48 protein-coding genes, 5 tRNA genes, 1 rRNA gene and 1 pseudogene (1 of these 55 cut by a window edge) are annotated in these 54,918 nt (G+C 37.5%); 28 read left to right on the top strand and 27 right to left on the bottom strand.

Going from position 1 to position 54,918, the window contains the following annotated elements:
- Window positions 1–90: 90 nt before the first annotated feature.
- From ACIY19_RS02515 to ACIY19_RS02425, 19 genes and pseudogenes are all read right to left on the bottom strand, one after another.
- Window positions 91–163 (bottom strand) — tRNA-Ala (locus ACIY19_RS02515).
- 51 nt (window positions 164–214) lie between these two features.
- Window positions 215–1,761 (bottom strand): 16S ribosomal RNA (locus ACIY19_RS02510).
- A gap of 228 nt (window positions 1,762–1,989) precedes the next feature.
- Window positions 1,990–2,061, bottom strand: a tRNA-Glu gene (locus ACIY19_RS02505).
- A 66-nt stretch (window positions 2,062–2,127) separates the two neighbouring features.
- Window positions 2,128–2,379: pseudogene (locus ACIY19_RS02500) on the bottom strand (23S rRNA (uracil-5-)-methyltransferase RumA); the annotation flags it as partial.
- Between the two features lie 39 nt (window positions 2,380–2,418).
- Window positions 2,419–4,377: an ATP-dependent zinc metalloprotease FtsH gene (gene ftsH / locus ACIY19_RS02495; RefSeq protein ID WP_409002600.1), complete on the bottom strand. Its 1,959-nt coding sequence runs from the start codon at window positions 4,375–4,377 to the stop codon at window positions 2,419–2,421.
- Between the two features lie 15 nt (window positions 4,378–4,392).
- Window positions 4,393–4,935, bottom strand: a complete 543-nt coding sequence (gene hpt / locus ACIY19_RS02490) for a hypoxanthine phosphoribosyltransferase (protein WP_409002599.1) — start codon at window positions 4,933–4,935, stop codon at window positions 4,393–4,395.
- Window positions 4,936–4,939: 4 nt separating this feature from the next.
- On the bottom strand, window positions 4,940–6,217 hold the full coding sequence (tilS, locus tag ACIY19_RS02485; protein WP_409002598.1) for a tRNA lysidine(34) synthetase TilS: 1,278 nt from the start codon (window positions 6,215–6,217) through the stop codon (window positions 4,940–4,942).
- Entirely contained in the window at window positions 6,214–7,482 is a 1,269-nt protein-coding gene (locus ACIY19_RS02480) for a serine hydrolase (protein WP_409002597.1), read from the bottom strand. Before ACIY19_RS02480 ends, tilS begins: the two co-directional genes overlap by 4 nt.
- Complete coding sequence (locus ACIY19_RS02475) at window positions 7,475–7,597, bottom strand: SP_0009 family protein (RefSeq protein ID WP_000429343.1); 123 nt, start codon at window positions 7,595–7,597, stop codon at window positions 7,475–7,477. The genes ACIY19_RS02480 and ACIY19_RS02475 overlap by 8 nt, the downstream gene beginning before the upstream one ends.
- 4 nt (window positions 7,598–7,601) lie before the next feature.
- Window positions 7,602–7,970: a septum formation initiator family protein gene (locus ACIY19_RS02470; protein ID WP_000041922.1), complete on the bottom strand. Its 369-nt coding sequence runs from the start codon at window positions 7,968–7,970 to the stop codon at window positions 7,602–7,604.
- Complete coding sequence (locus ACIY19_RS02465; protein WP_001234975.1) at window positions 7,963–8,229, bottom strand: RNA-binding S4 domain-containing protein; 267 nt, start codon at window positions 8,227–8,229, stop codon at window positions 7,963–7,965. Before ACIY19_RS02465 ends, ACIY19_RS02470 begins: the two co-directional genes overlap by 8 nt.
- 57 nt (window positions 8,230–8,286) lie before the next feature.
- Entirely contained in the window at window positions 8,287–11,790 is a 3,504-nt protein-coding gene (mfd, locus tag ACIY19_RS02460; protein ID WP_409002596.1) for a transcription-repair coupling factor, read from the bottom strand.
- Window positions 11,791–12,360 carry an aminoacyl-tRNA hydrolase gene (gene pth / locus ACIY19_RS02455; RefSeq protein ID WP_409002595.1) on the bottom strand — a complete coding sequence of 190 codons (570 nt, stop codon included), beginning with the start codon at window positions 12,358–12,360 and terminating at the stop codon, window positions 11,791–11,793.
- Between the two features lie 72 nt (window positions 12,361–12,432).
- A complete protein-coding gene (gene ychF / locus ACIY19_RS02450) occupies window positions 12,433–13,548 on the bottom strand; it encodes a redox-regulated ATPase YchF (protein ID WP_409002594.1) in 1,116 nt (371 codons plus the stop codon).
- Between the two features lie 84 nt (window positions 13,549–13,632).
- Window positions 13,633–13,827 carry a DUF951 domain-containing protein gene (locus tag ACIY19_RS02445; RefSeq protein ID WP_000285184.1) on the bottom strand — a complete coding sequence of 65 codons (195 nt, stop codon included), beginning with the start codon at window positions 13,825–13,827 and terminating at the stop codon, window positions 13,633–13,635.
- Window positions 13,828–13,891: 64 nt separating this feature from the next.
- Window positions 13,892–15,028 carry a DNA polymerase III subunit beta gene (dnaN, locus tag ACIY19_RS02440; protein ID WP_409002593.1) on the bottom strand — a complete coding sequence of 379 codons (1,137 nt, stop codon included), beginning with the start codon at window positions 15,026–15,028 and terminating at the stop codon, window positions 13,892–13,894.
- Window positions 15,029–15,186: 158 nt separating this feature from the next.
- On the bottom strand, window positions 15,187–16,548 hold the full coding sequence (gene dnaA / locus ACIY19_RS02435; RefSeq protein WP_000660623.1) for a chromosomal replication initiator protein DnaA: 1,362 nt from the start codon (window positions 16,546–16,548) through the stop codon (window positions 15,187–15,189).
- A 216-nt stretch (window positions 16,549–16,764) separates the two neighbouring features.
- The gene (locus ACIY19_RS02430; protein ID WP_002892799.1) at window positions 16,765–17,523 is read right to left on the bottom strand and encodes a ParB/RepB/Spo0J family partition protein; all 759 of its coding nucleotides are present in this window, start codon (window positions 17,521–17,523) and stop codon (window positions 16,765–16,767) included.
- A gap of 57 nt (window positions 17,524–17,580) precedes the next feature.
- Window positions 17,581–18,777 (bottom strand): S1C family serine protease, encoded by a 1,197-nt coding sequence (locus ACIY19_RS02425; RefSeq protein ID WP_000681804.1) that lies wholly within the window; start codon window positions 18,775–18,777, stop codon window positions 17,581–17,583.
- 185 nt (window positions 18,778–18,962) lie between these two features.
- Here ACIY19_RS02425 and rlmH point away from each other — a divergent pair, with 185 nt between their 5' ends.
- From rlmH to ACIY19_RS02390, 7 genes are all read left to right on the top strand, one after another.
- Window positions 18,963–19,442 (top strand): 23S rRNA (pseudouridine(1915)-N(3))-methyltransferase RlmH, encoded by a 480-nt coding sequence (rlmH, locus tag ACIY19_RS02420; protein ID WP_000694226.1) that lies wholly within the window; start codon window positions 18,963–18,965, stop codon window positions 19,440–19,442.
- Window positions 19,443–19,485: 43 nt separating this feature from the next.
- Window positions 19,486–19,559 (top strand) — tRNA-Arg (locus ACIY19_RS02415).
- Between the two features lie 164 nt (window positions 19,560–19,723).
- Entirely contained in the window at window positions 19,724–19,849 is a 126-nt protein-coding gene (comC, locus tag ACIY19_RS02410; RefSeq protein ID WP_000798828.1) for a competence-stimulating peptide ComC, read from the top strand.
- Window positions 19,850–19,869: 20 nt separating this feature from the next.
- Window positions 19,870–21,189 (top strand): competence system sensor histidine kinase ComD, encoded by a 1,320-nt coding sequence (comD, locus tag ACIY19_RS02405; RefSeq protein WP_000362885.1) that lies wholly within the window; start codon window positions 19,870–19,872, stop codon window positions 21,187–21,189.
- Window positions 21,186–21,938, top strand: a complete 753-nt coding sequence (gene comE, locus ACIY19_RS02400; RefSeq protein WP_000866079.1) for a competence system response regulator transcription factor ComE — start codon at window positions 21,186–21,188, stop codon at window positions 21,936–21,938. Before comD ends, comE begins: the two co-directional genes overlap by 4 nt.
- Before the next feature lie 51 nt (window positions 21,939–21,989).
- Window positions 21,990–22,061 (top strand) — tRNA-Glu (locus ACIY19_RS02395).
- Window positions 22,062–22,066: 5 nt separating this feature from the next.
- Window positions 22,067–22,140: transfer RNA gene (locus ACIY19_RS02390), tRNA-Asn, on the top strand.
- Window positions 22,141–22,175: 35 nt separating this feature from the next.
- Here the strand turns inward: ACIY19_RS02390 and ACIY19_RS02385 are convergent.
- The gene (locus ACIY19_RS02385; RefSeq protein ID WP_000665080.1) at window positions 22,176–22,718 is read right to left on the bottom strand and encodes a TetR/AcrR family transcriptional regulator; all 543 of its coding nucleotides are present in this window, start codon (window positions 22,716–22,718) and stop codon (window positions 22,176–22,178) included.
- 128 nt (window positions 22,719–22,846) lie between these two features.
- Here ACIY19_RS02385 and ACIY19_RS02380 point away from each other — a divergent pair, with 128 nt between their 5' ends.
- Complete coding sequence (locus ACIY19_RS02380) at window positions 22,847–25,501, top strand: YhgE/Pip family protein (protein WP_409002592.1); 2,655 nt, start codon at window positions 22,847–22,849, stop codon at window positions 25,499–25,501.
- A gap of 21 nt (window positions 25,502–25,522) precedes the next feature.
- Here the strand turns inward: ACIY19_RS02380 and ACIY19_RS02375 are convergent, their stop codons facing one another.
- Together ACIY19_RS02375 and ACIY19_RS02370 are read right to left on the bottom strand one after the other, a co-directional pair.
- Window positions 25,523–28,075: a YfhO family protein gene (locus ACIY19_RS02375; protein WP_000834502.1), complete on the bottom strand. Its 2,553-nt coding sequence runs from the start codon at window positions 28,073–28,075 to the stop codon at window positions 25,523–25,525.
- Between the two features lie 61 nt (window positions 28,076–28,136).
- On the bottom strand, window positions 28,137–29,759 hold the full coding sequence (locus ACIY19_RS02370; protein ID WP_000958787.1) for an ATP-binding cassette domain-containing protein: 1,623 nt from the start codon (window positions 29,757–29,759) through the stop codon (window positions 28,137–28,139).
- A 195-nt stretch (window positions 29,760–29,954) separates the two neighbouring features.
- On the opposite strand from ACIY19_RS02370, the gene trpS reads away from it, so the two are divergent.
- On the top strand, window positions 29,955–30,980 hold the full coding sequence (gene trpS / locus ACIY19_RS02365; RefSeq protein WP_000165463.1) for a tryptophan--tRNA ligase: 1,026 nt from the start codon (window positions 29,955–29,957) through the stop codon (window positions 30,978–30,980).
- A gap of 163 nt (window positions 30,981–31,143) precedes the next feature.
- Complete coding sequence (gene guaB / locus ACIY19_RS02360; protein ID WP_409002591.1) at window positions 31,144–32,622, top strand: IMP dehydrogenase; 1,479 nt, start codon at window positions 31,144–31,146, stop codon at window positions 32,620–32,622.
- A 59-nt stretch (window positions 32,623–32,681) separates the two neighbouring features.
- Here the strand turns inward: guaB and recF are convergent, their stop codons facing one another.
- Complete coding sequence (gene recF, locus ACIY19_RS02355; protein WP_049505026.1) at window positions 32,682–33,773, bottom strand: DNA replication/repair protein RecF; 1,092 nt, start codon at window positions 33,771–33,773, stop codon at window positions 32,682–32,684.
- Between the two features lie 2 nt (window positions 33,774–33,775).
- The gene (yaaA, locus tag ACIY19_RS02350; protein ID WP_049505027.1) at window positions 33,776–34,144 is read right to left on the bottom strand and encodes a S4 domain-containing protein YaaA; all 369 of its coding nucleotides are present in this window, start codon (window positions 34,142–34,144) and stop codon (window positions 33,776–33,778) included.
- 160 nt (window positions 34,145–34,304) lie between these two features.
- Between yaaA and yfmF the strand changes: the two genes are divergently transcribed.
- From yfmF to tsf, 13 genes are all read left to right on the top strand, one after another.
- Window positions 34,305–35,555, top strand: a complete 1,251-nt coding sequence (gene yfmF, locus ACIY19_RS02345) for an EF-P 5-aminopentanol modification-associated protein YfmF (protein WP_061428624.1) — start codon at window positions 34,305–34,307, stop codon at window positions 35,553–35,555.
- Entirely contained in the window at window positions 35,552–36,835 is a 1,284-nt protein-coding gene (yfmH, locus tag ACIY19_RS02340; RefSeq protein ID WP_061428622.1) for an EF-P 5-aminopentanol modification-associated protein YfmH, read from the top strand. The genes yfmF and yfmH overlap by 4 nt, the downstream gene beginning before the upstream one ends.
- Window positions 36,836–36,870: 35 nt before the next feature.
- Window positions 36,871–37,692: a cytoskeleton protein RodZ gene (gene rodZ, locus ACIY19_RS02335; RefSeq protein WP_409002590.1), complete on the top strand. Its 822-nt coding sequence runs from the start codon at window positions 36,871–36,873 to the stop codon at window positions 37,690–37,692.
- 10 nt (window positions 37,693–37,702) lie between these two features.
- Window positions 37,703–38,248, top strand: a complete 546-nt coding sequence (gene pgsA / locus ACIY19_RS02330; RefSeq protein ID WP_000712149.1) for a CDP-diacylglycerol--glycerol-3-phosphate 3-phosphatidyltransferase — start codon at window positions 37,703–37,705, stop codon at window positions 38,246–38,248.
- Entirely contained in the window at window positions 38,245–39,072 is an 828-nt protein-coding gene (locus ACIY19_RS02325) for an energy-coupling factor ABC transporter ATP-binding protein (protein WP_061428616.1), read from the top strand. Before pgsA ends, ACIY19_RS02325 begins: the two co-directional genes overlap by 4 nt.
- Entirely contained in the window at window positions 39,057–39,896 is an 840-nt protein-coding gene (locus tag ACIY19_RS02320; RefSeq protein WP_061428614.1) for an energy-coupling factor transporter ATPase, read from the top strand. The genes ACIY19_RS02325 and ACIY19_RS02320 overlap by 16 nt, the downstream gene beginning before the upstream one ends.
- Window positions 39,889–40,683 (top strand): energy-coupling factor transporter transmembrane protein EcfT, encoded by a 795-nt coding sequence (locus ACIY19_RS02315; RefSeq protein ID WP_049505039.1) that lies wholly within the window; start codon window positions 39,889–39,891, stop codon window positions 40,681–40,683. The genes ACIY19_RS02320 and ACIY19_RS02315 overlap by 8 nt, the downstream gene beginning before the upstream one ends.
- Before the next feature lie 60 nt (window positions 40,684–40,743).
- The gene (gene mreC / locus ACIY19_RS02310; RefSeq protein WP_001078971.1) at window positions 40,744–41,559 is read left to right on the top strand and encodes a rod shape-determining protein MreC; all 816 of its coding nucleotides are present in this window, start codon (window positions 40,744–40,746) and stop codon (window positions 41,557–41,559) included.
- 2 nt (window positions 41,560–41,561) lie between these two features.
- A complete protein-coding gene (gene mreD / locus ACIY19_RS02305) occupies window positions 41,562–42,056 on the top strand; it encodes a rod shape-determining protein MreD (RefSeq protein ID WP_049505040.1) in 495 nt (164 codons plus the stop codon).
- Between the two features lie 93 nt (window positions 42,057–42,149).
- A complete protein-coding gene (gene pcsB, locus ACIY19_RS02300) occupies window positions 42,150–43,361 on the top strand; it encodes a peptidoglycan hydrolase PcsB (protein WP_061428606.1) in 1,212 nt (403 codons plus the stop codon).
- Window positions 43,362–43,562: 201 nt separating this feature from the next.
- Window positions 43,563–44,774 carry an aminoacyltransferase gene (locus ACIY19_RS02295; RefSeq protein ID WP_049505044.1) on the top strand — a complete coding sequence of 404 codons (1,212 nt, stop codon included), beginning with the start codon at window positions 43,563–43,565 and terminating at the stop codon, window positions 44,772–44,774.
- A 270-nt stretch (window positions 44,775–45,044) separates the two neighbouring features.
- Window positions 45,045–45,824: a 30S ribosomal protein S2 gene (gene rpsB, locus ACIY19_RS02290; RefSeq protein ID WP_000268475.1), complete on the top strand. Its 780-nt coding sequence runs from the start codon at window positions 45,045–45,047 to the stop codon at window positions 45,822–45,824.
- Window positions 45,825–45,902: 78 nt separating this feature from the next.
- Window positions 45,903–46,943 (top strand): translation elongation factor Ts, encoded by a 1,041-nt coding sequence (gene tsf / locus ACIY19_RS02285; RefSeq protein WP_000808059.1) that lies wholly within the window; start codon window positions 45,903–45,905, stop codon window positions 46,941–46,943.
- A gap of 103 nt (window positions 46,944–47,046) precedes the next feature.
- Here tsf and cysK read toward each other — a convergent pair whose 3' ends face one another.
- The 3 genes from cysK to ACIY19_RS02270 form a co-directional block, all read right to left on the bottom strand.
- Window positions 47,047–47,973: a cysteine synthase A gene (gene cysK, locus ACIY19_RS02280; RefSeq protein WP_061421561.1), complete on the bottom strand. Its 927-nt coding sequence runs from the start codon at window positions 47,971–47,973 to the stop codon at window positions 47,047–47,049.
- A 96-nt stretch (window positions 47,974–48,069) separates the two neighbouring features.
- Entirely contained in the window at window positions 48,070–48,513 is a 444-nt protein-coding gene (locus ACIY19_RS02275; protein WP_061421560.1) for a PH domain-containing protein, read from the bottom strand.
- Between the two features lie 15 nt (window positions 48,514–48,528).
- Window positions 48,529–49,164 (bottom strand): YigZ family protein, encoded by a 636-nt coding sequence (locus tag ACIY19_RS02270; protein WP_409002589.1) that lies wholly within the window; start codon window positions 49,162–49,164, stop codon window positions 48,529–48,531.
- 56 nt (window positions 49,165–49,220) lie between these two features.
- Here ACIY19_RS02270 and ACIY19_RS02265 point away from each other — a divergent pair, with 56 nt between their 5' ends.
- The 5 genes from ACIY19_RS02265 to ACIY19_RS02245 form a co-directional block, all read left to right on the top strand.
- Window positions 49,221–50,519 carry a DEAD/DEAH box helicase gene (locus ACIY19_RS02265; protein WP_409002588.1) on the top strand — a complete coding sequence of 433 codons (1,299 nt, stop codon included), beginning with the start codon at window positions 49,221–49,223 and terminating at the stop codon, window positions 50,517–50,519.
- On the top strand, window positions 50,516–51,178 hold the full coding sequence (locus tag ACIY19_RS02260) for a ComF family protein (RefSeq protein WP_409002587.1): 663 nt from the start codon (window positions 50,516–50,518) through the stop codon (window positions 51,176–51,178). Before ACIY19_RS02265 ends, ACIY19_RS02260 begins: the two co-directional genes overlap by 4 nt.
- Window positions 51,179–51,257: 79 nt before the next feature.
- Window positions 51,258–51,806 (top strand): ribosome hibernation-promoting factor, HPF/YfiA family, encoded by a 549-nt coding sequence (hpf, locus tag ACIY19_RS02255; RefSeq protein WP_000599111.1) that lies wholly within the window; start codon window positions 51,258–51,260, stop codon window positions 51,804–51,806.
- 81 nt (window positions 51,807–51,887) lie between these two features.
- Window positions 51,888–53,066 (top strand): acetyl-CoA C-acetyltransferase, encoded by a 1,179-nt coding sequence (locus ACIY19_RS02250; protein WP_409002603.1) that lies wholly within the window; start codon window positions 51,888–51,890, stop codon window positions 53,064–53,066.
- Between the two features lie 145 nt (window positions 53,067–53,211).
- On the top strand, window positions 53,212–54,918 hold the 5' portion of the coding sequence (locus ACIY19_RS02245) for a DHH family phosphoesterase (protein WP_409002586.1). It continues 267 nt past the right edge of the window; only the first 1,707 of its 1,974 coding nucleotides appear in the window; it begins with the start codon at window positions 53,212–53,214; its stop codon lies beyond the right edge, outside the window.

The raw sequence follows: 54,918 nt of genomic DNA, 5'->3' as shown, positions 1-54,918 counted from the left end.
TAATACTACAGCGTTTCGGTTTATTTTCTTGTTACTATTTGATATAGATATTCAATTTTCAATGTGCATTACTTGGTGATCTCTCACCAATGGAGCCTAGCGGGATCGAACCGCTGACCTCCTGCGTGCAAAGCAGGCGCTCTCCCAGCTGAGCTAAGGCCCCACAAGACCTCTCAAGACTAAACAAGACCAATGTGCAGTTCCTTATCCTTAGAAAGGAGGTGATCCAGCCGCACCTTCCGATACGGCTACCTTGTTACGACTTCACCCCAATCATCTATCCCACCTTAGGCGGCTGGCTCCTAAAAGGTTACCTCACCGACTTCGGGTGTTACAAACTCTCGTGGTGTGACGGGCGGTGTGTACAAGGCCCGGGAACGTATTCACCGCGGCGTGCTGATCCGCGATTACTAGCGATTCCGACTTCATGTAGGCGAGTTGCAGCCTACAATCCGAACTGAGACTGGCTTTAAGAGATTAGCTTGCCGTCACCGGCTTGCGACTCGTTGTACCAGCCATTGTAGCACGTGTGTAGCCCAGGTCATAAGGGGCATGATGATTTGACGTCATCCCCACCTTCCTCCGGTTTATTACCGGCAGTCTCGCTAGAGTGCCCAACTGAATGATGGCAACTAACAATAGGGGTTGCGCTCGTTGCGGGACTTAACCCAACATCTCACGACACGAGCTGACGACAACCATGCACCACCTGTCACCTCTGTCCCGAAGGAAAACTCTATCTCTAGAGCGGTCAGAGGGATGTCAAGACCTGGTAAGGTTCTTCGCGTTGCTTCGAATTAAACCACATGCTCCACCGCTTGTGCGGGCCCCCGTCAATTCCTTTGAGTTTCAACCTTGCGGTCGTACTCCCCAGGCGGAGTGCTTAATGCGTTAGCTGCGGCACTAAACCCCGGAAAGGGTCTAACACCTAGCACTCATCGTTTACGGCGTGGACTACCAGGGTATCTAATCCTGTTTGCTCCCCACGCTTTCGAGCCTCAGCGTCAGTTACAAGCCAGAGAGCCGCTTTCGCCACCGGTGTTCCTCCATATATCTACGCATTTCACCGCTACACATGGAATTCCACTCTCCCCTCTTGCACTCAAGTTAAACAGTTTCCAAAGCGTACTATGGTTAAGCCACAGCCTTTAACTTCAGACTTATCTAACCGCCTGCGCTCGCTTTACGCCCAATAAATCCGGACAACGCTCGGGACCTACGTATTACCGCGGCTGCTGGCACGTAGTTAGCCGTCCCTTTCTGGTAAGATACCGTCACAGTGTGAACTTTCCACTCTCACACTCGTTCTTCTCTTACAACAGAGCTTTACGATCCGAAAACCTTCTTCACTCACGCGGCGTTGCTCGGTCAGACTTCCGTCCATTGCCGAAGATTCCCTACTGCTGCCTCCCGTAGGAGTCTGGGCCGTGTCTCAGTCCCAGTGTGGCCGATCACCCTCTCAGGTCGGCTATGTATCGTCGCCTTGGTGAGCCGTTACCTCACCAACTAGCTAATACAACGCAGGTCCATCTGGTAGTGATGCAATTGCACCTTTTAAGCAAATGTCATGCAACATCTACTCTTATGCGGTATTAGCTATCGTTTCCAATAGTTATCCCCCGCTACCAGGCAGGTTACCTACGCGTTACTCACCCGTTCGCAACTCATCCAGAGAAGCAAGCTCCTCCTTCAGCGTTCTACTTGCATGTATTAGGCACGCCGCCAGCGTTCGTCCTGAGCCAGGATCAAACTCTCATTAAAAGTTTGAGTTCTCACTCATTTCTGTCACTGACAGATTTATTGTTTTTTCATTGTTCAGTACTATAACCTTAGTTATAGTGCCCTGCACATTGGTTCGTCTTGTTCAGTTTTCAAAGGTCTTTGTCACTCATTCTCTCAAGCGACAACTATATTAGTATATCACAGCTACCTGCCTCTGTCAACAGATTTTTTAAACTTTTTTCAAGTTTTTTTAACCGCAATACACCATAGTCCGTACGGGATTCGAACCCGTGTTACCGCCGTGAAAAGGCGGTGTCTTAACCCCTTGACCAACGGACCTGAGCTTTTCAACTCTTTCTATTATACCTACTTTTTTACCTTTGTCAAGGACTTTTTTCAGTGAATTTAATTTTTTCTTTTCTTCACTAATTTAACCACTGCTTCTGTCCGTGCAGTGTGGGGAAACATATCGACCGACTGGATATACTGGAGGTCATAGACTTTTACTAGTTTAACCAAATCTCGTGCCAAGGTCGAAACATTGCAGGATACATAGACCATTTTGTCTGGAACATAGGTTAGGATGGTATCTAATAACTTGTCATCTAAACCCGTTCGAGGAGGGTCGACTATCAGGGCATCCGCTCGGTAGCCATCACATTAGAACATAAAAAGAGAGGTTGAACCTCTCTAAATTTATTTTTCTTCACTCATTTTTGATTTCACTTCATCATAAGATAGTGCATGGGATTCCTCTTCTACTGTCTCAGGCATCTTTCCTGTTTCGTAAAGAGATTTAATCTGTGTACTATCTAATGTTTCGAACTTCAATAACGCTTCTGCAATCAGTTTGTGAGTTTCACGATTTGACTGAATGATTTCAGCAGCTTTGTTTCGTGCCTCATTTAATAATGAACGAACTTCCTCATCAATCTCATAGGCTGTTTGCTCTGAAATTGATTTTTGAGGACTTTGTGCACCAAACATAGCATGATTACCTTCATATTGAACTGGGCCAAGTTTTTCACTCATACCGTATTCAGTGACCATTGCACGAGCCATCTGTGTAGCTTGTTCAAAGTCATTTGAAGCTCCTGTCGTTTGGACATTAAAGATAATCTCTTCAGCTACACGACCACCCATCAAACCTGCCAATTGCTCTTTCATGTCTTCTTTAGATAGAAGCATTTGATCCTCTTTCGGAAGTGCAATCATGTAGCCACCTGCACGTCCACGTGGTACAATGGTAACTTTATGAACAACACGGGCATTTGACAAGACTAAACCAACAATGGTATGTCCAGCCTCATGATAAGCAACCAATTCACGTTCTCTTTGTGATACTGTTTTATCTTTCTTAGATGGTCCAGCAATCACTCTGTCCTCTGCCTCATCAATATCTGAAGCATCAATGATTGATTTGTTGCGACGAGCAGCAACTAATGCCGCTTCATTTAGAACATTTTCTAAGTCAGCTCCCACAAATCCTGGGGTTTGTTGGGCAACTAGTTTCAAATCAACATCGTCTGCCAGAGGTTTATTTTTAGCATGAACTTTCAAGATTGCTTCACGACCTTTAACATCAGGGCGACCAACTAAGACTTTTCTATCAAAACGTCCTGGACGGAGAAGAGCTGGATCTAGAACATCTGAACGGTTCGTCGCAGCGATAACGATGATTCCTTCATTTCCCTCAAAACCATCCATCTCAATCAAGAGTTGGTTCAAGGTTTGTTCACGTTCATCATTTCCTCCACCAAGACCGACACCACGTTGGCGACCAACGGCATCAATTTCATCGATAAAGATGATGGCTGGCGCTGCTTTTTTTGCATCCTCAAAAAGAGAACGAACACGGCTTGCACCAACTCCGACAAACATTTCTACAAAGTCAGAACCTGAGATACTAAAGAATGGAACTCCTGCTTCTCCAGCAACTGCCTTAGCAAGTAAGGTCTTACCTGTTCCCGGAGGTCCCTCTAAAAGAACACCTGCAGGAATACGCGCACCAAGTTTTGTAAATCGTTTTGGATCTTTTAGAAATTCAACAACTTCTACTAATTCTTGTTTTTCTTCCTCGGCACCAGCAACATCCGAGAAACGTACCTTGATATCTTCTTTGTTTGCAGCTTTAGCCTTGCTACGTCCAAAACTCATTGGATTTCGGCCACTATTTCCTCCCATATTTCCCATCATAGAGAATAGGAAGAAGAAAAGAATAGCAAATGGCACAACAGAGACAAGGATATTGATCCACATACCGCTTGAACTCTCATGTTTGACTGTTACTTCTGCCTGATGTTCCGAAGCAATTTTTTGCAATTCTGAAACTGTTGAATCAGACGGAAGAATAGTACTTGAGAATCTTTCTACTGTTGTAGCTGTAGGAGTGAAAAATTGAATTCCTGTTTCTTCTTTACTAGTCTTAGGATTTTTATAAACACCAGACACTTCAATGATGCTACCATTTGGCTGATAGGTTAATTCTTTTACATTGTCTGCTGTAATTTCTTTTACCAGTTCTGTATAGTTAATTTTTTCGCTTCGTCCAGCAGTATTTCCAGAGTAAAAATACTGGAATCCTGTCACTAGGAAGAAGATAATTAACAAGTAGAGAAATGGGTTTCTAACTAAACCATTATTTTGTTTTTTCATTAAAGATAAATCTTTCTAATTTGAATAAACTTCTTCTTTCAATACTCCAACATAAGGAAGGTTACGATAATTTTCTTTATAGTCCAAACCATAACCTACTACAAACTCATTTGGAATAGTAAAACAAGTATAATCCGCTTCAATTTCAACAACACGTCCCTCTGGTTTGTCTAACAAAGTCGCGATTTTAACAGAAGCTGCTTCTCTTGCAATAAACATATCTCTCAAATTCTTCAAAGTTTGACCTGTATCGATGATATCCTCTACAAATAAGACATGTCTTCCTTTGATATCTTGAGTCACGTCTTGCTTGATATTGATGACACCACTACTTGCTGTTCCACCATGGTAACTAGATACCATCATGAAGTCCATCTCAATATGCGTATCAATATGTTTGACCAATTCAGCCATAAAAGGAATCGATCCTTTTAGAATTCCAATAAGAATTGGATTTTCCCCCTCATATTCTTTTGTTAATTGTGCACCTAGCTTTTTAGCTGCTTCTGTAATTTCATCATGTGAAACGAGGATTTTTTTAATATCGTGTTCTAACATCTTTTTACCTATCTATTTTTTCTATATAAATTACAGTGTTCATTATATCATTTTTCGTGTTTTTACTCAAATCACTGGTCGCAATTCCTAAAATTGAGACAATTTCTCCAAATTGCTCAATAATAGGGATTGTTTTTCGTTTTTCAATAGGGATTTTCAAATCTATAAATAAACGTCTCAGTTTCTTTCGATGACCATTTAGGATAATAATATCGCCAGGTTTTCGACATCTAATATGTACAGATGTTTCCCGTGAAACTGTTACTTTTTGAACAAAATCCCCTTCAATAGGGATACCAAAGGAAAATAAATAGCCCATATATCGAACTTGATTTTGATAGTGTAACACAAGTTCATCTTCCTTTTCATCAGCCTGTGGACTGATTTTGCAAACTCGAAAATTCTGATACTCCTTTATCAATTCATAACCATTTTTAAGAGAATGGCGATACTGGCTTTTCCTTGCTAAAATCTGTTGAAGTTCAGCAAACTGAGCCTTTGTCAGATTTAAGTCTGGAAATTGATTAAGATAGTTCTGGAGCAAGATTCCTTGAGTTTGTTGAGAGTATGAAAATAGCTCATTCAAATCTTCCACATCAATTTGTTTCGAAAGCTCCGTTATTGTTGCTTGGTAATCTGAAATTTCCCTTCCTAAATCTAAAAGGGCGGATTTAAGACGAGGATTTTCTTTTTCAAGTTCTGGTAAATACCTATTCCGAATGCGATTGCGAAAATAGGTATTTTCCTGATTTGTTTGATCTTCGAAATGAAAAATTGGTGGAAAATCTTTTTTATGAAAAGGCAGCAAGGGACGGATAATTTCAATATCATCAACTACTTGACTTTCTTTTATTCCTGTTAAATGGCGTAGTCGACTTCCTCGAATCAAGCGCATCAAAATCGTTTCAACCTGATCATCTGCATGGTGGGCAGTGACCAAGGCAGTCGCTCCAACCTCTTTCATAATTTTCCTAAAAAAATCATAACGAAACTCTCGAGCACGCGCTTCTGAAAAGTCTCCTGAAAAGCTTGTGATATAAATAGGAAGTTCAGCTGCATCAGCTAACTTCCTTAGTTCATTTTCCTCCCAATCAGATTCCCTTCTCTGCTTGTGATTGACATGTGCTAAAATCAACTCAATTCCCAACTCATTTTGATAAGTAGACAATAGCTGGAATAAAAACATTGAATCCAGTCCGCCAGACAAAGCTAACACGACTTTCGAATGTTTTTTGAAATACTCTTTTCGGAGAAAATGATTTAAAAAATCCCGTTCCCTCATTTTAGAACCTCATAGACATCCTTAGCTATCTTAGCAATAGTATCATAATCAGAATTTTTGGTAAAAATAGAAAGAACGAAAGGAGAATCCGTATAAATAATGGCAGTGTCATGTTTAAACTCATCGGCATCTCCAATTTTATGAGCTACCTTAACCGAAACACCTTTTGCGATTCGTTGGTTGTCAAAATCAGTCTTACCTAGAGACTCTAAGACAAAACCATTCTGATTATAAATAGCTTCCATGACTTTTCCAGCCATTTTTGAAGAAGTTAGTTTATCATTCACATCCCAATCTTCGCCCATAATGGTGGACATTTTTTCTTTGAAAGCCCCGTCAGATTGATTGGTCACGTAATAACCTAAAATATTATGAGCAACATTATCAGACTCTTTTGTTACCTTGGTAATTAACTGTTGAAGACTGTATTCTTTGTTATCTTCTTTTTTAGGTAAGCTACCACTACCTTCTGGTTTATAGGACCCAGGGAAACTATTTACTTCCGGGACATACTTGAAGCTACTGTCTAACGTATACTCTCCTTGATTTATCTTATCTTGAGCGTAATAAAGATAGGCTAGTTTCAAGATGCTAGCTGCATAAAGTTTGCTGTCTTCATTCACCCCAGCCTCTTTACCTGTACTCAGTTGTTTAACATAAATAGAATAATTTTCATTCTGATAGTTGTTTGATAAAACTTCTTGAACCTTCTGGATGCGATTGTCTTCTTCTGAGGTGAGCTCTTTTGATACCCACCCAACTTGATCAATATGAAGAAATTCTTGTCCCTCAGCAAAGAGAGTTCTATCCACCGTTACGCGTTGATAGGGAGAGAGGGATGAAGAAATTTCTTTCGCATCATAGGGGCTGTTATAGATAACAAACCCTGGCTCCAACCATACTTGTCTATTTTGAGTTTGAACTTGACTTTGATCATAGATTAAACGCTTATCTGCAAGGATAAACTGGTGATTATCTAATTTAAAAACAGGAACACCTTGTCTATTCAAACGCCATTCTACTATTTTAAAGGTGGTTCCAGGAGTCAATTTACCAGACTCTTTAACAAGATCCTCATTAGCATAGACGGCTGTTTCTCCATATACCATTGGGGATTCCAGAGTTTCTTTATAGTAGAATCCATAATCAGACTCAGTTAGATAATAAATTTCTTGCGAAGAGTAAGGAAGCTGTTTTTCTGTGCTAACTACTCTTGAGGTTATGATAAAAGCAGGTAGCAATAAAACTACTAAGAACTTACGCATTCTTCTCTTCCCTTTCTTCTTGTAATCGTAATAAATGGTTTTTAGCTGCCAATTCCTCTAATTTTTCATCTGATAAACTTAAAAATTGCTCAACAACTTCCAATAAATTTTCCATGACATTACCTCGGAAGCAAATCAGGAATTGTGTAAATTGCTTCTCGTTTCTTTGAGTAATAGTACTTGGCGCGTGCATATTTTGCTACATAGTCTTCATCTTTCAACTTTGCAGCAAAAGCAGATTCCTTATCCTTTTCGTCACTAAGAGTTTGGTACTGCTCTTTCAACTCTGTTAATTGCTGACGTCGTTGCAGTAACTGATCATAGCTTTGGGCCAAGTTATAAGTTGGTAAAATAAACAACAAGATCATCAAAATAAGGACCCAACCCATAAAACGATTTCGTTTTTGTCTCTCCTTCATCAGGTAACGACGACGTTGATGTTCATTTTGAATAAAAGAATTATTCATCTGTACAATATTTTTAGACATTTTCTTCTACCCGTGTTTCACTGAGAATTTCATACATACCTGCTGCATCTTCTTTTTTTGTACTATCTTTCATCTCTAGTACTTTAACAAGCAACAACTTATTTCCAAAGCGAATTTCAACTTGGTCATCAACTTTCAAATCCGTTGAACTTTTGGCCAAGATTCCGTTCACCTTGATTCTACCTTTATCTGCTACTTCTTTTGCGACTGTGCGACGCTTAATAATTCGTGATACTTTTAAATACTTGTCTAATCTCATTTTTATTACCTCAAATTATTATTGTACCATTTTTATCCTTTTTATAGAAGAAAAATGTTAAATGGGATTTGCTTCCTTTGATTCTTTTATCTCTAATAAACTTTCTCCAAAAATCAGCAAACCTTCTAAAATTTCATAATCCTTCTTGTTTCGGACATCAAATACAACTTCCATTAATCCCTTATTCTCAGCTATGGCTGCTTTTAAGTTCGTTGTGGATAAGGCTTTAAAATAATCTTGAGCCAAGAATAGTCGTTGAGTGACTTTTTCAAATTGAACTGTAATCTTATTTTCTTTTCTTTCCACACGTTCTACAAATACCTTGTCAAAATATGACTTAACCAAACCAATCTCTAAAAGGTATGCTACTACGTCTGGGTATTCTCCAAAGCGGTCCATCAACTCTTCTTGTAGTTCTTCATAGTTGACACGATTGTCAATTTGACGAATTTTCTTGTAAATTTCAATCTTATGTCGTTGGTCAGAAATATAAGTGTCAGGAAGATAAGCATCAATTTGTAAAATCAACTCAGCATTTCCTTTGATTCTTTTATTCCCATTACCGTTCCGTTTAGCAATAGCTTCCTCTAATAACTGTGAATACAATTCAAAACCAACAGAATCAATGAAACCAGACTGCGATTTTCCTAGGAGATTTCCTGCTCCACGAATCGAAAGATCTCGCATCGCAATCTTAAATCCAGAGCCCAATTCTGTAAATCCCTTAATCGCTTCTAATCTCTTCTCAGAAACTTCACTAATTGATTTTTCTGGACGATACATGAGATAAGCATAAGCAATACGATTACTACGACCGACTCTTCCTCTTAATTGATACAAGGTTGACAAGCCCATATGGTCTGCATTTTCAATAAATAAGGTATTGGCATTTGGAATGTCTACCCCTGTCTCAATAATAGTAGTTGTCACCAAAATATCATACTGACCTTCAATGAAATCAAGTAGAGTATTTTCCAACTGAATTTCACTCATTTGTCCATGAACATACCCAATCGAAGCCTCTGGAATCAACTCCTGTAATTCCGAAACCTTCTGGTCAATCGTGTCAACCTTATTGTAAAGATAGTAAATTTGACCTCCACGCTCCATTTCACGCAAGACAGCATCACGAATGACACTATCATTCTTCTCCAATACATAGGTTTGAACAGGATAGCGATTGGTTGGAGGAGTTTCAATAACAGACAAATCTCGGATTCCCAGCATAGACATGTGGAGAGTACGAGGGATTGGTGTTGCTGTTAAGGTTAGGACATCTACTTGTTTTTTTAGTTCTTTCAAAGTTTCCTTATGCTTAACACCGAATCGCTGTTCCTCATCAATAATCATCAAGCCCAAATCAGAAAACACAACATCTTTTGACAAAACACGATGCGTTCCAATCAAAATATCGACTTGGCCATTCTTTAATTTTTCAAGTGTCTCTGCCTGTTCTTTTTTACTTCTAAAGCGACTCAACACATCGATATTAACAGCAAAATTTTGAAATCGTTCCTTAAAATTCGTATAGTGTTGTTGTGCTAAAACTGTTGTCGGAACTAGAACGACAACCTGTTTGTGATCATTGACTGCCTTAAAAGCTGCACGCATTGCAACTTCAGTCTTCCCAAAACCAACATCCCCAACTAAAAGTCGATCCATGGGGTGAGAATCCTGCATATCTCTCTTGATTTCCTCAATACTACGAAGTTGATCATCCGTTTCAACGTAAGGGAAAGCATCATCAAAAGCATGTTGATCATCATCATCAGCTGAGAACGCAAAACCCTTCAACTGACTACGCTCAGAATAAAGCTTGATTAAATCGTCAGCTATATCCTCTACTTGGTTCTTAACTTTTTGCTTGGCCTTTTTGAAATGACCATCATTTAATTTATTAAGTTTTGGCGCTTTCCCATCACTTGAAACATATTTGGACAGTAACTGAATCTGCTCTACTGGGATGGAGATTTGGTCACCATTTTGATACTGTACACTGACATAATCACGGTGAATACCTTGGATTTCAATTGTTTCGATTCCTAGATATTGACCAATTCCATGGATATGGTGAACAACGTAGTCCCCTTTTTCAAGTTCATTATAATCTTTTAATCGCTCTGCATTTGAAGCATGTTGTCTTCTAAACCGACGTTTTAATTTCTTTTGAAAAATCTCATGTTCAGTAATCAAGAGAATTTTTTCATCTACAAAATGAAAACCATGTCTTAGATTACCCTCAATCAAGTTTACAGATTCTTTACAGATACTTGACTTATCTTTGGAATCCAATTTGATCTGGTATTCCTCTAAAACATCTTCTAATGTTTTACTGCCCATTGAATTGCTAGACTGCAAAACAATGGTGTAGTCCATTTTTTTGTATCGCTCAATTTCTTCTTTAAGAAAAGAAAACTGATTGAAAAACTCTTGCATGGGGTATTGATTAAATTGATAAATGTAATCAAACTTAAGATTTCCTAAGCCCTTTTGCAGATTGGAGAAAAAGGTAACTGGACTTTGTTTTTTATAGGTTTGCTCTGTATCTGCAAAATACTGCATCCCAGAAAATGATTTACCATTCTGTAAATCTTCTGTAAAGTATTGTGCCAATTCTCTTTCAAAGGATTCATACTGATTCATCAATTTTTGATAGTCATCAAAGAATACTGGTGTATCTTTTTCAATATAATCAAATACAGTCCATGTTTTATCGTAACATAAGGACAAAAACTTTCGACTATCTGAATGTACTTGTTTTTGATGAAAACTTGACAAAATCTCTTCCAAATATGATTTTAAAATTGATGATAGAGTCTTTGAAATTTGCTTTTCTAAAGCTGACTGTCCTCGTTGATAATCTTTTTCTCTCAAAAGTATGTCGCTAGCTGGAAAGATAGTGAGGTTTGTCTGATTTTCTTTCGATAATTGTGTTTCGACTTCAAAAGTACGAATACCATCTACTTCATCGCCAAAAAACTCGATTCGGAAAGGTTCTAACTGAGACATCTCAAAAATATCTAAAATGTCTCCTCGAATACTAAACTCACCTTGTGTCTGTACTTGAGTAACTTTTCGATATCCAATTTCCTTTAACCGGTGAAGTAGCTCGTGTTGGTCATATTCTTCGCCAACTGCAATTTTTATAGTACTTTCTTTAAATCTAGTCGGAGAGGGTAAAATTAACCGACTCGCTGCGATATTACAAACTAAAATCCCTTTCTTAGACGGATCACTCAAAAAACGCAAGGCCTCAACCCGCGAAATGATTTTTTCTTGCGAAGACATCAAAAACTCTACCATAGGAGAGTCATCAACCAAAAATGGATAGACAAGTTCCTCTCCTAAGAGAGAAAGAAGATCACTGATAATTCGTTCTGCTTCTCCATAAGTTGAAGTCAGTAACACAATCTTATTTTCTTTTTCTAGACTGCTTGCAATTGCAAGAGCCTTGGTAGAAGTTGATAAACCAAGTATTAGTTGTCTTTTCTTATCTATCAGATTTTGATGCCATTTTTTTATCTGGTCATTTTCTGAGAATAAATCTAATAAAGTCACCATTTAGCCGTTATACCTCTGCATTGTTTTCTCAAAGTTTTTCTCTTGTAAATAGTAGTTTACAGCATCGTCAACCTTGTCAATAGACTGTAAAATACCCACACAGTCATCCTGATCAAACTTACTTAAAACATGATGAACAACTGACATGCCTTTTTTAGGTCTTCCAATACCTATTTTAACACGGTTAAATACTTGGGTTCCAATATGTTGAATAATAGACTTGATCCCATTATGCCCACCTGCTGAGCCCTTTGCTCTTAAACGAATTTTTCCGACTTCCATGTCAAGGTCGTCGTAAATAACGAGTAAATCTTCAATATCCAAACCATAGTAAGTCAATAAAGCATGAACTGCTTTTCCACTTTCATTCATAAAGGTCGTTGGTTTGACCAGATAAATTTTTTCTCCATTGAAGAAAAAAGAAGCTAGGTCAGCTTGAAATATCTTGTCATGTGTAAAGGTGACATTTTGTTTTTTAGCTAGTTGGTCAATCAACATAAAGCCAACATTGTGCTTGGTTTCAAAATATTTATCTCCTGGATTTCCTAATCCAACAAGTAATTTAGTCATTTATTTTCCTTTCAAAAGCCAAAAGGGTTGGAATTTTTTTCCAACCTAATTGACACTATTTATTAAATGTTATTAAACGTTAAAGCGGAATTCCATGATATCGCCATCTTGAACGATATATTCTTTTCCTTCTTCACGCAAGCGCCCAGCTTCTTTTACAGCCTTTTCAGATCCGTATTTCACTAGATCCTCATATGACATGGTTACTGCACGAATAAAACCTTTTTCAAAGTCTGAGTGGATGATACCAGCTGCTTGAGGAGCTTTCATCCCTCGCTTAAAGGTCCAAGCACGGACTTCTTTTTCACCAGCTGTGAAGTAAGTTCCGAGTCCAAGCAAGTGGTAAGCTGCACGAGTCAACTTATCAACACCTGATTCTGTCAAGCCAAGTGCTTCAAGAAACTCTTGCTTATCCTCATCGTCTAACTCAGAAATTTCTTCCTCAGCACGCGCAGAAATAACTACCACCTCAGCATTTTCTGTCGCTGCAAATTCTCGAATTTGCTTCACATAGTCGATAGAATCTGGATCTGAAACGACATCTTCATCCACATTAGCAACATAAAGAACTGGTTTAGTAGTCAAAAGGAAAAGACCCTTAACAACTTTTTGTTCCTCATCTGTGAATTCAATGGTACGAGCTGATTTTCCATCTTCAAGAACTGGTTTAATTTTTTGAAGAACGTTAAACTCTGCTACTGATTCTTTATCTTTTTGCGTACGTGCCATCTTTTCTACACGCGCATAGCGCTTATTGACTGATTCTAAGTCAGCAAGAATCAATTCTAGGTTAATGGTATCAATATCTGCAAGTGGATCCACAAAGGCGTCTTCACGTCCTTGCTCGCGCATCACATTTTCATCATCAAAAGCACGAACTACGTGAACAATCGCGTCTACTTCACGGATATTGGCCAAGAATTTATTACCTAGACCTTCTCCTTTTGAAGCTCCTTTTACAATCCCTGCAATATCTGTAAACTCAAAGGTTGTTGGGACTGTCTTTTTAGGTGTAATCGTTTCTGTTAATTTTTGTAGGCGTTCATCTGGAACTTCCACCATCCCAACGTTTGGATCAATAGTCGCAAATGGGTAGTTTGCCGCCTCTGCTCCTGCTTTTGTAATTGCATTAAAAAGGGTTGATTTACCAACGTTTGGCAAACCAACGATGCCTGCTGTTAAAGCCATAGTTTCTCATTCTCCGTTCTCATTTCAATCCCTAACATTATAACACAAAAAGGGAAAACTTGCTAACCCTCTAACTAAGGGTTCTTAGTCAATAATCTTATTCATTTTTCGTTCAAAATCATAGCGACTCATCATGACAAGGTGGTCACAATTGCTACACTTTATTTTGATATCTGCCCCTACACGTGTAATTTCCCAACGATTAGCCTTTTTTCCTGTTGACTTGATGGTACAAGCGTGTGGTTTTTTCATCTCAACAAAATTTCCAACTTGATACATACTACTCTCCTTTTCTTTTTTGATTATATCATAAAAGAGGCGAGCCAGGCTCAACCTCTTTCACTTAATTTGTTCGAACTGGTGTGATAAGCTGCATGAAATCTTCGTCAGTATCTGCTGGCACAAGAGTAAATGGACGAACTGATGAGATAAAGCTAATAGTCACCTTTTCGCTATTTAAAGCCTTGAGGGAATCAATCAAGTAAGTTGGGTTAAAACTAATAGTCAAATCATCCCCGGTCACCTGCTCCGTATCGATTTCTTCGTTTACTTTACCAACCTCTGGAGAGTGAACATGGGCGCTAACAACTCCACCTTTAATTTCAAGCTTCACAGTACCATTTTGAGTCGCACTTGATAAGAGACGTGCACGCTCCATAGATTGACGCAAATTAACCACATCAAAAGTAATTGTAGTTTTAAAGTCTGTTGGAATCAAGCGATCTGTATCAGGATAGTTACCTTCTAACAAACGAGTATAGAAGCTAATATTTTCGCTTCTAAAGAGGATTTGATTGTTGGCAAAGAAAATCTCTACAGTTTCAATATCATCTGTAAATACCGCTGAAAATTCGCGTAGAGAGCGGCTAGGAATCACCACATCGAAATCATCACCATTTTTTTCAAGAGTCAATTTCTTCTGGCTAAGGCGATGAGAGTCTGTCGCAACTGTTTTTAGTTCCTTGTGTTTGCTCAATACAAAATGAACACCTGTTAAGATTGGACGACTTTCTTGTGTACTTGCAGCAAATGCTGTTTCATTGATAATTTTCTTGAGTAGTTTGGTTTCAAGAACCAAAGGTGTGCTTGCTGAAATTTCTTGGATTCGTGGGTACTGTTCGCTATCTTTTCCTTTTAGAGTAATTTCTGATTTGCCACTGGTTAAGACAATTTGTTTTTGTTCAATCTCTTTGAAATCTAGCGTTACATCTGGAAGACTAGATACCACATTGATAAAGAAAGAAGCTTCAAGAAGAATTGAACCCAAAGAAGTGATCAAGAGACCAGCATCTTCATTCTTTTGAGAAATGAAATTTTCAATAGAAATTTGACCGTTTGATCCAATTAAAGTAATTCCTTCATTGGTAACGTCAATTTTGATTGTTGATAAAATTGGAATAGCATTTTTAGAGCTTATTGCTCGTTTTGTAGTATTTAAGGCCTGTAGAAATAAATTTTTATTAATTGAAAAATGAATCATGGATTCTCCTTTATTTATTTTTAGTATTAGAAAGTTAATAGTAATAATAGAGTGTGTGAATTCTGTGGAAAACTGAGTGCTATTTAGTAAACTTAAGCTTCTAAGCTTGTTTAAAAAATGTGGATAAAAAAGATAGGAAAGGAAAACTTATCCACAAGCTACTTAATTTTCTTTTTGATTGCTTCTATTTCTAAACGTAAATTATCGTCTTCGTCAATCAATGATTTAATTTTAGCATGGGCATGAATAACGGTGGTGTGATCCTTTCCGCCAAATTCTTTTCCGATTTTTGGAAGACTGTTATCTGTCAGTTCTCTAGCTAGGTACATGGCAACTTGACGTGCTAAAACGATGTTTTGAACTCGTCTCGTCCCCTTCATTTCTTTGACACTCACTCCATAAAAATTACCAACTTCAGTTTGGATTTTCTCAATTGGAATAACAAGTATCTGGCGAGCGTCTTGCTTACGTGCTCTAATAGCTTCCGCAGCAATATCAATAGTAATATCCTTAATCTTCTTCACTCTGGCAATTAAAGTGATATCGTTGATTGCTCCTTCTAATTCTCGAACATTTGAATCAAATTGGCCAGCCAAGTACTCTAGAGTATCACTTTGGAAATGGTAATCCAAGTGCTCTGTTTTACTTTGAAGAATGGCGATACGTGTCTCAAAGTCAGGAGGAGTGATATTTTGCGTCAATCCCCAGCTAAAGCGTGTGACAAGTCTCTCTTCAAGTCCTTCTAGGTGTTTAGGACTTCGATCACTGGTTAGGACAATCTGTTTCTGCTTATCATGAAGAGCATTGAAGGTATTGAAAAATTCTTCCTGGGTCGCGACTTTTTTGCCACTGAGAGATTGGATATCATCGATCAATAAGAGATCAAGGCTACGGTAAGTCTTTTTGAACTTTTCCATTTCCCCAAGTCGCAAGTGTTCAAGAAAGTCATTGATAAAGCTCTCGGCAGGAATGTACTTGACACGCGCATCAGGAATATTTTTCAAAATCTCATTTCCAATCGCATTGAGTAAGTGAGTCTTTCCAAGACCAGGTCCTCCATAGATGAAAAGAGGATTATAGGTCAGAGCTAAATCTTCAGATACTGCTAGTGCAGCAGACACCGCCCAAACATTCCCATCACCTTGAATAAAGTTATCAAAGGTATATTTTTCTTTTAACCCTGTTTCAGAATAGGGAATCGTTGGTAGTGCAGGTGTGTAATCGTAAGTAGAGATACTATTCGTATCATTTACTTGAGGAGATTCTGTACTCTGAGGTTTAGTGAAAATATAGTGAGGTTTGATTTCAGAATCATAAATTTCAAAACCAGCAGCAATGATAATATCTTTTAATTGCTTTTCCCACACCATTTCCATCTCTGATCTCGGTAGAAATATAGTAGCTGTGTTTTCTTCTACTTTGATGAGTTCAGCAGGTGTAGCATAGAAATCATACATAGATCGTGTCAATCTTTCTTGAGCAAATTCTAAAATACGATTCCAAAATTGCTTTTCTTTCAACTAATTTTCCTCCTTTACTATGATTTTAGTAGTTTAGTGCTAGACTTATTTTACCATAGATAGTAGGATTTTTCCACAGATTGGGGAAAAGAATCCACAATGTTAGTAGTATTTATCCACAGGTTGGGGATAAATAGAAAAATCCTTGATTTATTAGGCTTTTTGATAAAAAAATTGGTGGATAAATTTGTGGGTTGAGAAAATAAAAGAACAGCCTTATTTCAGGCTGTTAATAATTCTATCGTATTCTTCTTGACTTGAAAAGGAGATAATAATCTTTCCAGTATCTTTTTTTGAAAGTTTAATTTCTACACTTAAACCGAGTAGTTTTTTTAATTTATCTTCTTCGTCTTTGATGAAAGAATCACTTTTTTTTTGCTTCTTTTGTTTTTTCTCTGTAAGAAGTACTTCTAACTTTCTCACAGAAATATCTTCATTTTTGATTAGTTGGAAGAAATAGTCTTGCTGCTCTTTGTCCAAACCAACTAGTGAACGTGCATGCGCTTGAGAAATTTTTCCATTTTCTACTTCAGCTAAGATATATTCTGGTAGGGAAAGCAAACGAATAAAATTAGTGATATAAGGACGAGATTTCCCCATTTTATCCGCTATCTCAGTGTGAGTAAATCCTTTTTCTACTAAAGATTCGTAGGCGCGTGCTTCTTCAACAGGATTTAAATTTTCTCTCTGCAAATTCTCAATGATTGACTGGATCATCATTTCCTGATCTGAGAGGTGCTTTACAACGGCTGGAATAGAAGTCAGACCAGCCAAGAGAGAAGCTCGATATCGTCTCTCTCCTGCAAGGATTTCATAACCAATTACAGGAGATTGACGAACGATGATTGGTTGGATGAGCCCATTTTCTTTAATTGACTGAGCTAATTCCTTTAGTTTATCTGCATCAAATTCTTTCCGAGGTTGGTAAGGATTCTTTTGTATTTCAGAGATAGAAATCATTTCAAATTTTTCCATGATTCTACACTAACATATCTTTTACTTTCTGTAAAGTTTTCTTTACACTGATGTCAATTAAGACTCTAAATCACCAGAATTCTTATCTAGTTTAATTGAGGTTGTTTCCTCCTTACCATTACGGTAGTAGGTTACTTTGATAGTATCTCCGATAGCATGATTGTAAAGAGCGTGTTGTAGGTCTGTTGATGAAGCAATCTCTTTGTCATCAACTTTGGTAATGACATCGTATTTTTGAAGATGTCCATTTGCTGGCATATTGTTTTGAACAGATCGAACAACTACACCTGAAGTGAGGCCACTTGGAATGTTAAGTTTTCTAAGATCACTAGCTCCAACATTTGACAGATTGACCATTTGAATTCCAAGAGCTGGACGAGTCACTTTACCATCACTTTCAAGCTGTTTAATGATATTTTGTGCATCGTTTGAAGGAATTGCAAAACCAAGACCTTCTACAGATGTTCCACCATTACTTGCAATTTTACTTGATGTAATACCAATTACTTGTCCTTGAATGTTTACAAGTGGACCACCAGAGTTACCAGGGTTAATGGCTGTATCTGTTTGAATGGCTTTTGTTGAAATAGCTTGACCATCTTCAGATTTTAGAGAAACATTTCGATTAAGACTTGAAATAATCCCCTGTGTAACTGTATTAGCATATTCTGAACCTAGAGGACTACCGATAGCAATCGCTGTTTCTCCAACACTAAGTTGACTTGAATCCCCAAATTCTGCTACTGTTGTAACTTTTTCTGAAGAAATTTTAACGACAGCAATATCAGAGAAGGTATCAGATCCGACAATTTCACCAGGAACCTTGGTACCATCTGCTAAGCGGATATCAACTTTTGAAGCTCCATTGATAACGTGAGTATTAGTTACAAGATAGGCATCTTTATCATCCTTTTTATAGATAACACCTGATCCCTCACTTGCGATTTGTTGATTGTCTGAATCAGAATTAGTGTCGTCAGCATTAAATACACTACTTTGTCTACTGCTAGAAGAAGAATAAGTAATGATTGAGACAACAGCATCCTTAACTTTATTTACTGCTTGAGTGGTTGAATTTTCATTCTTATAGGATGTTTGAGTGACAGTGCCAGAATTATTATTTGTAGCTTGATTTCCTTGTTTTTGATAAAGTTGTAATGTTACGAAACTTCCTAAGGCACCACTTAAAAATCCGATTAGAATGATTATTAGAACTTTAACTCCTTTTTTGTAAAATTTTTGTAAGTGTTTCATAAACGCCTCCGTTTGTTATTTATTTACTCAGATTATAAACCTATTAACTTAATCCAAACTTAAAAGCTTAAAGTTTTACACAAGTTGTGGATAACTCGCTTTATTCTGTGAATTTGCTAGAAATTTAGGATGTTTTTTGTGTGTATAAGATGTGAAATGAAGTGTGGATATGATAGAATAGAAGAATGAAAATAAAAATTGTAACAGTAGGAAAATTAAAAGAAAAATACCTTAAAGATGGTATTGTTGAATATACCAAACGAATTTCACGTTTCGCCAAATTAGAAATGATTGAGCTCACTGATGAGAAGACACCTGACAAAGCCAGTGAATTAGAAAATCAAAAAATCTTGGAAACAGAAGGTGAAAGAATTCTTTCTAAGGTTGGAGAAAGAGAATTTGTCGTTGTACTAGCCATTGAAGGAAAAACACTCTCCTCAGAGGAATTTAGTAAGCAACTAGAGCAAGCTTCTATCAAAGGATACTCAACGCTTACTTTTATTATTGGAGGAAGTTTGGGTCTAGCTCCTGTTGTAAAAAATAGGGCCAATCTTTCTGTCAGTTTTGGACGTCTGACATTACCACATCAGTTAATGAGATTGGTTTTAGTTGAACAAATTTACCGTGCTTTTACAATTCAACAGGGTTCTCCTTACCACAAATAGAAGATTGACTTAGCTCTTGTTTTTTGATAGAATGGTCATGTTAGGTCTCATAGCTCAGCTGGATAGAGCATTCGCCTTCTAAGCGAACGGTCGCAGGTTCGAATCCTGCTGGGATCAATTTTAGATGCGAAGCTGGGATTTATCCCAGCTTTTTTCTTAAAAAAGTGCGTTTCAGGTGCAAAAATGTACAGTTGGGAAGAATTTTTTCTTACATGGTCTTCATTTTGTATAATAGGTGTGTAAGTTAACTTACAAGAAAAAATAATACAGGAGATTTCATTATGAAAAATACAGAAAAGTTGGAACAATTTAAAGAAGTAACAGAGGCAGAATTGCAGGAGATTCGAGGTGGAGATTGGAGAATTTCAGAAACAATTCGTAATCTTATTTTTCCAAGAAGAAAGTAATGAAATAAAGGTAGAGAGTAATGGATTTATTTGGATTAGGGATAGCTATTTTTTATTTTCTCATCATTAGCAAAAGTTATGAATGGATTTGTAAAATAAATAGAAAAGAACAAATTGCTTTTTTCTGTTACACATGCATCTCAGTTTTTATACTTGAAGAAATTATTACACTGGTATATTCTAATAGTTTTGCTTTGTCTAAATTTTTATTTCCTTTGGTTGTGTACCTTTATTTAAGAAAGTTAAAGAAGTCTGAAAAATACAAAGCTATTTTTATTAGTTTACTACTGTCTTTATTATATCACAGTACTCATACTTTTATATCCGTAACCTTATCTTCTATAACAGGAGATGAAGTAGTATTAAACTACAAAAGTACATTCCTTTTAGTAGTATTGTTGATGACTTATGTTTCTATTCTAATAATAATTCGTTATTTTCATCTGGATATTAAATATTTTGATAAAGATTATCTGTACCCTTTTTTAAAAAAAGTAATAGTTGCTTTTATTGGTTTGCATATCTTATTGTTTATTTCAGATATAGTAAGTACAACTCATCATTTAAATAGCTTCGGAAGTATTTTATCAACCATTGTTTTTATTTGCTTGTTATTGATTTTCTTTGCAATGAATTCTCACAAGGTTCAAATTGAAAAAGAGATTGCTCTAAAACAAAAGAAATTTGAACAAAAACATTTACAGACTTATACTGATGAAATTGTGGAGTTGTATAATGAAATTCGAGGTTTTCGTCATGACTATGCAGGGATGCTTGTCAGCATGCAAATGGCGATTGACAGTGGTGATTTACAAGAAATTAACAGGGTTTACAATGAAGTCCTAGTAAAAGCAAATCAGAAATTGAGATCAGAAAAATATACTTACTTTGATTTAAATAATATAGAAGACTCTGCTTTACGGAGTTTAATTGCTCAATCGATTGTCTATGCACGAAAAAATGATGTAGAGTTTACATTGGAAGTAAAGGATATCATTACTAGACTGTCAATAGATTTACTTGATCTTGTTCGTATCATGAGCATTTTATTAAACAATGCCGTTGAAGGTGCTGCAGATAGTTACTTGAAACAAATGGAAGTTGCAGTCATTAAAATGGATTTTGAAACAGTTATAGTTATCCAGAATTCATGCAAAATCACTATGACTCCTTCAGAGGATCTATTTGCCTTAGGTTTTTCTACCAAGGGAAGAAATAGAGGTTTAGGACTTAATAATGTCAAAGAGATCTTAGATAAGTATGACAACATTATCTTAGAAACTGAGATGGAAGACAACACATTCAGACAAATTATTAGATTTAAGAGGGAATTCGAATGAAAGTATTAATTTTAGAAGATGTTATTGAACATCAAGTGAGACTAGAGAGAATATTAAATGAAATCTCGGAAGAATCGAATATTCCTATTTCATATAAGACAACAGGAAAAGTTCGTGAGTTTAAGGAATATATCGAAAATGATGAAGTAAACCAGCTTTATTTCCTAGATATCGATATTCATGGAATCGAGAAAAAAGGCTTTGAAGTGGCTCAGTTTATCCGTCATCACAATCCTTATGCTATTATTGTCTTTATTACCAGTCGATCTGAATTTGCTACCTTAACTTACAAATACCAGGTATCAGCTCTAGATTTTGTAGACAAAGACATCAATGATGAATTGTTCAAAAAACGTATCGAGCAGAGTATTTTTTACACTAAGAGTATGCTGCTTGAAAACGAAGATGTTGTAGACTATTTTGATTACAACTATAAGGGAAATGATTTGAAAATTCCTTACCATGACATTTTGTATATCGAAACCACAGGAGTTTCTCATAAACTTCGGATTATTGGTAAGAATTTTGCTAAAGAATTCTATGGAACTATGACAGATATTCAGGAAAAGGACAAACATACCCAGCGATTTTATTGCTCCCATAAATCTTTCCTTGTCAATGTGGGAAATGTGAGAGAAATTGATCGAAAGAATTTAGAAGTTGTCTTTTATGAAGATCATCGTTGCCCGATTACCCGTTTGAAAGTTCGCAAACTAAAAGATATTCTAGAGAAAAAATCTAAAAAGTGATTGACAATTAGTAAGAAATTGATATAATGGTTATATCTGCTACAGATAGATGGTCCGTTGGTCAAGGGGTTAAGACACCGCCTTTTCACGGCGGTAACACGGGTTCGAATCCCGTACGGACTATTTTATCCGCCATAGCTCAGTTGGTAGTAGCGCATGACTGTTAATCATGATGTCGTAGGTTCGAGTCCTACTGGCGGAGTCAGATAAAAAAAAGAACACCAATGGTGTTCTTTTTTAGTTGACATCACCTAACATTTTCATAAGGAAGTCTGTCATTTCTTGCGGACTTTCTTTTTTTCCGTGAGCAATCCAAGTCTGGCAAACACCAAATAGGGCATTTGTTAGATAAATACTGCTGTATTCTAATTCTATTGGAGTGAGTTGTAATTTCATAAAGCGTTTCTGAAGGTCGGTGCTAAGCATAATGTGAAGCTTATTTCTCAAGAAATTTTGGATTTCTTTTGTCCCATTTTCAGATAAGAGTGCAGCCAAGAGTGGCTCAGACTCTAAATATTCAAATACTTCTAAAATAGCATCTCTTTTGTGATGAGCATGTTTTTGGAAAATATACTCAAAGGTATGAAATAGCTTACTTTGGTAGAGTTCAATCATATCATACTTATCCTTGTAGTGAGTGTAAAAGCTGGAACGACTAATTCCGGCTTTTTCTGCTAACTTGACAGTAGAAATTTGATCAAAGGGCTGGTCCATCAATAATTGAACCATGGCATTTTCGATAATTCGTTTTGTTTTTAAACGTTTGTTACTTTCTTTCATAATTCCTCCTTGTAAACAAAAATAGACTATGTGTCTAAAAAAATATTTTTTACCTTGTAATTTAGATTTTTTGATGTATAATCTATTATATCAAAATTTTAGACAATATGTGTAAAAAAGGAGGAAACATGTTTAAAGAATGGAAAGCAATATTTAAAAAACCGACCTTTATCATTGTAATGATAGGGATTTCTCTCATTCCAGCTTTATACAACATTATATTTTTATTGTCCATGTGGGATCCATATGGTCAAGTATCGGAGTTACCTGTGGCAGTTGTCAATAAAGATAAGGAAGCTTCTTATAATGGACAGACAATGAGAATTGGTGAAGACATGGTGTCTAATTTAAAAGAAAATAAGGCTTTAGATTTTCACTTTGTTAATGAAGAGGAAGGGGAAAAAGGGCTAGAAGATGGTGACTACTACATGGTAGTGACTTTACCAAGTGATCTATCTGAAAAAGCTACTTCTATCCTAACGAATCATCCTGAACAGATGCAGATTGATTATCAGACGTCAAGTGGGCATAGCTTTATTGCAAGTAAGATGAGTGATTCTGCAATGACACAATTAAAACAAACCGTCTCTACTAATGTTACTGAAACGTACACTAAGGCTTTATTTCAAAAAATGAATGATTTGAAGTCTGGAATAAATAAGGCAGCTGAAGGAAGTGAACAATTAGCTAATGGAGCCGATCAGTTGGTGACGGGAAGTCAAACATTGACAACAAATCTTAATACTCTAGCTAACTCAAGTGTAACTTTTTCAAATGGAGCGGATCAATTTACAAAAGGCTTATCTAGCTATGTGTCTGCTATAGAGCGATTACGTATTGGTTTAGGAACTTTTAATAGTGGTTTACAAAGTTATACAAATGCTGTCTCACAAGTTGACACTGGACTTGGTCAATTAGCTTCAAAAACTCCTGAGTTGGTGACAGGTGTAAATCAGCTAAATACAGGTATAAAGTCTTATACAGGTGGCGTTTCACAACTGGATACAGGTCTCAATCAATTTTCAGTTGGTGTAAATGCTTATACAAATAGTGTGAAGGAACTTTCTAACGGAACAAGTCAATTATCCAATCAATCAGATATACTAAGAGATGGAATGGAGCAATTAAATACTGGTATTAAAGAAATTTCAAGCCAATTAGAGTCCTCATCTCAACAAAGTGAAGAAATAGCGCAATTGGCAACAAGCTTAGGAGAACTAAATAAAACACTACAAGCTCTTACAATATCAGATAATACTCAACTGAAAAGTACATTGTCAGAAGCTTTGCCAAATCTAACAACTCTTGCTCAGGATATTGTGACCAAAAGTCAGACAGAACAAGAGCAAACTCTTACAAACTTTCAATCAACAGCTACTTATCAATCTCTTACAGAGGAACAAAAGAAAGAACTGACAGAAGCCATTTCTAAAAATTCTAATTCTACTATTGAGTCAGCAAAAACAATTTTAACGACAGTAGGAGGATTAAAAGAAAGTATAGAGAATTCAGAACAACAAGTCTCTAATCTATCTGATGTGCAGACGAAAGCAAATCAACTCTTACCTGCAGCATCTAGCTCCTTGACAACCTTGTCAAATGGATTTACAACATTACAAACTTCTGTAAATAATCAGTTAGTTCCTGGAAGTCAGTCAATCGAAAAAGGAGTTGTAAAATACACTAAAGGATTGGATACTATTTCTATAGGTGCTAATCAACTAAGTGAAAAGAATGTAAGTTTAACAACTAGTCTGGATCAATTAGTTTCTGGATCAAGTAAGTTGACAGAAAACACATCAACCTTGACAGCTGGAGTAGATGCGCTAGCTGGAAAAACTCCAGAATTAGTATCAGGTATAGAAAGTTTGTCATCTGGTTCTGCTCAATTGAATAATAAGAGTCCAGAGCTAATAGCAGGTCTTACTAAATTACAATTTGGCTCTGGTCAATTAACAGATAAATCAACACAGTTACTTTCTGCAGCATCTCAACTAGGAAGTGGTGCCATGAAGATTGCAGATGGTGCTGGAAAACTAGCAGATGGTGGAACAACCTTAACCTCTAGTCTTGAAGATTTACAGACAGGAGTTGATTCATTAGGACAAGGATTAGGCAATGCTAACAATCAACTTAAATCAGCATCAACAGAATCTAAAAATGCAGAGACATTATCTGAACCTCTAGTTCTCTCAAAAACAGACAATGACCAAGTCCCTGTAAATGGGATTGCTATGGCTCCTTATATGATATCAGTTGCTCTTTTTGTTGCTGCTATATCTACCAATATGATTTTTGCTAAGTTGCCTTCTGGACGTCATCCAGAGAGTCGTTGGGCTTGGTTGAAGTCTCGCTCTGAAATAAATGGGATTATAGCTGTCTTAGCAGGTGTTTTAGTTTATGGAGGTGTCCATCTTATTGGATTGACTGCGAACCATGAGATGAGGACCTTGATTCTAATTATAATCACAAGTTTAGCTTTCATGTCTATGGTGACAGCTTTAACAACTTGGAATAGCCGTATAGGAGCTTTCTTCTCTCTTATTTTACTTTTATTACAGTTAGCATCAAGTGCAGGGACCTATCCCCTTGCTTTAACAAATGATTTCTTCAAAGGTATCAATCCTTGGTTACCAATGAGTTATTCTGTATCAGGCTTACGACAAACAATCTCTATGACAGGAAATATTCATCATCAAGTAATTTTCCTTATTATAACTCTAGCTTTCTTTACTGCTTTAGGTATGCTAGCTTATCAACCTAAGAAAATGGAAGAAGATTAAAAAGATTGGCCAAGAAATTGGTCAATCTTTTTCTGTCTTAGATAAATTTCGTCTGTGATTATAGATCCCAAAAAGAAGAAGGGCAGTTAGTGAGCAGGCTGCTCCAATAACAAAACCATTGGGGATAAAGGAAAGTGTAATGGTGCCTTTTCCTTTTGGAACATCAACTTTCATAAAACCAGTCTGAGCCTGCTTGATTTCAAGTTTTTTCCCATCTTGGTATGCAGACCAACCTTTGTCATAAGGAATAGTGAAGAAAATAGAGGTATCTTGTTTTACTTCATATGTAGCAAAGACTTTATTTTTAGAGGTGGATACTTCTACAGGTTGTTCTTTAATCTTTTGAATTGCCTCAGTAAGAGCCTGAGTATCTAAACGATAGAAGGTTGGAGATTCAAAGGACACCTGAGAATTTCCAGGGAAACTAACACTGATATTGAAAGTTTGTCGTTCTTCAGTATAACCCAAATTAAAGAAATTAAATGCATTGTCAGTTGTAAAAGTCTTTTTTTCTCCATTGACAATGACGTCAACTTTCTTTTGCTTATCGTTTGTAAAATGAAGATTTGAAAAAGAGAGATAGACTTGACTATTTTGAGGAACCTCAATTTGATAATCAATCTTTGCATCTTCATTAGCAGAATCTGTAATGCTCGTTAAACCATCTGAAGTATCTGTTTTATCAGATGCTATTTGGGAGAAGTAATCTAAGTTGAGATTAGCAAGCTGGTTTATAAATAAAGCCTGATTATCTAGAGTGTGATTGTTAAAGTTTACATCTTTGTAAATAGATTGAGTGGCAAAGGCAATGGGTAAAGAGAGTTTATTTTTATATATGGTTAAATGATCCTTTTGATAAATCTCTTGAAAACCATACTTATCAAGTGAAGTTTCAGAAATATTGTACTGGATTCCAAATAAACTGTCTGCTAAAAGACTGTTATTTGCATAACGGAGATTAAGGTTGGTTCCAGAGGATTTGAATCCCAGTTTATCCAAACTAGTGCTAGCTGAACGATTTCGTACAGACGAAAATTGAGAGATTCCATTGTAGTTAAATTTCATACTGTCATTTCCAGTCTGAATTTGCAGTTTTTCAGTACGTGTAAATGGATTGTCAATTTGGTTTAGAATGGATTCCATAGCGGTGATATCTCTATTATAGACGCTACGAGAAGCAAAGGCCCATTCTTTAGCTATTCCTTCCATTTGAGATGATGCATTTAAGCTTATCTCAGCCGTTATAAATAAAGACAAAAGAATTGCAAATAGATTTACAGAGATAAATTTTCTAATGACTGCAAGAAGTAAAAGAGCATAAACTAGTAGAAATTCAAGAGTGAGTAGGATATTCAAATCAGTTAAAAAAGAATAGTGTGATTTAAAATAGACAGTGGCCAAAAATCCTGTTAGTACAAGAAAAAGTGAGCCAAATAGATTCCATAGCTTCAGTTCTTTCAGACGATTTAAGACTTCTGCTGCAGTATAAATTAACAGAGTGGAAAAAATCCAAGCATAGCGATGCAAAAACATATTTGGGGTATGCATCCCTTGCCAAAATAAATCAAGTGCTTCTATGTAAAAGCTTGTTATTAAAAAAGTAAAGAAAATTGCATAGGTAAGTTTCACGTGAAACCTTATGGATTTTATTGTGAAAAATAGAATGGTTAAAATAAAGGGAAGCAATCCAACAAAAATCATTGGTATAGATCCATACTTAGTTGTATCAAAAGATCCAATGAATTGTTTTGCGAAAATATCCAGATACCAGCTACTGTCTGTCTTTAATTTTGTGATAGCAGTCAACTTCTCTCCATGAGTTTGTAAATCAAACAGTGTAGGAAGAGTCATAATCAAACTAGTCATTCCAGCTAAAAAGGAGGTAACAACAAAATCAAGAAAGGATGATTTTCGAGTTTTAAAGTCCCAAGAAATTTGGCAGAGATACCAGAAAATAAGAAACAATACTGTCATATACCCAAAATAATAATTTTGAATAAATAAGATTGACAAACTTGTAAAGTATAGTAGGCGCTTCTTTTGTGTTATAAGTAGGTATAAACCAGTTATAATTAAAGGAATCAAGATAAAAACATCTAACCAGGTTTTTATCTCTAACTGACTAACGGTAAAGCTCATTAGAGCATAGGAAGTAGATAAGGCAAGTTTTAAAAATTTTGGGATATCTTTAAATAATCTAGTCAAACTAAAGAAGGTTGACAGACCAATCAATCCAAATTTTAAGAGAGTGGTCAGATAGACAGCATCTGGCATATTCGACAGATTAAAAAAGTAAACCAGAGGTGAGAGAAAACTACCCAAGTAATAACTAGATAGAGCATAGAAATTCAGTCCAAGGCCACTTGTAAAGGTGTAAAACAAACTACCATTTCCATGTAAAATATTTCGTAAAGCCACATCAAAAATAACGTATTGATGGAAACCATCTCCTAATAGTGGAGATGTATCGCTATTCCAGTAGATACCTTGAGTTAGGTATACTCCAGTCATAATTACTAAAGGAATGATGAAAGAAACAAAATAGGTCCAATATGTTTTAAAAAATGATTTCATGTTACCTCATAGAATGATAGAAAACTCAGTTGGTTACCCCAACTGAGTTTTGAAGTCTTATTTAATCTTTCCAAAGTTCTTTAACTTTTGCTTGTACTTCTGCATTTTCTAGGAATTCATCATAGGTTTCATCGATACGATCAATGACGCCATTCTTAGACAAAACAATGATATGGTTTGCCAAAGTTTGGATAAACTCGTGGTCATGACTGGCAAAGATGATTGATTCTTTAAAGTTTTTCAATCCATCGTTCAAGCTTGATATAGATTCCAAGTCCAAGTGATTTGTTGGATCATCAAGTACAAGGACATTTGATTTCAAGAGCATGAGTTTTGAAAGCATGACACGTACTTTTTCTCCCCCTGATAAGACGTTTACAGGTTTGTTAACCTCATCTCCAGAAAAGAGCATACGACCGAGGAAACCACGTAGGAAGGTATTGTCATCTTCTTCTTTACTTGCAAATTGACGCAACCAGTCAAGGATTGACTCTCCTCCTGAAAAATCAGCCGAGTTGTCTTTTGGCAAGTAAGAACGGCTAGTAGTAACTCCCCACTTGACAGTTCCTTCATAGTCGATGTCACCCATAATTGCACGAATTAATGCAGTCGTTTGGATGTCATTTTGTCCAATAAGAGCTGTCTTATCACCTGGACGCAAGATGAAACTAATATTGTCTAGGATAGTTTCGCCATCAATCTTTACAGTTAGATTTTCTACTGTCAAGAGATCATTACCAATCTCACGTTCTGCTTTAAAGTTGATAAATGGGTATTTACGACTAGAAGGAACAATCTCTTCTAATTCAATCTTGTCAAGCATTTTTTTACGAGACGTTGCTTGTTTTGACTTAGAAGCGTTGGCAGAGAAGCGAGCAACGAATTCTTGCAATTGCTTAATTTTTTCTTCTGCCTTGGCATTACGGTCTGCTAGCAATTTAGCAGCGAGTTCAGAAGATTCCTTCCAGAAGTCATAGTTTCCGACATAGAGTTTGATTTTTCCAAAGTCAAGGTCGGCCATGTGTGTACATACTTTGTTTAAGAAGTGACGGTCGTGGGATACTACGATAACGGTGTTATCAAAGTCAATCAAGAAGTCTTCTAGCCAAGTAATAGATTGGATGTCCAACCCGTTGGTCGGCTCGTCCAAGAGAAGAACATCTGGTTTACCAAAAAGTGCTTTAGCAAGGAGAACCTTAACTTTTTCACCATTGGCCAATTCGCTCATGTTTTGATAGTGCAATTCTTCTGGAATGTTTAGATTTTGAAGTAATTGGGATGCTTCACTTTCTGCTTCCCAACCTCCAAGTTCAGCAAATTCACCTTCAAGTTCAGCTGCACGAACACCATCTTCATCGGAAAAATCTTCCTTCATGTAAATGGCATCTTTTTCTTTCATGATGTTGTAAAGTTTTTCATTTCCCATAATGACAACATCAATAACTCGCTCATCTTCATAGTCAAAATGATTTTGACGGAGAACAGAGAGACGTTCATCTGGACCAAGAGAGATGTGACCAGTTGTTGGCTCGATATCACCAGCTAAGATTTTTAAGAATGTAGACTTCCCAGCACCATTAGCACCAATCAATCCGTATGTATTTCCTTCTGTAAATTTGATATTGACATCATCAAAAAGTTTGCGATCACTAAAACGTAGTGAAACATCAGATACTGTAAGCAATGTTTTTCTCCTATAATATGTAATACATTTATTCTACTAGAAAAGAGGAAAATATTCAAATTTTTGTTTGTCAATTTTATGTCAATTAAGTTTACAGGTTTATTTACAATGAGTTAGTTGTTTGATTTAAATAATTTTCTGTTATTTTAACAAAAAAATGCTATAATTGAAGAGACCATTTCGAAGGAGAAAAAAATGACGAAACCCATTATTTTAACAGGAGATCGCCCGACAGGAAAACTGCATATTGGACATTATGTTGGGAGTCTTAAAAATAGAGTATTACTGCAGGAAGAAGACAAGTATGAGATGTTTGTTTTTTTGGCGGACCAACAAGCATTGACAGATCACGCCAAAGATCCTCAAACGATTGTAGAATCGATTGGGAATGTTGCCTTAGATTACCTAGCAGTTGGATTAGATCCAAGTAAATCAACCATCTTTATTCAAAGTCAGATTCCAGAGTTAGCTGAACTGTCTATGTACTATATGAATTTGGTGTCACTAGCACGTTTAGAGCGCAATCCTACAGTGAAAACAGAGATCGCTCAGAAAGGGTTTGGAGAAAGTATTCCGACAGGATTTCTGGTTTATCCGATTGCGCAAGCAGCAGATATTACTGCCTTCAAGGCTAATTATGTTCCTGTTGGGACAGATCAGAAACCAATGATTGAGCAAACTCGTGAGATTGTTCGTTCCTTTAATCATGCTTATAATTGTGAGGTCTTGGTGGAGCCGGAAGGTATTTATCCAGAAAATGAGAGAGCAGGGCGTTTGCCAGGTCTAGATGGAAATGCTAAAATGTCTAAATCCCTTAATAATGGTATTTATCTAGCAGATGATGCGGATACGTTGCGTAAAAAAGTCATGAGCATGTATACTGATTCGGATCATATTCGAGTGGAGGATCCAGGTAAGATTGAAGGAAACATGGTTTTCCATTATCTAGATGTGTTTGGTCGTCCAGAAGATGCTCAAGAAATTGCGGATATGAAAGAACATTATCAACGTGGTGGTCTTGGTGATGTGAAGACGAAACGTTATCTACTTGAAATATTAGAACGCGAACTTGGTCCTATTCGTGAGCGCCGTATTGAATTTGCTAAGGATATGGGAGAAGTGTACAATATGCTTCAAAAAGGTAGTGAGAAAGCGCGTGAGGTTGCGGGGCAAACTCTATCTGAAGTTAAGGGAGCAATGGGACTAAATTATTTTAAATAATAGATAAAATATGAATCGTAAAACTATCTCTTCCATAGGATCACAGGGATAGTTTTTTTTATGATTTCTACCATAAATATAATTGACAAATTTTCATAGAATGGTATGATAGATACAATACAAAAAGAGTCAAGCTCAAAAAGAAAGAAAAGAGGAAACTTGAATGTCTAATTGGGATACTAAATTTTTAAAAAAAGGTTTTACCTTTGATGATGTATTGCTCATTCCAGCAGAAAGTCATGTGTTGCCTAATGATGCAGATTTAACAACAAAATTGGCAGATAATCTGACTTTAAATATCCCAATTATAACAGCCGCCATGGATACAGTCACAGAAAGTCAAATGGCTATTGCCATTGCTCGTGCAGGTGGTCTTGGAGTAATCCATAAAAACATGTCTATTGCGCAACAGGCAGATGAAGTTCGCAAGGTAAAACGTTCTGAAAATGGTGTTATTATTGATCCATTCTTTTTGACTCCAGAACACACGATTGCTGAAGCAGATGAACTGATGGGACGTTACCGTATCAGTGGTGTTCCAGTTGTGGAGACACTTGAAAATCGTAAATTGGTTGGTATTCTAACAAACCGAGATCTTCGCTTTATTTCAGATTACAATCAGCCAATCTCAAACCATATGACCAGTGAAAATCTTGTTACTGCTCCTGTTGGTACAGACCTTGCAACAGCTGAGAGCATTCTTCAAGAACACCGTATTGAAAAACTTCCTTTGGTTGATGAAGAAGGTCGTCTTTCTGGCTTGATTACTATTAAAGATATTGAAAAAGTAATTGAATTTCCTAACGCAGCAAAAGATGAGTTTGGTCGTCTTCTAGTTGCCGGTGCAGTAGGTGTTACTTCAGATACATTTGAACGTGCAGAGGCTCTTTTTGAAGCAGGAGCTGACGCAATTGTTATTGATACTGCCCATGGTCACTCTGCTGGGGTTCTACGTAAAATTGCTGAAATTCGTGCTCACTTCCCAGATCGCACTTTGATTGCTGGTAATATTGCAACTGCTGAAGGTGCGCGTGCTCTTTATGATGCGGGTGTGGATGTTGTCAAAGTCGGGATTGGACCAGGTTCTATCTGTACTACTCGTGTGATTGCAGGTGTAGGTGTCCCACAAGTGACAGCAATTTATGATGCGGCAGCAGTTGCGCGTGAATATGGAAAAACGATTATTGCTGATGGTGGAATCAAATATTCTGGAGATATTGTAAAAGCCCTTGCTGCAGGTGGAAATGCAGTTATGCTTGGATCAATGTTTGCTGGAACAGATGAAGCACCAGGTGAAACTGAAATTTTCCAAGGGCGTAAGTTTAAGACTTACCGTGGTATGGGATCAATCGCTGCAATGAAAAAAGGATCAAGTGACCGATACTTCCAAGGTTCTGTCAATGAAGCAAACAAACTCGTTCCAGAAGGAATTGAAGGTCGTGTTGCCTATAAAGGCGCAGCAGCTGACATTGTCTTCCAAATGCTTGGTGGTATTCGCTCTGGTATGGGTTACTGTGGTGCAGCTAATCTTAAAGAATTGCACGACAATGCTCAATTTATCGAAATGTCAGGTGCTGGTCTCAAAGAAAGCCATCCTCATGATGTACAAATCACTAATGAGGCGCCAAACTACTCTATGTAAGAAGTAAAAAAGAACTCCTGAATTTCAGGAGTTCTTTTTTGTTTACAAAGATGTCAATTTTAATTTACAGATATTTTACCGTTTTGGATGTTGAAAATACTAAGATTTTCTGGCAAGTTTTGTAAGTGGTCTAAACTTGTTGTTGTGATGAAGGTTTGGATAGATTGTGAAATAGTTTCTAGTAATTTTAATTGTCGTGTGTTGTCAAGTTCGCTCATAACATCATCAAGCAAGAGTATTGGAGACTCGTTAGTAATGCTTTCCATTAGTTCAATCTCTGCTAGTTTGATAGAAAGTACAAGACTACGATGTTGCCCTTGGCTTCCAAAACTAGCATCCATTCCATTGATATAAAAAGCAATGTCATCTCGATGAGGACCAACTCCAGTATTCTTTTTAAATAAGTCTCTGGATCGGCTTTTCTCCAAAGCAATTTTAAAAGAATTTGTTAGCTGTTCTTCATTGGTGAAGTTGACAGATGATTGATAAGATATTGACAGCTCTTCTAATTCATTTGAAATTTCTAAGTGTTTTTTTTGACCAAATTTCTCTAAGTCTTTAATGAATTTTATCCGATGCTTTATAACACGACACCCATACTCTACTAGCTGATCGTCTAAGACTGACAGAAATGTATCGTCAATCTTCTGGCTGGATTTTAGGTAGGTATTTCTCTGTTTGAGTATGTGATTATAGTTTGACAAGTCTGACAAGTAGATTGGTTTAATTTGTCCCAGTTCGATGTCGATAAATTTTCGACGGACAGAAGGTGATCCTTTAATTAGCTGGAGATCTTCAGGTGCGAAGAGGACAACATTCATATGACCGATGTAGTCTGATAGGCGAGCTTGTTTTAAGTGATTGACCTTAGTCACACGCCCTTTTGGCGTTAAATCAATTTCTAGAGGGATAGAGCTTGTTTTTTTCTGTAGCAAGCCAGAAAGATGGAGTTGCTCGTTATCAAAATGAATGAGATTTTTATCTGTACGAGTCCGATGACTACGTGTCAAGGCTAAGAAATAGATTGCTTCTAGAATATTGGTTTTTCCTTGTGCATTTTGACCTAGAAAGACATTTAATTTTGGATTGAAATCAATTTTTGCCTCTTTGTAGTTTCGAAAGGTTTTAATTGTTAAATGTTGGAGCCACATGGTTATCTTCCTGGAAAACGTGGAACTTGTTTGGTTTTAGGCGATGAAGAAGTTTTTTGTTTTTCTTTCTTGACACCTTTATTCATCTCTTTAACAAGTTTAGCAATTCGCTCTTTCTCAATCTTATCTGCTTGATACTCTTCTTGCTCTTTTAAACTTGGTTGTGTCAAGGTGATGTCAATCTTTAAATCAGGAATGTCAATCGTATCTCCAATACGGATTTTTTTCCCACGTCTACTTTCTAACTCGCCATTAAAGTAAACTTGATGATCTATTAAAAAGGATTTGATAGCACCACCGCTTTGTATAATTCCAAGTTCTTTTAGGAGGGCTTGGAGCGTAATAAATTCTTCAAATAATTTGTATTCCATAATTCACCTCAATCTTTGGTATTATACCATATTTTCCTTGAAATAGCTGAAGGAAAGTTAGCTGAAATGAAAACGGTTTTACTCTTTAAAGCTATAAAGAGAACAAGAAAAATTTTGATTTTCGTGGTATAATAGAACTCTATATGTAAGGAGGTAAGGTATGGAGTTAGTGCCTGGAATTTTAGCACATTTTGTTCAATCCAAAAAGTTTAAAACAAATAAAATCACTATTCGTTTTACTGCTCCCTTATCTCTTGAGACAATAGCAGGACGTATGTTAAGTGCAAGTATGTTGGAGACGGCAAATCAAGCTTATCCCACATCACAAGCATTTCGCAGATACTTGGCAAGTTTATATGGAACAGATATTTCCACAAGTGCTTATCGTAGAGGACAAGCACATATTCTTGACTTAACATTTACCTACGTGCGAGATGAGTTCTTGAGTAAAAAAAATGTCTTGACTTCTCGAATTTTGGAATTGGTGAGACAGACTTTATTTGCTCCCTTAGCTCAAGATGGTGCTTTTGAGCCAGCTTTATTTGAAATTGAAAGAAAACAGTTATTGGCTAGTCTAGCTACTGATATGGATGATTCATTTTATTTTGCTCATAAGGAGTTGGATAGCTTGTTCTTCCATGATGAGCGTCTTCAATTGAGATACAGTGATTTACGAAATAGTATTTCAAATGAGTCTCCGGAAAGTAGCTACATGTGCTTTCAAAATGCTCTGAAAAATGATCGTATTGATTTCTTTTTCTTAGGTGATTTTAATGAAGTAGAAATTACAGAATCACTGAAGTCATTACCCTTTACAGCTAGAGAGAACGGCGTCACTATCCAGTACCATCAATCTTATTCGAATGTTCTACGAGAAGGAATGTTTCAGAGGAATGTTGGGCAATCTATTTTGGAATTAGGCTATCATTCTCCTGTAAAATATGGTGATGATGAGCATTTGCCCATGCTTGTTATGAATGGTTTGTTGGGTGAATTTGCACATTCGAAACTTTTTACAAATGTTCGTGAAAATGCTGGAATAGCCTATACAGTCTCTAGTCAATTGGATTTGTTTAGTGGTCTGTTAAGGATGTATGCGGGTATCGATAGAGAAAATCGAAATCAGGCTAGAAAAATGATGAATCATCAATTGCTAGATCTGAAAAAGGGTAATTTTACAGATTTTGAACTTGAACAAACCAAGGAGATGATTCGACGATCTTTGTTGATGGCTCAAGATAATCAACAGACCCTGGTTGAAAGAGCCTATTTGAATGCTCTATTGGGGAAATCAAGCTTTGATATTGATCGATTGGTGGCAAAATTAGAGAGTGTTGATAAAGAGGCTGTATGTAAAGCTGCCAACAGTTTGAAGTTACAAGCGATTTACTTTATGGAAGGAGTAGAATGACAAAGGTTACTTTTGAAGAAAAATACTATCCTGCTGTAAAGGAAACAGTCTACAAAGCACAATTGTCAAATGGATTGACAGTTTCTTTACTTCCTAAGCGAGATTTCAATGAGGTTTATGGGATTGTAACAGTTCAATTTGGTTCTGTAGATGCAACTTATACAAGCTTGGAAAAAGGTTTACGTCATCATCCAGCAGGAATTGCACATTTTCTTGAACATAAATTGTTTGAAAGAGAAAATTCTGAGGATATAATGGCTGCTTTTACTCGATTAGGTGCGGACAGTAATGCCTTTACAAGCTTTACTAAGACCAGCTATCTTTTTTCAACAATTGACCATCTATTAGAAAATTTAGATTTGCTAGATGAGTTAGTCGGAGATGTTCATTTTACAGAAGAGTCTGTTTTGAGGGAACAGGCTATTATCCAGCAAGAACGAGAAATGTACCAAGATGATCCAGACTCACGTTTGTTTTTTGCAACATTAGCCAACCTTTTTCCTGATACTCCTTTAGCAACAGATATAGTTGGAAGTGAAAAATCAATTTCTGAGATTCAAGTTTCAAATTTAAAAGAGAACTTTACAGACTTTTACAAACCTGTCAACATGTCACTGTTTTTAGTTGGAAATATTGATGTGGAAGTTGTTGAGGAATACTTTTCGAAAAAGGAAAAGGAAGTTTCAAACCAGTTTACGGTTTCAAAAGAGCAACTCCTTTTGCAGCCTGTGAAGCAAACAGATAGTCTTCGGATGGAAGTTTCTTCACCCAAACTTGCTGTTGCGATTAGAGGCAATGGGCAAATAAGAGAAGCTGAGTCTTATCGTTACAATATTTTATTGAAATTACTATTTACGATGATGTTTGGTTGGACTTCTGATCGTTTTCAAAGGTTATATGAGACTGGGAAGCTAGATGCGTCATTGTCACTTGAGGTTGAAGTCAACAGTCGCTTTCATTTTGTGATATTGACAATGGACACCAAAGAGCCTGTTTCTCTGTCGCATCAATTTCGTAAAGCGATTCGTCAGTTTAGTAATGATGCGGATATTACCGAGGAACATTTAGATCTTGTTAAGAGTGAGATGTTTGGGGAGTTTTTCAGTAGCATGAACTCTTTGGAATTTATTGCAACTCAATACGATCCGATGGATCGCGGAGAAACAATTTTTGATTTTCCGAAAATTTTACAGGAAATTACTTTGGAGGATGTTCTAGAAGCTGGACATCGTTTGATTGATAATGGTGATCTAGTTGATTTTACAATCTTTCCAGCTTAAAAGATGACTAATACTAGAAAGAAGGAATGGTACGTATGAGAAAAAAAACAATTGGCGAGGTTCTACGTTTAGCCAGAATTAACCAGGGATTGAGTCTGGAAGAATTACAGGAAAAAACTGAAATTCAGTTGCATTTTCTAGAAGCTATGGAGGCAGATGATTTTGATCAACTTCCTAGTACCTTCTATGCTCGTTCTTTTTTAAGAAAATATGCCTGGGCAGTAGAGTTAGATGAAAGAATTGTTTTGGATGCCTATGATTCAGGTAGTATGATCACTTATGAAGAGGTAGATGTCGATGAAGAAGACCTGTCTGGTCGCAGACGATCAAATAAGAAAAAAACGTCTTATCTCCCCTTGTTTTATTTCGTTCTATTTGCTTTGTCAATTTTAATTTTTGTCACTTACTATGTTTGGAACTACATCCAAACTCAGCCAAATCCTTCTTCAGCTAATTATAGTGTTGTGAACTCGACTAGTTCCACAACCTCATCTAGTTCATCTTCTAGTAGTCAGACGTCTAGCTCGTCTTCTACTACGGAATCAACTATTACAGTGTCAGGAGAAGGAAACCGCATTGAAGCTCGGTATAAAACGAGTAAGGAAACCGCTACTGTTCAACTGGCAGTATCAGATGTAACTAGTTGGGTAAGTGTTTCAGGAAGTGAGCTGGAGGGTGGTGTGACACTATCCGCAGACAATAAGAATGCAAAAACAACAGTTTCAACTAAGAATCCCGTTACCATTACTTTAGGTGTAGTGAAGGGAGTTACTGTGACAGTGGACAATCAAACGATTGATACTTCGAAGCTGACAACTCAGACTGGAACTGTAATACTTACATTTACTACAGATTAAGGAAAAATCAATGAAAAAAGAACAAATTCCTAATGTATTAACTATTGGTAGAATTCTCTTTATACCTCTCTTTATTCTTATTTTGACTTTAGGCCATTCACAAGGAAGTCATTTGCTGGCAGCAATCATCTTTGCAGTTGCTAGTATAACGGATTATCTTGATGGTTACCTTGCTCGTAAATGGAATGTAGTCAGCAACTTTGGAAAATTTGCAGATCCGATGGCTGATAAGCTGTTGGTTATGTCAGCTTTTATCATGTTGATTGAGTTAGGCATGGCTCCAGCTTGGGTTGTTGCTATTATCATCTGTCGTGAACTTGCGGTGACAGGCTTGCGTTTGTTGCTTGTTGAGACGGGAGGGACAGTTCTAGCAGCAGCGATGCCAGGGAAAATCAAGACCTTTAGTCAGATGTTTGCCATTATCTTTTTGCTCTTACATTGGAATTTAATTGGGCAACTGTTGCTTTATATAGCTTTATTTTTCACCATCTACTCTGGTTATGATTATTTCAAGGGTAGCGCTCATGTATTCAAAGGGACATTTGGTTCGAAATGAAATCGATTATTGAAGTAAAAGATCTGTCTTTTCGTTACAAGGAAGACCAGGATCATTATGACGTTAATAATGTCTCGTTTCACGTGAAACGGGGAGAATGGCTTTCGATTGTAGGTCATAATGGAAGTGGAAAATCGACAACTATCCGTTTGATTGATGGATTGCTTGAAGCAGAGTCTGGGGAAATCTGGATCGATGGGCAATTGCTGTCCTCTGAGAACGTTTGGGACTTGCGTCGACAAATTGGTATGGTTTTTCAAAATCCAGATAACCAATTTGTGGGGGCGACTGTTGAAGATGATGTTGCCTTTGGTTTAGAAAATCAGGGACTTCCTCGTGAAGAAATGAAGAAGAGAGTGGTTGAATCTTTGGAGTTGGTAGGTATGCTGGACTTTAAGAGGAGAGAACCAGCTCGTTTATCTGGTGGACAAAAACAGCGTGTGGCTATTGCTGGAGTTGTTGCCCTGAGGCCAGCTATTTTGATTTTGGACGAGGCTACAAGTATGTTGGATCCTGAGGGACGCAGAGAACTGATTCAGACAGTTCAAGAGATTCGAAAAGACCATCAGATGACAGTCGTCTCCATTACACATGACTTAGAAGAAGTTGCGATGAGTGACCGTGTCTTGGTCATGAAAAAAGGCCAAGTGGAGTCAACCAGTAGCCCAAGAGAACTTTTTTCGCGGGACGACCTTGACCAGATAGGGTTGGATGAGCCTTTTACTAATCAATTGAGAGAATCTTTGAGAGAGACTGGTTATCAGTTGCCGGATGGCTATTTGACAGAAGGAGAGCTAGAGGACAAGCTATGGGAATTACTCTAGAAAATGTGAGCTTTACCTATCAAGAGGGGACTCCCCTATCTTCATCAGCCTTGACTGATGTTTCTTTGACGATTGAGGATGGTTCCTATACAGCTTTAGTAGGGCACACAGGTAGTGGGAAATCAACGATTTTACAGCTTTTAAATGGCCTATTGGTACCAAGTAAGGGTTCTGTTCGAGTTTTCGATACCGTCATTACCCCTACATCAACCAATAAAGAAATTCGCCAGATTCGAAAGCAGGTTGGTCTAGTGTTTCAATTTGCTGAAAATCAGATTTTCGAAGAGACTGTTTTGAAAGATGTTGCATTTGGACCACAAAATTTTGGAGTTTCTGAGGAAGAGGCCAAGAAAATTGCGCGTGAAAAGTTAGCCTTGGTAGGCATCGATGAGTCACTCTTTGAGCGCAGTCCTTTTGAACTTTCGGGTGGTCAGATGAGACGTGTGGCTATAGCAGGTATGCTAGCCATGGAGCCAACTGTCTTGGTTTTGGATGAGCCTACAGCTGGACTAGATCCTCTGGGCAGAAAAGAACTGATGACCCTGTTTAAAAAACTTCACCTTGCTGGAATGACAATCGTCCTGGTAACGCATTTGATGGATGACGTAGCTGCATATGCTGATCAGGTCCATGTTATGGAAAAGGGGCGTTTGGTCAAAAGTGGTAAACCGAGCGAAGTTTTCCAAGATGTAGCCTCTATGGAAAAGGTGCAGTTAGGTGTGCCTAAAATAACAGCCTTTTGTAAACGTTTGGCAGATAGAGGTGTAGCTTTTAAAAAATTGCCAATCAAGATAGAGGAGTTTAAGGAGTCGCTAAATGGATAGTATGATTTTAGGGCGTTATATACCGGGGGATTCCATCATTCATCGCTTGGATCCCCGTAGTAAATTGCTTGCCATGATCCTGTTGATTTTGATTGTATTTTGGGCCAATAATCCCCTCACTAATCTCATTCTGTTTGTAGCGACAGGTATATTTATCGCTTTGTCAGGCGTTTCCCTCTCATTTTTTGTTCAGGGATTAAAATCCATGTTCTTCTTGATTGCTTTTACAACTCTTTTTCAGCTCTTTTTCATTTCAAGTGGAAATATCCTATTTGAGTTTTCTTTTATAAAAATAACGGATTATGCTTTGCAACAAGCAGGAATCATTTTCTGTCGTTTTGTGTTGATTATTTTCTTTTCAACCTTGCTAACATTAACGACCATGCCTTTGAGTCTGGCAGCCGCAGTTGAAGCTCTTTTAGCACCGCTGAAACGTGTGAAAGTTCCCGTTCATGAAATTGGTCTTATGTTATCAATGAGTTTGCGTTTTGTTCCAACCTTGATGGATGACACAACGAGAATTATGAATGCTCAAAAAGCTCGTGGAGTTGACTTTGGCGAAGGTAGCATCGTTCAAAAAGTAAAGGCTATGATTCCAATTTTAATTCCTCTTTTTGCGACGAGCTTAAAGCGTGCAGATTCATTGGCAATAGCAATGGAAGCGCGTGGTTATCAGGGAGGAAAGGGTAGAAGTCAGTATAGACAGTTGAGATGGAGTCAAAAGGATACACTGGCAATTCTTGTGATTTTGGTACTGGGATGTTTCTTATTTTTCTTAAAATCTTAGCAGGTTTGTAGGATTGATAAGAAGCTCAAAGTAGCAGGTTTTTAGTATAAAGGTAGGAATATGAACCGTTTTAAAAAATCAAAATATCTAATCATCGTTTTTGTCACAGTTCTGGCAGTTTCTGTACTATTAGTGACAACCTATTCAAGCGCTATTGTGACGAAACTAGGAGATGGGATTTCCTTGGTAGATAGAATTGTTCAAAAACCCTTTCAGTGGTTTGATACTTTCAAATCAGATTTGGGACATTTGACGCAGACTTACAATGAAAACGAAAGTCTAAAAAAACAGCTTTATCAACTAGAGGTGGAGTCTAATCAATCAGAAAGTTTAAAAAATGAAAATGAACAATTACGTCAGTTGCTGGATATGAAGTCAAAATTGCAGGCTACAAAAACCATTGCAGCAGATGTGATTATGCGAGCTCCAGTATCTTGGAAACAAGAGTTAACAATTGATGCGGGAAGTTCAAAAGGAGCTTCTGAAAATATGTTGGCCATTGCAAACGGGGGCTTGATTGGTAGTGTTTCAAAGGTGGAGGATCATTCAACAACGGTCAATCTATTGACAAACACCGAAAATTCAGACAAAATTTCTGTTAAAATCCTGCATGGCTCTACTGAAATTTACGGGATTATCGTTGGTTATGATAAGGAGTCAGAACTGCTTAAAATTAGCCAATTAAATAGTAACAGTGACATTAGCGCAGGAGACAAGGTGACTACAGGGGGGCTCGGAAACTTTAATGTTAAGGATATCCCTGTTGGAGAGGTTGTTGCTACAACACACAGCAGTGATTATCTAACAAAGGAAGTAACAGTAAAGTTAAGTGCTGACACCAAAAATCTTCATGTGGTTGAGTTAGTGGGGAATTAGCAATGAGACTGTTAAAACAAATTGGTATTTTCTTTTTACTCCCTTTTGTCGTACTAATTGATGCACATATTGGACAATTAGCGGGATCCTTCTTCCCCCACTTTCATTTAGCCAGTCATTTTCTATTCTTGTTTCTCTTATTTGAGACAATCGAGGTGTCAGAGTATCTCTATCTAGCCTATTGTTGTATAGTGGGTTTGGTTTACGATATTTATTTTTTCCACTTAATTGGAATTGCCACGCTTTTGTTTATCTTGATTGGTGCTTCGCTCCATAAGTTTAACAGCGTGATATTGACGAATCGTTGGACAAGGATGTTGACCATTATTGTAATCAGTTTTCTGTTTGATATGGGGAGTTATCTTCTTGCTTTGGCTGTGGGATTGACGGTAGATTCTATGCCAGTCTTCATTGTCTATAGTCTTGTCCCATCAATGATTCTAAACTTCTTATGGATGGTGATTTTCCAATACATTTTTGAAAAATATTATCTATGAGAAAGAAATATAAATGTAACAAAGGCGTAATATTTATTATGTCTTTTTTTGGTATACTAGTAATGTCTTAAATAGAAGGAGTATTCACACAATATGAAGAAAAAAATCTTAGCGTCACTTTTGTTAAGTACAGTATTGGTTTCACAAGCGGCGGTATTAACAACTGTTCATGCTGAAACAACTGATGAAAAAATTGCTGCTCAAGATAGTAAAATCAGTGACTTGTCAGCTAAACAAAAAGAAGCTCAAAAACAAGTAGATGAAATCCAAACGCAAGTTACAGCTATTCAAACACAACAAGCAAGCTTGCAAGCTGAAAATGAAACACTTCAAGCTGAGTCTAAGAAACTTGAAGGAGAAATTACAGAGCTTTCTAAGAACATTGTTGCTCGTAATGACTCATTGGAAAAACAAGCACGTAGCGCACAAACAAACGGTGCTGCAACTAGCTACATCAACACAATTGTAAACTCAAAATCAATTACTGAAGCTGTTTCACGTGTTGCAGCCATGAGCGAGATTGTATCAGCTAACAACAAAATGTTGGAACAACAAAAGGCTGATAAAAAATCAATTGCTGAAAAACAAGTTACGAATAACGAAGCTATCAATACCGTAATTGCCAACCAACAAACTCTTGCTGACGATGCACAAGCATTGACAACAAAACAAGCAGAGTTGAAAGTTGCTGAGTTAAACCTTGCTGCAGAGAAAGCTACTGCAGAAAGTGATAAAGCTACTTTATTGGAACAAAAAGCAGCAGCAGAGGCTGAAGCAAAAGCAGCAGCTGAAGCAGAAGCAGCTTATAAAGCACGTCAAACAAGCCAACAACAATCAGTTGTTGCTTCTGGAAATACAACACTTTCAGATCAAGTGCAAGCAACTTCAAGCTCTTCATCAGATGATGATTCAAGCTACACTCCGGCACCTGCTCCAACTCCAACTAGACAGCGTCCAACATACAGTACAAATGCTTCAAGTTATCCTGTAGGTCAATGTACATGGGGTGCTAAGACCTTGGCTCCATGGGCCGGTGATTATTGGGGTAATGGCGGTCAGTGGGCAGCTAGTGCAGCGGCAGCTGGATTCCGTACAGGTTCTACCCCACAAGTTGGTGCAATTGCTTCATGGGATGATGGAGGATACGGACATGTAGCAGTTGTTACGGCTGTTGAGTCCCCAACTCGCATTCAAGTTTCAGAATGTAACTATGATGGTAGCGGAACTCAACCAATCGGAAATTATCGTGGATGGTTTAATCCCACAGCATCACGTGGTACAGTAAGATATATTTACCCAAACTAACATATTAATTATTATTAAAAAATTTAGGGTGAGGTTTTATTAATCTCACCCTTTGTATAGTATTAATAAAAAATTTTCATCAGAACGTTTTTATCATTATGGAATTAAAGATTGGATGAAAATTATCAGATATATAGCTAGAATAAGTATGTTTATCTAACGAAAAAATAACAAGGTTTTAAGAGAGTTGGTACTGGAATTATGTTTACTTATAAAATGAATGTTGATGTTCATGAGTGGGATTTATTTTTACAAAATCATCCTCAAGGAAATTTATTGCAGAGTAGTGATTGGGCCAAGATAAAGGATACTTGGGGGAATGAGAGAGTTGGATTTTATAAAGAAAATCAACTAGTTGGAGTAGCGAATATATTAATCCAGCCTCTTCCATTAGGATTTTCCATGTTCTATATTCCAAGAGGTCCAGTTATTAATTATGAAGATAAAGAACTTTTGAAATTTGTGCTTTTAACATTGAAAAAACTTGCTAAAAAAAGCCATGCAATAATGGTTAAATTTGATCCAAGTCTTTTCATCAGCCTAAGTCTTATCGATCAAGAAACTATCCAAAATTCTAAAACTTTTGAAATTATTGAGGAATTGCAAAAAAACAAAGTTCATTGGACAGGTTTGACAAAGGATATGGCCGAAAACATACAACCTCGTTTTCAAGCTAATATTCATAAAGAAAACTTCTCGCTAGATCAACTATCCAAGTCTACTAAACAGACAATCCGAACTGCAAGAAATAAAGGATTGGAAGTGAAATTTGGTGGCCTTGATTTATTAGATGAATTTTCATTTTTAATGAAGAAAACAGAGTCTCGTAAGAATATCAGTTTACGAGGTAAAGATTATTATCAGAAGTTACTGAATACTTATCCTGATCACTCCTTCATCACACTGAGCTATTTAGACTTACCTAATAGACTGAAAGAAGTTGAGCAGCAACTCGAAAAGAATCTTAAAATAGCGCAGAAGTTCACAGATAAAACGAAGGAAAGTAAAATAAGAGATAATCAGCAAGAGAGAAAACGATTAGAGGAAGAAATTTCTTTCCTTAAGAGTTATATTGATAGAGGGGATAGTATTGTCCCGTTGTCTGGCACTTTAACCATCGAATTTGGGAAAACTTCTGAAAACTTATATGCTGGAATGAATGAGGAATTTAGGCATTATCAACCTGCTATTCCAACATGGTTTGAGACTGCTCAATATTCATTTGAACGTGGGGCAGATACTCATAATATGGGTGGAATTGAAAACAACTTAGAAGGTGGGTTATTTAATTTTAAGTCTAAGTTTAATCCCACTATTGAAGAATTTGCTGGTGAGTTTAACTATCCAATTAGTTCATTATATTTCTTGTTTAATTTAGCTTATAAGATTCGTAAGAAACTTCGAAGTAGATAGCATAAACTAATTATTTTGTCACTACATTAAATTTAAAAAAATTAGCTATCAGAACATCTCAGCAGTATATGTTGAGATGTTTTAAATTTAGAGCTTTTAACTAGTAATTTAGTATCATAAAATCACTTGAAATAAAGCTCCAATTATGATAGAATAAAACTTGTCGTGTAAACGATAATACTCATTCTTGATGAATTGTGAAACTGTTGCCCTTGGGTCGTTTTGCAAGTTGAAATCGAGGAGAGGAAAAAACAAAAAGGAGAAATACTCATGGCAGTAATTTCAATGAAACAACTTCTTGAGGCTGGTGTACACTTTGGTCACCAAACTCGTCGCTGGAACCCTAAGATGGCTAAGTACATCTTCACTGAGCGTAACGGAATCCACGTTATCGACTTGCAACAAACTGTAAAATACGCTGACCAAGCTTACGACTTTATGCGTGATGCAGCAGCTAACGATGCAGTTGTATTGTTTGTTGGTACTAAGAAACAAGCTGCTGACGCTGTTAAAGAAGAAGCAGAACGTTCAGGTCAATACTACATCAACCACCGTTGGTTGGGTGGAACTCTTACTAACTGGGGAACTATCCAAAAACGTATCGCTCGTTTGAAAGAAATCAAACGTATGGAAGAAGAAGGAATCTTCGATGTTCTTCCTAAGAAAGAAGTTGCACTTCTTAACAAACAACGTGCACGTCTTGAAAAATTCTTGGGTGGTATCGAAGACATGCCTCGTATCCCAGATGTAATGTACGTAGTTGACCCACATAAAGAACAAATCGCTGTTAAAGAAGCTAAAAAATTGGGTATCCCAGTTGTAGCGATGGTTGACACAAACACTGATCCAGACGATATCGATGTAATCATCCCAGCTAACGATGACGCTATCCGCGCTGTTAAATTAATCACAGCTAAATTGGCTGACGCTATCATCGAAGGACGTCAAGGTGAAGATGCAGCAGCAGTTGAAGCTGAATTTGCAGCTTCAGAAGCTCAAGCTGACTCAATAGAAGAAATCGTTGAAGTTGTAGAAGGCGACAACGCTTAATTCATATAAATAGTAATTACCTAGGAGGGCGGGGCCTAGCCCAGCTCTCCTATTTTTAAAAAATATAGGAGAATCAAAATGGCAGAAATTACAGCTAAACTTGTAAAAGAGTTGCGTGAAAAATCTGGTGCCGGTGTTATGGACGCTAAAAAAGCGCTTGTAGAAACAGACGGTGATATCGAAAAAGCGATCGAATTGCTTCGCGAAAAAGGTATGGCGAAGGCAGCTAAGAAAGCTGACCGTGTTGCAGCTGAAGGTTTGACTGGTGTATTTGTTAACGGTAACGTTGCAGCAGTAGTTGAAGTAAATGCCGAAACTGACTTCGTTGCGAAAAACGCTCAATTCGTTGACTTGGTAAATGCTACAGCTAAAGTAATCGCTGAAGGTAAACCAGCTAACAACGAAGAAGCACTTGCTTTGACAATGCCTTCAGGTGAAACTCTTGAAGCTGCATATGTATCTGCAACAGCTACAATCGGTGAAAAAATCTCATTCCGTCGTTTTGCTTTGCTTGAAAAAACAGATGCGCAACACTTTGGAGCATACCAACACAATGGTGGACGTATCGGTGTTATCTCTGTTATTGAAGGTGGAGACGAAGCGCTTGCTAAACAAATCTCAATGCACATTGCTGCGATGAAACCAACAGTTCTTTCTTACAAAGAATTGGATGAGCAGTTCGTTAAAGATGAGTTGGCACAATTGAACCACGTAATCGATCAAGATAACGAAAGCCGTGCAATGGTTGGTAAACCAGCTCTTCCACACTTGAAGTATGGATCAAAAGCACAATTGACTGATGAAGTGATTGCTCAAGCTGAAGCTGATATCAAAGCTGAGTTGGCTGCAGAAGGCAAACCAGAAAAAATCTGGGACAAAATCATCCCAGGTAAAATGGACCGCTTCATGCTTGACAACACTAAAGTTGACCAAGCATACACACTTCTTGCACAAGTATACATCATGGATGACAGCAAGACAGTTGAAGCTTACCTTGAATCAGTAAATGCTTCAGTAGTTGAGTTCGCTCGCTTTGAAGTTGGTGAAGGTATCGAGAAAGCTGCAAACGACTTTGAAGCAGAAGTTGCAGCTACAATGGCAGCAGCCTTGAATAACTAATAGAAAAGGAAGCAAATTGCTTCCTTTTTCTTTTGGTCTAGAGAGTAGGCTCTATATGAGTAAACAAAAAGCCCTTTAATAAGGGCTAAGTGCATTTAGGAGGCTACACTTCAAATTCATAGAGTGCTGTAGACAAATAACGTTCGCCGTTATCTGGTGCTAAAGCAAGGACTTTCTTACCTGTACCTAATTTCTTGGCAACTTCAATTGCCCCGTAAATCGCTGCAGCTGAAGAAATCCCAACAAGGAAGCCTTCTTTTCCACCAATTTCACGGCCAAGTGCTAGAGCATCATCTGACGTCACGCGGACGATACCATCATAGGCCTTTGTATCAAGTGTTTCAGGAATAAATCCAGCTGAAATGCCTTGAATTTTGTGAGGTCCTGGCTTTTCACCAGACAAGATAGCTGACTCGTCTGCCTCAACTGCATAAACTTGAATGTTTGGATTTGCTGCTTTAAGAGCGTGAGAAACACCTGAGATAGTTCCACCGGTGCCAACACCACCCACAAAAGCATCTAAACCATCAGAACCGAAAGCAGCCAGTATTTCAGCTCCTGTTGTTCTTTCGTGTACTTCTGGGTTAGCTGGATTATTAAATTGGAGTGGAAGGAAGCCGTCACGTTCAGCGGCGATTTCCTGAGCTTTGGCAATAGCCCCTTTCATTCCTTCGCTACCAGGAGTAAGGACGAGTTCAGCACCATAGGCTTGGATAATCTTACGTCGTTCCACACTCATCGTTTCAGGCATGACGATAACAACTTTATATCCTTTAGCAGCACCGACCCATGAAAGACCAATACCAGTGTTTCCACTCGTTGCTTCAACAATGGTAGCACCCGGTTTTAGAATACCATCTTGTTCCGCTTTTTCAATCATGCTAAGGGCAATGCGGTCTTTTACTGACGATCCAGGGTTAAAAGCTTCTAGTTTAACATAGACATCTGCAGCACCTTCTGGAACAATGTTGTTAAGTTTAACAATCGGTGTTTGTCCAATAAGTTCAGTGATATTGTTATAAATAGCCATAGATATACCTCTTTGTATAAGATGATACTAGTATAACGCGCTTAAGGCTATTTGTAAAATATAGAAATCCTATCAAAGTGATAGGATTTTTTTATATCAAAGGTCTAAGCCATTAATTTTTAATCGATTGTGATAAGCCAATTCTAATAAATAGGTGTAAAGCGGAAGGATGTCCGTTTTTTTAGGGAATTCAAATTTGTGGTAACTAAAATGCTCATTATGTGCTTTTAGAAAGACATTCTCTAAATAAGTGATCGTAATCTCACTATCATCTATACCTGCTCCTGCAGTCTCCATTTCAACGTTGACAATGTTCATCAAAAAGAGTGACTTAACAGATATCTTGCGACCAGTAGCGCCTTGCTTATCTGTAAAGATGATACGAATATTTGTAAAGATGATTGCGTCACGAATGAGCTTATATCCACTTTGAATCTCTTCATTCTCTAGTAGATATTGTCCATATTCTTTGATAAGGGTCTTTTTGTTTTCCTCGCTGAAGTTACCAGCAAGTCCTTGAATAAATTTTCCAAACGCCATGTATTTCTCCTTTGTTTACACTAAGTTTACAGGAACTTCAACTTCTCGTAAACCTTGATTTGTTAAAGTAACCTTTCCATTAAAAAACTCTACAAGAGCAGACTTGATATTTTCTTTCTCTTCCTTATCAACATAAATTATGGTATCGATTTGATCTGTAAAGTTTGTCTCGAGTTCCATGAGATGATGTTCTTTAAGGAAATTACCATACTCTTGGTATTGAGCGTAAGACATCTGAATGGCTATGCCAGCTTGCTCTTTGATTTCAATAATGCCAATTTCTTTGACAGCCAAGGCCACACTACCTGCATAGGCACGGATCAAACCGCCAGCACCTAGTTTGATGCCACCAAAGTAGCGTGTCACTACCACACAGAGATTGGTTAGATTATGATTTTCTAAGACACCCAGCATAGGGACTCCAGCAGTACAACTAGGTTCCCCATCATCACTCGTACGTTTGATTTCACTGCGTTCCCCTACAATAAAAGCAGAGCAGTTATGGGTGGCTTTATAGTGTTCTTTTTTGATGGTAGTGATGAAGTCACGAGCCTCTTCTTCGCTATAAACACGCTTGACATGACAGATAAATCGGGATTTTTTGATTTCTTCTTGGACCTGCCCATCCTCTTTAATTGTTCTAAATTCCATGATTCAATTGTACTAAAAAAATATCTAAAGTGCTAGATTTTTACGAATATTAAAGTATGAAAGTAAATCCAAATTACCTCGGTCGCTTGTTTACTGAGAAAGAATTAACTGAAGAAGAACGACAGGTAGCAGTGAGACTGCCAGCAATGAGAAAAGAGAAGGGGAAACTGTTTTGTCAACGTTGTAATAGTTTGATTCTAGAAGAATGGTATTTGCCTATTGGTGCCTACTATTGTAGGGAGTGTTTGCTGATGAAGCGAGTCAGGAGTGATCAAGCTTTGTACTATTTTCCGCAGGAAGATTTTCCTAAGCAAGATGTTCTCAAATGGCGTGGTCAGTTAACACCTTTTCAAGAAAAAGTGTCAGAGGAACTGCTTCAGGCGGTAGACAAGCAAGAGCCAACCTTGGTTCACGCTGTAACAGGAGCGGGAAAGACAGAGATGATTTATCAAGTTGTGGCTAAAGTGATTGATGAAGGTGGTGCAGTTTGTTTGGCCAGTCCTCGAATTGATGTGTGTTTAGAACTGTATAAGCGACTGCAGAATGACTTTGCTTGCGATATAGCGCTACTCCATGGCGAATCAGAGCCCTATTTTCGAACTCCCTTAGTAATTGCAACAACTCATCAGTTATTAAAATTTTATCATGCTTTTGATTTGTTGATAGTGGATGAGGTAGATGCCTTTCCTTATGTTGACAACACTATGCTTTACTATGCTGTAAAGAATAGTGTAAAGGAGGATGGATTGAGGATATTCCTTACAGCAACCTCTACAGATGAGTTAGATAGGAAGGTTCGCACAGGAGAATTAAATCGATTAAGCTTGCCGAGACGGTTTCATGGAAATCCTTTGATTATTCCTAAACCAGTCTGGTTATCGGATTTTAATCGCTGTTTAGAGAAAAGCCAGTTATCAACCAAGTTAAAGACCTATATTGAGAAACAGAGAAGAACAGGTTATCCATTGCTGATGTTTGCATCAGAGATTAAGAAAGGCGAAAAACTAAAAGAAATCTTGCAGGAGCAGTACCCGAATGAGAATATCGGTTTTGTATCTTCTGTCACAGAAGACCGATTAGAGCAAGTGCAAGCTTTTCGAGATGGAGAACTAACAATACTGATCAGTACAACAATATTGGAACGCGGGGTTACCTTCCCTTGTGTGGATGTTTTCGTAGTAGAAGCTAATCATCGTCTCTTTACCAAGTCTAGTTTGATTCAGATTGGAGGTCGAGTTGGGCGTAGTATGGACAGACCAACTGGTGAGTTGCTCTTCTTTCATGATGGATTAAATGCTTCCATCAAGAAGGCAATCAAGGAAATCAAGCAGATGAACAAGGAGGCGGGATTATGAACTGTTTATTATGTGGCCAGACTACAAAAAGTGAGTTAACTTTTGGTAGTCTCTTCCTTTTAAAAGATGACTGCAGTTATCTTTGCTCAGCTTGTGCTTCGAATTTTGAGAAGATTGGTGAAAAATATTGCCCAAACTGTATGAAAACAGGGGTGTCAACTCAATGTCAAGATTGTAAACTTTGGTGTAAAGAAGGAATTCAGGTTGATCATAAGGCAATCTTTACCTATAATCAAGCTATGAAAGACTTTTTCAGTCAATATAAGTTTGATGGTGATTTTTTGCTTAGAAAAGTTTTTGCTTCCGTTCTTGCTGAGGAGCTGAAAAAGTATAGAGGATATCAATTTGTTGTAATTCCCCTAAGTCCTGGAAGATTGCTTGAGAGGGGGTTTAACCAAGTCGAGGGTTTGGTTGAGGCGGCAGGCTTTTCTTTTAAAGATATATTAGGAAAAAGAGAAGAGAGTGCTAGTTCTTCTAAAAGCCGTTTGGAAAGATTGGCTACTGAAATTCCATTTTTTATTAAAGATGGAATCTCACTTCCTAAGAAGATTTTGCTGATTGATGACATCTATACAACAGGGGCAACTGTGAATCGTGTGAAACGACTTTTGGCAGAAGCAGGTGCTTTGGAAGTTAAAACTTTTTCCCTTGTAAGATGAGGAAAAAATTTGCAAAATGAAAATGAAAGCGTTATAATATAGTTAGAAAAACAAAAATGTTTAGAAAGAAGGTACTTATATGATTAAATATAGTATCCGTGGTGAAAACCTAGAAGTAACAGAAGCAATTCGTGATTATGTAGTTTCTAAACTCGAAAAGATTGAAAAGTATTTTCAACCTGAGCAGGAGTTGGATGCACGTGTGAACTTGAAAGTTTACCGTGAGAAAACGGCAAAGGTTGAAGTAACAATTCCACTTGGATCTATCACTCTTCGTGCTGAAGATATTTCTCAAGATATGTATGGTTCTATCGATCTTGTAACAGATAAAATTGAACGTCAGATTCGTAAAAATAAGACTAAAATCGAACGTAAGAATAAAAATAAAGTTGCGACAAGTCAACTCTTTACAGATGCTCTAGTTGAAGATGCAAATGTTGTGCAACCAAAAGTCGTTCGTTCAAAACAAATTGATTTGAAGCCAATGGATTTAGAAGAAGCCCTTCTCCAAATGGATTTATTGGGACATGATTTCTTTATCTATGTAGATGTGGAAGATCAAACAACTAATGTTTTGTATCGCCGTGAAGATGGTGAAGTTGGTTTGTTAGAAGTGAAAGAATCATAAAATAGAATTTTTAAAGTGGTTTACACCAGTGTAAACCACTTTTGTATTGCATCATTATAAAAGGTATAAATGGGGACAGTTATGAAAGACGTGGTGATTGTTTCAGCAGTGCGAACTCCAATAGGCTCCTTTGGAGGAAGTTTGAAGAATGTTTCAGCTGTTGATTTGGGAGCGTTGGTTATTAAGAGTGCTTTGGAAAAAGCCAATGTCAAACCAGAGCTAGTAGATGAAGTGATTATGGGGAATGTACTAGGCGCAGGTTTAGGTCAAAACGTAGCTCGTCAAATGAGCATTCATGCAGGACTCCCTGAATTTACACCAGCCTTTACTATCAACAAGGTTTGTGGTTCCGGTTTGAAGGCAGTGCAGTTGGCTGCTCAAGCAATTCAGTGTGGCGATGCAGATATTATCGTAGCTGGTGGTGCAGAAAACATGAGTCAGGCGCCATACGTTATGCCAAGCTTCCGTTGGGGCGGCCGTATGGGCGATTCAAAAGTGGTAGATACCATGATTAAGGACGGTTTGTCTGATGCTTTTAACGAATACCATATGGGGATTACAGCTGAGAATGTGGCTGAAAAATATGGCATCAGTCGAGAAGAACAAGATGCTCTTGCTTTAGAGTCACAAAAACGTGCAGTGGCGGCTATAGAATCTGGCCGCTTTAAAGAAGAGATTGTGCCAGTTGTCATTCCTCAACGCAAAGGTGATCCGATCGTTTTTGATACAGATGAATATCCTAGAAAAGATGCTAGCTTAGAGAGTTTGTCTAAGCTAGATCCTGTTTTCAAAAAAGACGGTTCTGTCACAGCGGGAAATGCTTCCGGTATCAATGACGGGGCAGCGGCTGTCTTGGTCATGAGTGCTGAAAAAGCGGAAGAATTAGGACTCTCAGTGATTGCTCGCATTTGTTCGTATGCAAGTGCAGGTTTGGACCCTAAGATGATGGGATGTGGGCCGATTTATGCGACTCGCAAGGCTCTTGAAAAAGGCAATTTGACAGTTGATGATCTCGACTTGATTGAGTCAAATGAAGCCTTTGCTACCCAGGCTTGTGTGGTTGGGAAAACACTTGGCTTTAACACAGATATTGTCAATGTCAATGGTGGCGCCATTGCTCTTGGTCACCCAATTGGAGCTTCCGGTTGCCGTATCCTAGTGACGCTGGTACATGAGATGATGAAACGTGATGCTAAAACTGGGTTAGCAACTCTCTGTATCGGAGGAGGGATGGGGACTGCCCTTATCGTGGAACGTTAGGTGTTAATGATTTGAACACGTGGGTAGGAGGGTGATGATTCCCTCCTCTTTTTGTGTCTGAAGTTAGAGAAATGAAGGGCTTGCATCTTTTAAAGGGTCGCTTTTTAAGGGCATTTGTGATATAATAATGCGCAAGAGGTTTAGAATGAAAAAAAATAATTTAATCCCGTTTTCTGCAGTCTTGCTAGGACTTGCAACTTTCGGAATCTTAACTTTGCTGATTATTTTTTCACAAAATAATGTTGTAACAATCAGTGTCTTGTTTTTATTTGTACTTCTTTATCTGCTTTTATTTGTCTGGCAAAAAAAACAGTATGAAAAGAGCGAAATTGAACAAATCCAATACGTAAATCATCAAGCTGAAAATAGCTTGAGTACTTTGCTTGATCAAATGCCGGTGGGAGTCCTGAAATTAGACTTATCTAGTGGCGAAGTGGAATGGTTTAATCCCTATGCTGAGCTGATTTTGACGAATGAAGAAGGGGAAATTGATGTTGAATTAATTCAAACCATCATCAAGGCTTCTGTTGGGAATCTTGGTTCGTATGCTACCTTGGGCGAAACACGGAATGCTGTTCATATGGACAAGGCTTCGGGTGTTTTGTATTTCTTTGATGTTTCTGGGGAGTACGAAGCGACTGTCGAATTGGTAACTAGTCGTCCAGTCATTGGGGTCATCTCAGTGGATAATTACGATGATTTGGAGGATGCGACGTCTGACTCTGATATCAGCCATATCAATAGCTTTGTAGCTAATTTTGTTTCAGAATTTGCTAGTAAGTATGCTATGTTTTCTCGCCGTGTGGGGATGGATCGTTTTTATTTATTCACAGATTACACAGTACTCGAGGAATTGATGAATGATAAATTCTCTGTTATTGATAGTTTCCGAGAAGAATCAAAACAGAGGCAACTGGCCCTAACCTTAAGTATGGGATTTTCTTATGGTGATGGAAATCATGAAGAGATAGGGAAAATTGCCTTGCTCAACTTGAACTTAGCAGAAGTTCGCGGTGGTGACCAGGTGGTGGTCAAGGAAAATAACGAAACCAAGAATCCTGTCTACTTTGGTGGAGGAACTGCTGCATCTATCAAACGTACTCGTACACGTACCAGAGCCATGATGACAGCCATTTCTGATAAGATTCGAAGTGTTGACCAAGTTTTTGTAGTCGGTCATAAAAATCTAGATATGGATGCTTTGGGCTCTGCTGTTGGTATGCAGTTGTTTGCAAGTAATATTATTGAGAACAGTTATGCTGTCTACGATGCAGACCATATGCCAGCAGATATCGAACGTGCTATTCAGTTCTTGAAGAAGGAAGATGTCACGAAACTTTTATCTCTTACAGATGCGATGAAGCTAGTTACAAACCGTTCATTATTGATTCTGGTGGATCATTCCAAGACGGCTCTGACCTTGTCAAAAGATTTTTATGATTTGTTCACTCAAACTATTGTTATTGACCATCATAGACGTGATCAGGATTTCCCTGAGAATGCAGTCATCACCTATATTGAAAGTGGAGCAAGTAGTGCCAGTGAGTTGGTCACAGAATTGATTCAGTTCCAAAATTCTAAGAAGAATCGTTTGAGTCGTATGCAGGCCAGTGTTTTGATGGCTGGTATGATGCTGGATACCAAGAATTTCACATCTCGCGTGACGAGTCGAACCTTTGATGTGGCTAGCTATCTGAGAACACGGGGAAGTGACAGTATTGCTATCCAGGAGATTGCTGCGACAGATTTTGAAGAGTACCGTGAGGTAAATGAACTCATTTTACAAGGTCGTAAGTTAGGTTCAGATATCTTGATTGCCCAAGCTAGGGACTCAATGTCTTATGACACAGTT

Source organism: Streptococcus sp. ST14, assembly GCF_046098195.1.
GTDB lineage: Bacteria > Bacillota > Bacilli > Lactobacillales > Streptococcaceae > Streptococcus.
The sequence above is the reverse complement of the archived record's forward strand: the minus strand, read 5'-3'. Positions and strand labels throughout refer to the sequence as shown.

Excerpts from the sequence above, each read along its gene's own strand:
- ftsH (WP_409002600.1), bottom strand. The coding sequence starts at position 4,377 with ATGAAAAAACAAAATAATGGTTTAGTTAGAAACCCATTTCTCTACTTG.
- hpt (WP_409002599.1), bottom strand. The coding sequence starts at position 4,935 with ATGTTAGAACACGATATTAAAAAAATCCTCGTTTCACATGATGAAATT.
- tilS (WP_409002598.1), bottom strand. The coding sequence starts at position 6,217 with ATGAGGGAACGGGATTTTTTAAATCATTTTCTCCGAAAAGAGTATTTC.
- ACIY19_RS02480 (WP_409002597.1), bottom strand. The coding sequence starts at position 7,482 with ATGCGTAAGTTCTTAGTAGTTTTATTGCTACCTGCTTTTATCATAACC.
- ACIY19_RS02475 (WP_000429343.1), bottom strand. The coding sequence starts at position 7,597 with ATGGAAAATTTATTGGAAGTTGTTGAGCAATTTTTAAGTTTATCAGAT.
- ACIY19_RS02470 (WP_000041922.1), bottom strand. The coding sequence starts at position 7,970 with ATGTCTAAAAATATTGTACAGATGAATAATTCTTTTATTCAAAATGAA.
- ACIY19_RS02465 (WP_001234975.1), bottom strand. The coding sequence starts at position 8,229 with ATGAGATTAGACAAGTATTTAAAAGTATCACGAATTATTAAGCGTCGC.
- mfd (WP_409002596.1), bottom strand. The coding sequence starts at position 11,790 with ATGGTGACTTTATTAGATTTATTCTCAGAAAATGACCAGATAAAAAAA.
- pth (WP_409002595.1), bottom strand. The coding sequence starts at position 12,360 with ATGACTAAATTACTTGTTGGATTAGGAAATCCAGGAGATAAATATTTT.
- ychF (WP_409002594.1), bottom strand. The coding sequence starts at position 13,548 with ATGGCTTTAACAGCAGGCATCGTTGGTTTGCCAAACGTTGGTAAATCA.
- ACIY19_RS02445 (WP_000285184.1), bottom strand. The coding sequence starts at position 13,827 with ATGTATCAAGTTGGAAATTTTGTTGAGATGAAAAAACCACACGCTTGT.
- dnaN (WP_409002593.1), bottom strand. The coding sequence starts at position 15,028 with ATGATTCATTTTTCAATTAATAAAAATTTATTTCTACAGGCCTTAAAT.
- ACIY19_RS02430 (WP_002892799.1), bottom strand. The coding sequence starts at position 17,523 with ATGGAAAAATTTGAAATGATTTCTATCTCTGAAATACAAAAGAATCCT.
- ACIY19_RS02425 (WP_000681804.1), bottom strand. The coding sequence starts at position 18,777 with ATGAAACACTTACAAAAATTTTACAAAAAAGGAGTTAAAGTTCTAATA.
- rlmH (WP_000694226.1), top strand. The coding sequence starts at position 18,963 with ATGAAAATAAAAATTGTAACAGTAGGAAAATTAAAAGAAAAATACCTT.
- comC (WP_000798828.1), top strand. The coding sequence starts at position 19,724 with ATGAAAAATACAGAAAAGTTGGAACAATTTAAAGAAGTAACAGAGGCA.
- comD (WP_000362885.1), top strand. The coding sequence starts at position 19,870 with ATGGATTTATTTGGATTAGGGATAGCTATTTTTTATTTTCTCATCATT.
- comE (WP_000866079.1), top strand. The coding sequence starts at position 21,186 with ATGAAAGTATTAATTTTAGAAGATGTTATTGAACATCAAGTGAGACTA.
- ACIY19_RS02385 (WP_000665080.1), bottom strand. The coding sequence starts at position 22,718 with ATGAAAGAAAGTAACAAACGTTTAAAAACAAAACGAATTATCGAAAAT.
- ACIY19_RS02380 (WP_409002592.1), top strand. The coding sequence starts at position 22,847 with ATGTTTAAAGAATGGAAAGCAATATTTAAAAAACCGACCTTTATCATT.
- ACIY19_RS02375 (WP_000834502.1), bottom strand. The coding sequence starts at position 28,075 with ATGAAATCATTTTTTAAAACATATTGGACCTATTTTGTTTCTTTCATC.
- trpS (WP_000165463.1), top strand. The coding sequence starts at position 29,955 with ATGACGAAACCCATTATTTTAACAGGAGATCGCCCGACAGGAAAACTG.
- guaB (WP_409002591.1), top strand. The coding sequence starts at position 31,144 with ATGTCTAATTGGGATACTAAATTTTTAAAAAAAGGTTTTACCTTTGAT.
- recF (WP_049505026.1), bottom strand. The coding sequence starts at position 33,773 with ATGTGGCTCCAACATTTAACAATTAAAACCTTTCGAAACTACAAAGAG.
- yaaA (WP_049505027.1), bottom strand. The coding sequence starts at position 34,144 with ATGGAATACAAATTATTTGAAGAATTTATTACGCTCCAAGCCCTCCTA.
- yfmF (WP_061428624.1), top strand. The coding sequence starts at position 34,305 with ATGGAGTTAGTGCCTGGAATTTTAGCACATTTTGTTCAATCCAAAAAG.
- yfmH (WP_061428622.1), top strand. The coding sequence starts at position 35,552 with ATGACAAAGGTTACTTTTGAAGAAAAATACTATCCTGCTGTAAAGGAA.
- rodZ (WP_409002590.1), top strand. The coding sequence starts at position 36,871 with ATGAGAAAAAAAACAATTGGCGAGGTTCTACGTTTAGCCAGAATTAAC.
- pgsA (WP_000712149.1), top strand. The coding sequence starts at position 37,703 with ATGAAAAAAGAACAAATTCCTAATGTATTAACTATTGGTAGAATTCTC.
- ACIY19_RS02325 (WP_061428616.1), top strand. The coding sequence starts at position 38,245 with ATGAAATCGATTATTGAAGTAAAAGATCTGTCTTTTCGTTACAAGGAA.
- ACIY19_RS02320 (WP_061428614.1), top strand. The coding sequence starts at position 39,057 with ATGGGAATTACTCTAGAAAATGTGAGCTTTACCTATCAAGAGGGGACT.
- ACIY19_RS02315 (WP_049505039.1), top strand. The coding sequence starts at position 39,889 with ATGGATAGTATGATTTTAGGGCGTTATATACCGGGGGATTCCATCATT.
- mreC (WP_001078971.1), top strand. The coding sequence starts at position 40,744 with ATGAACCGTTTTAAAAAATCAAAATATCTAATCATCGTTTTTGTCACA.
- mreD (WP_049505040.1), top strand. The coding sequence starts at position 41,562 with ATGAGACTGTTAAAACAAATTGGTATTTTCTTTTTACTCCCTTTTGTC.
- pcsB (WP_061428606.1), top strand. The coding sequence starts at position 42,150 with ATGAAGAAAAAAATCTTAGCGTCACTTTTGTTAAGTACAGTATTGGTT.
- ACIY19_RS02295 (WP_049505044.1), top strand. The coding sequence starts at position 43,563 with ATGTTTACTTATAAAATGAATGTTGATGTTCATGAGTGGGATTTATTT.
- rpsB (WP_000268475.1), top strand. The coding sequence starts at position 45,045 with ATGGCAGTAATTTCAATGAAACAACTTCTTGAGGCTGGTGTACACTTT.
- tsf (WP_000808059.1), top strand. The coding sequence starts at position 45,903 with ATGGCAGAAATTACAGCTAAACTTGTAAAAGAGTTGCGTGAAAAATCT.
- cysK (WP_061421561.1), bottom strand. The coding sequence starts at position 47,973 with ATGGCTATTTATAACAATATCACTGAACTTATTGGACAAACACCGATT.
- ACIY19_RS02275 (WP_061421560.1), bottom strand. The coding sequence starts at position 48,513 with ATGGCGTTTGGAAAATTTATTCAAGGACTTGCTGGTAACTTCAGCGAG.
- ACIY19_RS02270 (WP_409002589.1), bottom strand. The coding sequence starts at position 49,164 with ATGGAATTTAGAACAATTAAAGAGGATGGGCAGGTCCAAGAAGAAATC.
- ACIY19_RS02265 (WP_409002588.1), top strand. The coding sequence starts at position 49,221 with ATGAAAGTAAATCCAAATTACCTCGGTCGCTTGTTTACTGAGAAAGAA.
- ACIY19_RS02260 (WP_409002587.1), top strand. The coding sequence starts at position 50,516 with ATGAACTGTTTATTATGTGGCCAGACTACAAAAAGTGAGTTAACTTTT.
- hpf (WP_000599111.1), top strand. The coding sequence starts at position 51,258 with ATGATTAAATATAGTATCCGTGGTGAAAACCTAGAAGTAACAGAAGCA.
- ACIY19_RS02250 (WP_409002603.1), top strand. The coding sequence starts at position 51,888 with ATGAAAGACGTGGTGATTGTTTCAGCAGTGCGAACTCCAATAGGCTCC.